The following is a 57,671-nucleotide window of genomic DNA, read 5'->3' as shown; positions in this document are numbered from 1 at the left end:
GTTTCGATATCAACAATGAGCTCATCTGCTGCAACTGCTTCACCTGGCTGTTTGTGCCAAGTTGCAACCGTACCGTCAGCGACAGACTCAGGAAATGTTGGTGCTTTGATTTCGATGGACATGACTATTCCTTATAAACTCGTTTGTCGCTACAGCCTTTGTGTAGCGACAAAATCTTTAACCGTTAATTGCTTCGTTTACGAGCTTCTCTTGCTGCTCAACGTGCACTGAAATGTATCCAACTGCCGGTGCGGCAGAAGCTGGGCGAGCGATGCCCTCTAAGTTGAGTACTGGGTTATGAGCATGAATCACTTTACGCATGTGATGCTGCATCGAATACCAAGCACCTTGGTTCATAGGCTCTTCTTGACACCAAGCCACTGACTCTAGGTTGCTATACTCTTTAATCGCTTCAGCCAACTGATCTTCAGGGAAAGGATATAGCTGCTCAATACGAACAATCGCTACATCATCCTTCTCTAGCTCCGCTCGGCGGTTGTAAAGATCGTAGTAAACCTTACCGCCACACAAGACCAGACGCTTAACCTTTTTAGGATCAAGGTTGTCAGTCTCAGCGATAACAGGCTGGAACATACCATCTGCAAGCTCTTCTAAAGATGAAACCGCTTGCTTATGACGCAATAAGCTCTTCGGTGACATAATCACCAGAGGTTTGCGCAGTGGACGTACCACCTGACGACGCAGAAGGTGGAAGATCTGCGCTGGCGTTGTTGGTGTACACACTTGAATATTGTGCTCAGCGCACAACTGCAAATAACGCTCTAGGCGAGCTGATGAGTGCTCAGGGCCTTGACCCTCGAAGCCGTGAGGCAAGAGCATAGTCAAGCCACACAGGCGCTGCCACTTGTGCTCACCCGAAGTAATAAACTGATCGATAACAACCTGCGCACCGTTTGCGAAATCACCAAACTGCGCTTCCCAAATAACTAATGCATTTGGCGTCGTTGTCGAGTAACCGTACTCAAATGCCAATACCGCTTCTTCTGAAAGGAAGGAGTCGTAAATTGTCATTTCTGGCTGCTCTGCTGACAAATTACTCAGCGGAATATACGTTTCAGCAGTTTTTTGATCATGCAGCACAGCATGACGGTGTGAGAACGTACCACGGCCTACATCTTGACCAGTGATTCGCACAGGGTGACCTTGAGCTAGAATCGATGCGTACGCAAGTGACTCTGCCATACCCCAGTTCAATTCCATCGCGCCGGCAGCCATACGCTTACGGTCATCAATGATTTTTTGAACTTGGCGCTGAACAGAGAAGCCTTCAGGCGTTTCGCAGATTTTGCTACCCAGCTCTTGAAGCAGCTTAAAGTCAACCTTAGTTTCTGGGCAATCAAATGACCACTGGTGTCCTAGATAAGGTTTCCAGTCGACAAAAAGCTCCTGATTAGGCTGGTTGACGAGTGATTTAACAACGTGCTCCCCGTTCTCAAGCAAACGACGGTATTCTTTCTCCATCTCTTTGCTTTCTTCAGCAGTAACAACGCCCTGCTCGATCAACTGTTGAGCGTAAAGATCACGCGTTGTTTTCTGCTTCTTGATCTGCGCATACATCAACGGCTGTGTACCTGACGGTTCATCAGCTTCGTTATGGCCTCGACGACGGTAGCAAAACAGATCGATGACAACATCTTTCTTGAACTCGTTGCGATAGTCGACCGCTAATTGGGTTACAAAGCGAACCGCTTCAGGATCATCACCATTCACGTGGAAGATCGGCGCCTGAATCATCTTCGCAACATCAGTCGCGTATTCAGTAGAACGAGAGTCTTCTTTCTTGGACGTTGTGAATCCGACTTGGTTATTCACCACAATATGAATGGTGCCGCCTGTTTTATATGCACGTGTTTGAGACATTTGGAACGTCTCTAATACAACACCTTGACCACAAAACGCTTGGTCACCGTGAATATTAACAGGAACAACACTGCCGCCTAGATCATCGTTACGGCGATCTTGACGAGCACGAACCGAGCCTTCAACAACCGGCGCAACGATCTCTAGGTGCGACGGGTTAAATGCCATTGCGATGTGTACTTCACCACCCGGTGTCATAACGTTTGACGAAAAACCTTGGTGGTACTTTACATCACCCGACGTATCTACCAGCTTTTTGCCTTCGAACTCGTCAAACAGGTCCGTTGGGTTTTTGCCGAAGATATTTACCAGTGTGTTTAGACGGCCACGGTGAGCCATACCGATAACAACTTCTTTGGTGCCTTGCTTACCGGCGCGCTGAATCAATGTATTCAACGAAACGATAAGAGATTCGCCCCCTTCAAGACCGAAACGTTTAGCACCTGCATAACGGGAACCCAGATACTTCTCAAGACCCTCAGCGGCGGTTAGGCGCTCTAGGATCATCTTCTTTTTCTCGATCTCGACCTGCGGATGCGCGCGTGAAGGCTCCAAACGAGACTGAATCCAGCGTTTCTCTTGAGTATCAACAATGTGCATATACTCAGCACCAACCGTCGAGCAGTATGTCTGCTTAAGGTCAGCAAGAATCTCTTTTAGAGGGGCTTCCTCTGGGCCAAAAAACAACGAACCCAGCTGGAACTTCGTATCAAAGTCCGCTTCAGAAAGCTCATGAAAGCGAGGATCGAGATCAGGCACGTCTTCGGTTTGACGCATACCGAGAGGGTCAATATTCGCGACCTGATGGCCCCGAACACGAAACGCGTTAATCATCCGCAAGACTCGAACCTGTTTCTTCTCATGTTCAGAGGAAACACTGCTAACGGCAGCTGGTTGAGCACGTTTGCTATTTTTCGCGATGTATAAGAAGTGCTCACGCACCGGAGAATGAGGAACGTCCTGTGATAGAGCTTCACCTACTTTCGGTAACCGGTCAAACTCTTCTCGCCACTCTTGTGGAATGGCACTTGGGTCCATCAGATAAGTTTCGTATAGCTGCTCAACATAGGAAAGGTTGCCACCATAAAGGTGGGCGTTTTTCCAAAGCAGCTCCATTACGCCTTCTTGCATTAGTTGATCACCCTGGCTGAGGGGTTTGTCTAGCGCTGTCGGGATGCACCAGTTACCCGACATTTGGTTGGCGCTGATTCCCCTTCTTTTGTTTCCGTTATGCACTTCGCACTTCTTGTTCTAAAAATACGAAATGCGGACGGTATTGTACGCTTTTTAAAACTAGCTTTACAGCACGTACAGCACGGATTCTACATAAAGTTACAGCTTTGAAGCATAAGCCTTTTGGCTAGATAAAAAAAAAGACACCCGAAGGTGTCTTTTCTTATGACAAGCAACTGAAAATCAGGTCGCTTGAGAGATAAGCATATTACGAATCTTACCGATCGCCTTCGTTGGGTTCAGACCTTTAGGGCAAACATTTACGCAGTTCATAATACCGTGGCAACGGAACACACTGAATGGATCATCCAGATCAGCCAAGCGCTCACGTGTTGCCGTGTCTCGGCTATCAGCCAAGAAACGGTACGCTTGCAACAAGCCTGATGGACCAATGAACTTATCAGGGTTCCACCAGAAAGACGGGCAAGACGTAGAACAACATGCACAAAGAATACACTCATACAGACCGTCAAGCTCAGCACGCTCTTCTGGAGACTGCAGACGCTCGATAGCAGGTGGCGGTGTATCGTTGATCAAGAATGGTTTGATCTTCTCGTACGCCTTATAGAACTGAGTCATGTCCACGACTAGGTCGCGAATAACCGGCAAACCAGGCAACGGACGAAGTACTAGCTTATCGTCTTTAACAACTGCGGATAACGGCGTGATACAAGCCAAACCGTTAGTTCCGTTCATATTCATACCGTCAGAGCCACATACACCCTCACGGCAAGAACGACGATAGCCCAGAGATGGATCTTTATCTTTTAATAGCTGCAACAGATCCAGAACCATGATGTCCTTACCACCAGGAATATCAATATGGATATCCTGCATGTAAGGAGCATCATCAGTTTCAGGGTTGTAGCGATAAACACTCACTAACATTTTCGAAGCTCCTTAAAATTAGTAGGTACGAACTTTTGGTGGGAATGGATCCATGGTTTTTGGTGCAAAGTTAACTGCACGCTTACCAATGCGCTTCTCACCCGGGAAGAACATAGAGTGGCACAACCAGTTCTCATCATCACGCTCTGTATAGTCATTACGTGCATGAGCACCACGAGACTCCTTACGAACCTCTGCCGCGATCGCAGTCGCCTCAGCAACTTCCATCAAGTTCTCTAGCTCTAGAGCTTCGATACGAGCTGTGTTAAACGCCAAGCTCTTATCTTCAAGGTGCAGATTCTCAACCTTAGCACGCAACTCTTTCAGCAGCTCAAGACCCTTCTGCATGCTCTCACCGTCACGGAATACACCGAAGTACAGCTGCATAGTGCTCTGTAGTTCTTTACGCACTTCAGCAACACTTTCACCGCCTGTCGAGTTATTCAGGCGATTCAAACGCGCCATTGCTGCTTCGATATTTGCTTCAGTTGCATCTTTAACTTCATAGCCTTCGCGCATTTGCTGCTCAATCTGCATACCAGCAGCTCGACCAAATACAACCAAGTCAAGTAGCGAGTTACCACCCAAACGGTTAGCGCCGTGGACAGATACACATGCAACTTCACCACACGCGTAAAGACCATGAACGATGTGATCATTACCGTCTTTATCTTGCGCGATCGCTTGACCACCGATATTTGTGGCAATACCACCCATCATGTAGTGACACGTTGGTACAACTGGAATCGGTTTAACAACTGGGTCAGTCGCCGCAAACGTTTTGGACAGCTCACAGATACCAGGCAAACGAGAATGAAGAACCTCTTCACCCAAGTGATCCATCTTCAGGTAAACGTGATCGCCATCTTCGCCACAACCACGACCTTCTAGGATTTCCATGATCATAGAACGCGCTACAACGTCACGACCAGCAAGGTCTTTGGCGTTAGGTGCATAGCGCTCCATGAAGCGCTCGCCGTCTTTGTTGATCAGGTAACCACCTTCACCACGACAACCCTCAGTCACAAGCACACCTGCACCTGCGATACCGGTTGGGTGGAACTGCCACATCTCCATATCCTGAGCAGGAACGCCTGCACGCAGAGACATACCCATACCGTCACCGGTATTAATCAGAGCATTAGTAGTAGACGAGTAGATACGGCCAGCACCACCTGTTGCAAGAACGGTTGCTTTAGCCTTGATGTATACAGTCTCACCAGTTTCGATGCAGATAGCGATACAGCCAACAACCGCGCCATCGTCGTTCTTAACTAGATCTACTGCGTACCACTCATTAAGGAAAGTAGTACCTGCTTTCATGTTGCCCTGATAAAGCGCGTGAAGCAGAGCGTGACCCGTACGGTCTGCTGCAGCACAAGTACGAGCTGCCTGACCACCTTCACCGAAATTCTTCGACTGACCACCGAAAGGACGCTGATAGATACGCCCTGTTTCAGTACGGGAGAACGGCAGACCCATGTGGTCTAACTCAAATACCGCCTGTGGGCCCACAGAACACATGTATTCGATAGCGTCTTGGTCACCGATGTAGTCGGAACCTTTAACGGTATCGTACATGTGCCAACGCCAATCATCATTTGGATCTGCACTTGCGATCGCACAAGTGATACCACCTTGCGCAGAAACCGTGTGAGAACGTGTTGGGAATACTTTAGTTACACACGCTGTATTCAAACCACTTTGAGCCAGCTGCAGTGCAGCACGCATACCAGCGCCACCGCCACCAACTACGATCGCATCAAAAGTTAATGTGCGTAGATTACTCATCTCTTAAACACCCCACAGAATCTGAACACCCCAGACGACATAGATAAACGTCAGGAGACCACAACCCGATTGCACGACAAAGCGCACTCCAGTTGGCTTGATGTAGTCTGTTGTCACTGACCACAAGCCAATCCAAGCATGCGCAGCCAGCGAAAGCAGAGCTAAGAGAGAAAAGATACGCATTGCAGTGCCATCGAAAAGTGTTTTCCACTGTTCGTAGTTCAAATCACCGCCAAAAAGCAGATAACCCATCATGAATAGGGTATAAGCCAATAAAACAACAGCTGTAACGCGCTGAATCATCCAGTCGTACAGACCGCTGCGGCCAAAGCTCGTAATACTAGTTACCATACCCACACCCCCGCTAAAAGTACTGCGACCGCACCAGCGATAAGAGTCGCTTTCGCTGCTTTAGTGCCGCTTTCCAGTTCTTCCAGATGCCCTGCATCCATGATCAAGTGCTTAACACCCGCCAACATGTGATACAGCAATGCAGATACTAATCCCCATGCGATTAGCCTCGCGAAGAAGCCCTCTTCTAGCATGGTTTTCGCTTCGTTAAAGCCAGCCTCGGATTCAAGCGATAATCCCAATGCATACGTCATGAAGATAGCGCCAAAGAATAACGCTACTCCCGTTACACGATGCAAAATAGATGTGATCGCAGGTAAGGGCTGCTTGATAGTTCGCAGATCTAAATTTACAGGTCTTTTTTTGTTCACGGCTCTTGTTCACACTCTTTTTTGCCTACTCTAATGAGGCAAGGTTGCTCGGAAGTGTTGTAGAGAGTTGATCCTCAGACTGAATACACACCATCTCTAAGGTCATGTGCATTCGGGCGCCGAGTATAGTCATATCAATGACATAATACAACGTAACGCTAGGCCATCTACTCCTAACGTCTACCCGCTCTTATCTACGCAAAAAAACGCAAATTAGAGCTACAACTAAAATCCTATTTCGTCTTAACCGACGTATAGGGTAGAACTTACGCCCTAATGCTGCAATGCAGAAAACCGGTTATTTGTCCAGATTGACAATGCCCTTTGAATCTCTATATTGGGCAGGTCCCAAGGGACCGAGACTCTAGAAATTGAAGCTAATCAATACGTAGCTTCATACATAACAAACAAAATGATAGGAGCCTCTAATGGCTGATAAGAAAGCTCGTTTGACTGTCGATGGTCTTGATGACGTGATTGAACTCCCTGTTTACTCAGGAACAGAAGGGCCTGACGTAATCGACGTTCGCCCGCTGACTGGCCAAGGCTTGTTCACTTACGACCCCGGTTTCGTTTCAACAGCTGCTTGTGAATCGAAAATCACTTACATCGATGGCGGAAAAGGCGTTCTATTACACGGCGGTTACCCTATCGAACAGCTTGCAGAAAACTCTGACTACTTAGAAGTGTGTTACTTGCTGCTAAACGGTGAGCTACCAACTCCAGAGCAGAAGGAAGAGTTTGTCAGCACCGTGAAGCGTCACACGATGATTCACGAGCAAATGAACCACTTCTTCAATGGTTTCCGCCGTGATGCTCACCCAATGGCTATCATGGTTGCAGTTGTGGGTGCGTTGTCTGCCTTCTATCACGATTCACTGGATATCGACAACGCTCATCACCGCGAAGTGTGTGCATATCGTTTGATCGCGAAGATGCCAACGCTGGCTGCTATGTGCTACAAGTACTCCATCGGCATGCCGTTCCAGTACCCACGCAACGACCTGAACTATGCAGAGAACTTCCTGCACATGATGTTCGGCAACCCGTGTGAAGAGTACAAACCAAATCCTGTACTTGCGAAAGCAATGGACAAGATCTTCCTATTACACGCTGATCACGAGCAGAATGCATCGACTTCAACTGTTCGCCTAGCCGGCTCTTCTGGTGCTAACCCGTTTGCATGTATCGCATCAGGTATAGCCGCTCTTTGGGGACCAGCTCACGGTGGCGCTAATGAAGCGGTACTGACAATGCTGGAGGAAATTGGTGATGAAGCAAACATCCCAGACTTCATTGAGCGTGCAAAAGATCCAGAGGATAGCTTCCGCCTGATGGGCTTCGGTCACCGCGTATACCGCAACTTCGATCCACGTGCGAAAGTTATGAAGCAAACCTGTGACGAAGTACTAGCTGAACTAGGTATCGAAAACGATCCTATGCTGAAGATCGCTAAGCGCCTTGAGCAGATCGCTCTGGAAGATGAGTACTTTGTTAAGCGTAAGCTATATCCGAACGTTGACTTCTACTCAGGCATTATCCTGAAAGCGATTGGTATCCCAACCAATATGTTTACAGTGATCTTCGCACTGTCTCGTACCATTGGCTGGATCTCTCACTGGAGCGAGTTCCACAGCAGCCCTAATAAGATTGGCCGTCCTCGCCAGCTTTATACAGGCCCTTCTCAGCGCGATTACAAAAAGTAATCAACGCTTCAAGAAAAACCCGCCTAGTGCGGGTTTTTTTTACGCTTTAGAAAAGCACATCAGTTTGGAGCCCGTAGCCAATTAATCTCTATTGCGGTCGCGGCCCCAATCGTCACATGAGTTAAGTCTGGCGGCAGCACCGCAATCGATGGAGATACCTGCAAACGCCCAGCCATAATCTCAGCTTTACGCTGCGGGAACCGAGGCACTTTCGTAGGTTCCGCGTAACCGTCCGGCCAGATCGCAAAGTTGGTTGCAGGGTCATATTTGTCGCTAGCGCCCACTGTGTGCAGCAACTCATGCGCCGCGATAATATTGTTCTGTCCTTGTTGGCGCTCATCGGCAAAGCCGTTTACCAACCCAATCAAACCCTTTTGCAAACCCAGTGAGTGTCTTAACGCATGCGGGTAGCTTGGGGAGAATAGATTCAAGTAGATTCGGATATCAGGGTTAGGCCCATCCCAGTTTTCATACCGCCACGACCAATAACGCATCTGCAAACTCCAGACAACACTATCAACGATACTGGGGTTCTCTGGTACCTCTGGCGGCATACTGGGCTGCTCAGGTGCCAGCAATACTTTAATGGGCTTTTCGACGGGCAAAGCATATTTCACCGCTTCACGCTGAAAGAAGTGCTCGATATCAGCAAAGTCATCTGTTCTAAGTTGCGCGATATATCTCCCGCTTTCAGCAGAACCATCCGCATTAATCGGGTAGATCACTACCCATAACTCATCTTGCCAATCCATGCTGCGCGAACGCGATAGATAACTGTCTACACTGACCACCAGCAACACGAGAAGTAGCAGCAGAACGCGGATTTTCTTGAACATAGCAACTCCTTTTACCAGATCTGCGCTGCAACACCCACAACGACAATGTAACGTAACGCCTTACCCACAGTAATCAACAAACAGGCGGCAGCCGAGTTAATGCGCAACCACCCAGCCAATAAACACAAAGGATCACCTACAACGGGCAGCCAAGAGAGCAGCAATGAAAAAGCACCATATCGTGATAACCAAGCCTGAGCTTTAGGATGCTTAGCGCCCAGCGTGCGCTCAGGAAAACGATACGCGATCCAGCGCCCCATGTAATAAGTAACAATACCACCTAGCGCATTACCTAATGTTGCTACACAAACGAGCAACCACAGTTCATAGACACCTTCTTTGACTTGCCACACGAGCAGCGCTTCAGAACCACCAGGAAACAGCGTCGATGCAATAAAGCTACTTAGGAAGAGCCCAACCAATGGTGTATCCATCAGGTGCGCAGCCCCTCTTTTACACAGTTGAGCACACCCAAGTCATACACACCTGCCAACGCATCATAGACAGGCTTTAAAGCCTGGCCAAAGCGTGTTTGGCTATCCAGTATCACTTGCTCAATATGCTTAATCTCAGTGTCTGGTAGCTCAACCACCTCTGCTACTGTCAACTCTTGAGAACGGATACCGGCAGCAAGATGCCCATAGATCACTTTCTCCGAGAGTTTTTGCATCTTCGCGACTTGAGTAATTGACATTCCCGCTTTAAATAGCGCAATTGATTCCAACTCTTGGCCTGATTGATTGTCCGGCACTGCGTCCTCACGAATCGCTGCGAGGAAATCATCCGCATAAAGCTCCAGTTTACGTTCACCTACGCCCGACAACTTCTGCATCTGAGCATGGGTATGTGGCCGATACACCACCATCTCCATCAGCGTAGCATCATGAAAGATCACATACGGCGGCACATTTTGGTCTTGAGCTAAGCGTTTGCGCACCGCTTTGAGCGCCTCCCAAAGGGCATGATCTTCGCCATTGAGCTGGCTAGATGCAGACCGCCCTTTGGAGAAAGACTGCTCAGTTTCACGTTTATCTTCACGCAGATGTAACACCTCTTCACCCCTAAGCAGCGCGCGGCACCGCTCGGTAAGATGCAAAACACCAAAACCTTCGCCATCAACACCTAGATAACCACGCGCGACCAACTGGCGAAACACCGAGCGCCAAGCGTTACGGCCTAACTCCTTACCAATCCCCCAAGTCGATTGCCGATCATGCCCTTCAGCCTTAACCTTGTCCGTAGTGTTGCCCAACAGCACATCCACCACGTGATTAACCCCAAAGCGCTGCCCCGTTCGGAAGACCGCTGATAACGCCTTACGCGCAGCCTCAGTGCCATCCCACTCAGGCACAGGCTCCAAACACGTATCACAGTTACCGCAAGGCTCATGCTCTTCATCGCCAAAGTAGCTCAACAAGACCTGTCGCCGACAGCTGGTAATTTCGCAAAGGCCCAGCATAGCCTCGAGCTTTTGCCTTTCAACTTGCTTACGGCCCTCCTCCGCAGTGGAGGACTCTAGCATTTGACGTAAAAAGATAACGTCTTGTAGGCCATACACCATCCAAGCATCAGCCGGCTGCCCATCACGCCCAGCACGGCCCGTTTCTTGATAATAAGCCTCGATACTGCGCGGCAGATCCAAATGTGCGACAAAACGCACGTTAGGCTTATCAATGCCCATCCCGAAGGCGATTGTTGCCACCATAATGACGCCCTCTTCATTGAGAAAGCGCTGCTGATGGTGCGCGCGCAAGTCAGCCGATAAACCAGCGTGATAAGGTAGCGCGGCAAAACCCCGCTCATTGAGCCAAGCCGCAGTCTCCTCGACCCGCTTACGCGATAGGCAATACACGATACCGGCATCATTGGGGTGCTCGCTTTTAAGGAAGCGCAGCAGTTGTTCTCGGGCACGATTTTTCTGCGCAATGCGATAACGGATGTTTGGTCGGTCAAACCCCTGTACGAACGTGCTGGCATTGTGCAGATGTAGGCGCTCAACGATCTCCTCCTGAGTACGCTTATCCGCGGTGGCAGTGAGCGCAATCTTAGGAACACTGGGGAAGCGCTCCCCAAGCGCAGCCAACTGCAAATACTCCGGCCTGAAATCATGCCCCCATTGAGATACACAGTGCGCCTCATCGATAGCAAATAGCGCGATATCACAGGACTCCAACAGACTCAGAGTACGCGGCTGCAGTAAACGCTCAGGCGCAATATACAGAAGGTCCAGCTGGCGCTGGCGCAAACTCATCTCAACATCTTGCTGGCTAACGTAGTCGAGGCTTGAATTAAGGCACGCAACACGCACCCCAAGCTGCCTTAGCGCAGCCACTTGATCTTCCATTAACGCTATGAGCGGAGAGATAACCACCGCGGTACCCTGCCGCAGTAATGCAGGTAACTGATAACACAGCGACTTCCCGCCACCTGTTGGCATGATCACCAGTACATCATCACCAGCAACAACACGCTTAATCACCGCATCTTGAGGGGGACGGAACTGATCGTAGCCAAAGACTTCTTTTAGAACATGTAGCGCTTTATCTGTCATGGATGGGGATTATCCGCAAAGCGGAATAACCTGTCACCCGAAATTATCGCTGGCGTTGGACGCCACAAGGGGTAAAATGCTTGCCAACATGATCTAATCGAGCGAGACACACTTTTATGCAAAACAACCAACCACTTAACGATGCCGAACTGGATGCTTTAGAAGCGTTTATTTTCAGTGATGCAGTTTCTGAAGACTCACTGGATTTGATTGGCATCCACGGTTTTTTGTGTGCACTGTCTATTAGCCCGAACCCAGCGCCTGAAGCCAAATGGTTAGACGTTGTTTTCGACGGCCAACCCGCTTGGAAGTCAGATGACCAACGCGCAGAAGTAACCGGCTGGCTGACACGCTGGAAGAACGCTATTTTGGTTGATATCAACGATCAAGAAGAGCTAGAGATGCCGTGTGACCTGGTGCTTGATCGTAACGGGGACGAAGACCCATTGCTTGAGATCTGGGCACAAGCATTTATGGAAGGCGTGTTCCTAAATGAAGAGGACTGGTTCGCTGCGGAAAATGAAGAGTCAGTCGCTGAGTTGCTACTGCCTATTATGGTAGCGTCAGACCTATTCGATGAGCAGGAATTCAAAGAGATCCGCCGCAACCGTAAAGTCGCAAACCAAATGGCAAATGAGATCCCAGATCTGCTCGTTGACCTTTACTTGGTCTTCCACTCTCCTGAAAAGTAAGGCCTCCTAAAAGCGCAAGGCTGGGAGTCACCCAAGCCTTGCGTCCTGACGATCTTAGTCAGCTGTCACCATAATCGCTTCAACTTCGATATCCACATCTTTCGGCAACGCTTTTACTGCGTATGCTGCACGCGCAGGATAAGGCTCAGAGAAGTAACGTGACATCACCTCATTCACCGTTGCAAAGTTAGCAAGATCCGTTAGCAATACAGTCACCTTTACGAAGTCGCCTAAGTCACCGCCAGATGCTTCTGCGATCGCTTTCAAGTTGTCAAAAACACGCACCGCTTGCTCTTCAAAAGAGCTGTTCATCACTTCCATTGTTTCTGGGTTCAGCGGGATCTGGCCAGAGATATACACCGTGTTGCCGGCTTTAACTGCTTGCGAATAAGTTCCAATTGCAGCAGGCGCTTTGTCCGTCGAGATGTAGCTACGATTCATTATTATTCCTCATTTTTATAAGGCTTGTTGAAATAGATTGCGTCTGGCACTGAACGCTAATGCACCGCTTGGGCGCTGTCTAGTGTTACAGTAAATTTTACTGCTAGTTTTCTAAAAAAAACGCCCTTCGTTGGGCAGGTTCTATCCAGCCTAGTGTGGCAAACTTATAAAAATGCGACCTACTGAAAACTTCGCCAGATCGTCACGATAGCGACTAAAGTGCCTATTTAGCGCAAAACTACGAGATGTAACGCCAAACGTTACACTAATGACGCGATCATCGCCGAATTCGTATCACAATTTTTTTATCTAAAACGTCACAACTAGCCAACTTGGTTCTATTTATCGCACTTCCGTACTAAAATAGAAAAAATCACCAAAATTAAAAAAAATATCAAAAATAACGAACATAAAAGATATTACATAAAAATGAGAAAGCTCGATCGAATAGACCGTAATATTTTGACCACTTTGCAAAAGGATGGACGCATCTCTTACACCGACTTAGCAGATCGTGTTGGGCTATCCACCACGCCCTGTATTGAGCGGGTAAAACGCCTAGAAAAAGATGGATACATCCAAGGCTATTATGCGCGCCTCAATCCAGAGGTACTGGGGTACAACATGCTGGTATTTGTGGAGATATCACTCTCCTACCAGTCACCAGATGCATTCGAAACCTTCAACGAAGCGGTTAAGCAGCTGCCTTACATCATGGAATGCCATCTTGTTTCCGGCGACTCAGACTACCTGCTCAAGGCACGGATTAAGGATATGTCCGAATATCGTGCGTTGCTGGGCGACATGCTACTCACCCTGCCCGGCGTGAAAAACTCGAAAAGCTACATTGTGATGGAAGAGGTCAAAGAAACCTCCAGCATCCCCGTACCTGCGCTTAACAGCTAAGACAAAAACCATGCAACGACTCGACATGCTGTTGGTCGCAAAGGGGATTTGCGAGACACGCACCACTGCGCAAAAGGCCATTAAAGAGGGGCGCGTATCCGTAGTGGCCAACGGCCAGCAGGAAGTGGTAAAAAAGCCAGGTATCAAATTCGTAGACGACGTGGAGATCGTCTACGAAGCGGGTGCCGAAGATGGTTTTGCTTCCCGCGGAGCCTTAAAACTTGAAGGCGCATTAAACCAGTTCGATATCTCTGTCGCGGGTGCCATTGCAATCGATGTGGGCCAGTCCACCGGAGGCTTCACCGATAGTCTTCTGCAACAGGGCGCAGCTCATGTTGTGGGCGTTGAAGTGGGCCATGACCAGCTTCACCCCAAGCTCAGAGAAGATGAACGTGTCAGCTGCTACGAGGGCATGAATGCGCGTGATCTACCCAGCTCTTTGCTAGATCATACCCAAGGACACGGCTTCGACATCGCCGTGATGGATGTCTCCTTTATCTCTCAGACTAAAATCATCCCATCACTGAGCCCTCTTATCCGTCAGGGTGGCCAGCTGATTAGTCTGGTAAAGCCGCAGTTTGAGGTGGGCAAAGCAAATCTGGGCAAAGGGGGTATCGTTAAAAATACTGCGCTGTTTGCACAGGTAGAAAGCTTAATCAAGCAATGCTGTAGCGATCACAACTGGCAGGTAAACGGCTTCATCCCTAGCCCGATCAAAGGTGGAGATGGTAACCAAGAGTTCTTGCTTTGGGCGATTAAGCGATGAGACTCACGAAAAAACTGTCGGCCCAATCAAACGACTTGACCGCCATCGAAATGTTAGCGCAAGCAACACCGCTATCGAAAGCTAAGCTGAAAGATGCAATGACCAAAGGCGCCGTGCTGCTGCGCCGCCGAAAAACCATAAAGCGGTTACGCAAAGCTCAATTCTCCCTTGTGAAAGGTGATGAACTGCACTTGCATTACGATGAAGCGCTCTTGAACCTTCAGCCGCCTATGCTCGAGCCTATTGCAGATTTGCAGGGATACAGCGTCTGGAATAAGCCCGCCGGCGTTATGTCACAGGGGAATGACTTCGGTGACCACATGTCGCTGCTGCGAATCGCCGAGCGCTACTTCGATAGCAAACGTCCCGTTTTTCTGATCCACAGGCTAGACCGCGAAACCAGTGGCTTAGTGCTCATCGCACACAATAAAGCCGTCGCCTCCGCCCTGTCGCGGTTAATACAAGAGCGCAAAGTCATAAAACACTATCAAGCGCTTGTCTTCGGCCAAGCACCTGAAAAGACAACGATCGATCGCGCATTAGATGGCAAGGCATCGGTAACGCATATCTCTGCGCTTCGATATGATCAGGCGTCGAACACCAGCTTGATCAATGTCGAGTTAGAGACCGGCCGCAAGCACCAAATTCGCCGCCACCTTAATCACATTGGCCACCCAATAATGGGCGATCCGCGTTATGGCCAAGGCAATAAGAACAGCGCTGGTCTCATGCTCGCGGCCAACCGCCTGTCCTTTCAGTGCCCTATCAGCGGCACGTTAGTTACTTATGAAATAGACGCGCCGTTCAGCCAAGCATAAAAAAAGAGCCATCCTTGGCTCTTTTCCTGATTTTCACCGCTCAATCAGTGCTTACAAATTGTGACGGCGATTAAACGACGAACTTGCGGACAAGCCCTTGCAGTTCGAGCGACATCTCCGCCAGCCTATCAGCTGAACTACGGATCTGATCACCCGCCGAAACAACATCATCAGCGTTATGATCGATGACCGTAAGGCTATGACTTGCGTCTTCGATTACAGCAGCCTGCTCCTCAGAAGCTGCGGCGATCTGGTTCGACATATCGGTGATATGGCTTACCGAGCCCACAATCTCATCAAGTGATATTTCAACATGGTTTGTGTGCTCAACGGTATCCCTCATTTTCGCAAGATTTTGCTCCACCAACTTAAATGCCACCCCAACTTCTCGTTGCAGCTCCTGAATGATTTCAGCAATTTCCGTTGTTGAATTTTGGGTACGCTGAGCCAAGGTTCTCACCTCATCCGCAACAACAGCAAAACCACGGCCTTGCTCACCGGCTCGTGCGGCCTCAATTGCGGCATTTAAGGAGAGCAAACCGATCTGATCCGAAACCCCATTGATCACATCAATCACATTTGAAATGTTGACGCTGCTATCGTTTAAGCGCCCTACAACATCACTTAAATGCTGAATATCCGTCGAGAGATTGTTAACTGACGCCACGGATGCTTTGACTGTATCCCGTCCACTGCTTGCCAACGAGCTGGCGTGACCCGAACGCTCAGCGGCTGCCACAGTACTACCCGCAACCTCTTTAACCGACACAGACAACTCTTCGACCGCTGCAGCCACTTGTGTTGTGCGAGCACGCTGGTCTTCAAGCTTAGAGGAGCTATGATTGACCGCTTCGCGTGTTTCATCAGCAATCCCTACTAACGTTGCGCAACTGCTATTGAGCTGACGAATGGCATCGCTAAAGTGATCTAGGGTTTCGTTCAGTGCATTGGCTACTTGCCCAAGCTCATCATTACCATAAACAGTCACCCTGCCCGTTAGATCTTTCTGCTCGCTAACACGTGCCATCACCTGTGATAGCGAATCCATCTGGCGATGCAAACCGCGAATGATTAACCAACTCATCGTAATCACCACTAAGAGCGTCACTACAAACACGATGGCAAACAGTGCCAAACGCTCTATCTGCTGATCACGATAAGCATTCGCAGCGCTGATTAAATCTGCTGCCAACTTGTCTTCCGTCTTTTTGAGTAGATTGATACGCTGCGTCGCAGCCTTAAACCACTCAGTACTTTCGCGCCCAAATCCACCTTTACTCGCATTCGCCATCGCGACATCACGGTAGGTTTGCACGTTTTTAGCCTCCACTGAGTTCTGCACGCTTTTAAGTATCGCCTTGTGTTCAGGCGTTGCTAAATCGAAGAATTGCGCCGCAAAAAGATTCTGCTCGGTCACCAATGTCACGAACCGCGCAAACATCCCCTCGCCAAACGCATCTCTAGCAAAGGTGTTACTCAGCACCGCGCGCTCAATACCGGCCCGCTCTTTACCCTGCTGGAAATTAGCATAAGCCAGCGTTGCATTAACAAGGCTGACATCGCTACTGAGCCCTGCGGCGATCACACCTCCTGATAACAGATTTTTGTTCGCTTTCGTGTAAAAGCTTATCGCCTCCTTCGCCTCTACGGATAGCGCCGAAACACGCTGCCTCATTGTCGCTAGCGAGCCCATATCATTGCGCGCTTTCGCGATCATGCCGTTGAGCTCATTTCCATCGAAGCTGTTAGCAGACACAAAAGATCGCCAGGCGGCTAAGGCAGCATCCGTGCTCGTTCTTTGCTTTGCGAGCACATCTTGGAACTTCGTACCTCCGGAGCCTAAAAATCCAGCGGTCGCACCGCGCTCTTTCTGCAGCTCATGAACTAGCGCACTGTTGACTGTAATCAGTTCGATATCGACCGCTAAACGGGTGCTATTGTCGACTGCTCGGTAGCTTTTCATCACCTGTTGGATCAATAGCAAACTACTGACCAGCACTGGCAGGAAGACCAGCAGCATCAACTTCTGTTTGAATTGCATATTCCCTAGCATACACGCTTCCTCAATAACGAATCATTGTTCAAAGTTTAGCCAAGATCGAGGCATATACTAGTTTATGTGCTTAATACATTTGGCAGTGAGCGCCTAAGTAAAAAGGTCGCATCAACTGTCATTAAGATCTGTATAGACCTACACTGCGTACAATTGTCTAACATTCTGATTACACGAGTTTTTTATGTCAGCGGACGTCACTATCGTTTGGTTTCGCCAGGATCTGCGCCTAGGCGATAACCCCAGTCTTCGATATGCCATCGAGCGTGGCACGATTATTCCTGTCTTTATTTTGGATGACGTCAACGCGGGTGCTGATGCACATGGGGCAGCCAGCAGAGCATGGCTAAAACAGTCACTTGCCTCTCTAAACGAAAGCTTAAAGGGGCATTTGTTGTGCTTTAAAGGTGCAGCAGATGAGATAGTCAATCAGCTAGTTGCGGCCACAGGTGCCTCAGCCGTTGTTTGGAATCGCTGCTATGAACATTGGCGCATCCAACGCGACAGCCAGATAAAAAATACGCTGCAGAGTAAAGGGGTTGAGGTCAAAAGCTTTAACGGCTCGCTGCTGTGGGAGCCTTGGGAAGTCAGCAAAGTCGATGGTACGCCGTATCGTGTATTTACGCCTTTCTACCGAAAAGGCTGTTTAAAGCAAGCACCACGCGAGCCCTTTGGTCCACCTGAGCAGATACCCTTTGCAAACGTTAACATTGATTTTGACTGCACCCTCGATGAGTTACTGCCCAATCCTGAGCCGCGCTGGGACCAAGCTATGCTCGAAGGTCAACATATCGGCGAAACAGCCGCCCGCGAGCGGCTCGGAGCGTTCCTCAACAACGGCTTAGCACGCTATGCGAACCAGCGCGATCTACCATCAGCTGATGCGGTATCCAAGCTCTCACCTCACTTGCATTTCGGTGAAATTTCACCGAACCGCGTTTGGTACGAAGCTAACCGGATCGGGCACCTCGCCCAGAGTGAAGAGTCTCTTGATAAGTTCTTGGCTGAGCTTGGGTGGCGCGAATTTTCGTACTCGTTGCTCTACTACAACCCGACTTTACCAAGAGCTAATTTAAGCGCGAAGTTCGATAAGTTCCCGTGGCAAGATAAGCACAGCGATGCCTTCAAACGGTGGCAAACTGGCCAAACCGGTATACCGATAATCGACGCCGGTATGCGCGAGCTATGGCAGACGGGCACGATGCATAACCGCGTGCGTATGGTGGTCGCCTCGTTTTTGGTGAAGAACTTACTGATCGATTGGCGCCACGGAGCTGAATGGTTTTGGGACTGCCTCACCGATGCGGATTTGGCGAGCAACTCAGCCAGTTGGCAGTGGGTTGCTGGCTGCGGTGCTGATGCAGCGCCCTACTTCCGAATTTTTAATCCCGTGACGCAAGGCCAAAAGTTCGACAAGGAGGGGCACTACGTTCGCAAATTTGTTCCAGAACTCGCAAACGTACCGGAGAAATATCTCCATTCGCCTTGGGAAGCACCCAGCGCCGTGTTAGACCAGGCTGGCGTCGTGCTGGGCAAAGACTATCCCAAACCGATAGTCGACCTTAAGGCATCGCGCCAGCGTGCTCTCGACGCTTTAGACCAAACAAAATAGCCACACCCCGCAGGGCGTGCTGTCATCAATACAGGAATAACGCTATGACCAACGTTAGCTTAGCCACTATTACGATTACTAATTTACGCTTAAGAACCTATATCGGCTTCAACCCTGAAGAGACGACTAAGCTGCAGGATGTCGTGATCAATATTCGTATTCAGTATCCAGCGGAAAAGGCTGCCGCAACCGACAATGTGGAGAGCGCCCTGAACTACAAAACCATCACCAAAGAGATTATCCAGCACGTCGAAGAGGGGCGCTTTTTGCTGCTCGAAAAGCTGGTTGGCGATGTATTGGCCATCTGCACGACCCACCCGTGGGTTCGCTACGCATCCGTCACAGTCGATAAACCCCATGCCCTGCGCTTTGCCGACTCAGTATCGTTGACGCTGGAGGAGTACCGTGATGGGCAATAAAACAGTTCTCATCACTGGGGTCGGTAAGCGCATCGGTTTGGCATTGGCGCAGCATCTACTTGCTGAAGGTTATGACGTGATCGGTACTTACCGTACCCGTTATGACAGCATTGAAGCTCTCAAAGCCGCTGGCGCCGATCTTTATTGCGTCGACTTTTACGATGACACACAGCTAAGTGCCTTTATCGCAACCATACAAGCGACGTACCCATCGTTACGCGCTATCGTGCACAACGCATCTGACTGGCTACCAGAGGGGCAAGCAACGCCAGCCGAAACGCTTGCGAAAATGATGCAGATACACGTGGGAGTTCCCTATCAGATCAACCTTGCACTGCAAGCGCTCTTAACCGCTCACGATGGCACGGCCGATATCGTGCATTTGTCCGACTATGTGGCCGAGAAAGGCAGCAAGAAGCATATCGCCTACGCCGCGAGTAAAGCTGCCCTTAACAACCTAACGCTCTCTTTTGCTGCACAGCTGGCGCCAAAGGTCAAGGTCAATGCCGTCGCGCCTGCCATGATCATGTTCAACCCTGATGATGACGAGCAGTATCGCGCTAAAACTCTGAAAAAGTCGTTGATGGAGATAGAGCCCGGTGCACAAGAAGTCGTCGAGGCGATCACTTATCTTCTCAACAGTCAGTATGTAACCGGGCGCGTGTTGCCGGTCGATGGCGGACGCCACCTGAAATAGCTTAATCCAACACGACATGTCAGCGTGTTATGACGTTTTTAGTACACCTGCCCGACAAGACTCCAAATCACCACACACGGCTCCGTTTGTGAGCCGTTCATCACCCAGTGTGGTGATTCTCCGGTTAGCGAGAAGCTATCACCCGCGTGTAGTGTATGCACCTCATCACCAAAGCCTAGCAACAATGTACCGGTTTGAACTACGCCAGCCTCGGGACCTTTGCGCGCCCGCGGTTCTTTGCTACCAGCCCCAGGTTCGAAGGTCGTTACAACCATTTTTAGCTCATCACTGACCCTTGGCGATAGCAGCTCTTCTCGGATACCAGTGCCGGCGAAGTTCAAACATTTACGATTTTGCTGGCGCACAATGCAGTCCCGCTCGTTACTCGGCACGGGGCGCTCACCCTGAAAAAACCAGCTCATCGGTACATCGAGTCGTTCGCTAATCGCCTGTAGAACAGGAATCGGCAAATTGGACTGCCCACGCTCAACTTGGCTCGTATAACCCACCGAGCGTCCAATATGTGCAGCCATCTGCTGTAGCGTAATACCTCTGGCTTTACGCAGATCACGAATTTGGATACCAATCTGCAAATTATCGGTACGCGCTTTTACGTTAGATTTCATAGCAAGTTATAGCTTCCTTATCCCATCAAACTGATCACTCAGGGCACCTTTTCGCATCGCCCGTGCCAAAGAGAAGAGGATGTCTGCCAAGGATATGCGATAAAAAACACACCTTGCAGCGAGACCCAGCTAATATAATTAAGCAGGAAGTACTCCGACAAGCTTTCACTTGAACCAGTCGGACTAAAGATGGAACTATGTTTAGTTTTCAATATGTTATTGCTGGTTCTAAAGCCACGATAAAGTTGGCCCTAAACAACAAATCGTGACAGGTGAACTATTACATCATCGTCACATTCGATCTTCAGCAGCGAAAAAACAGGGTCTTGCGGCGCTTTTTGCTGAGGTCGAACGGGCGGTTCAAGGATGTGATGGCGAGCACAGCGGTGCCACCCAAACATGTCCCATATCCCGACTTGCTGCATAAAGAACAGCAGGCGGGAAAAACACAATTCAGGAGATACTTATGAAACACAAGAATAAGATCGTTAAAGTACTTTCCCTGACGGCCGGCATGCTCTTCTCTGCGAGCACACTGGCGGCTAGTTGGAATATCGCCGTTGGTGACGGTGGCGGTAGTGCACAGGAAGCTCTAGGACTGAAGTTCATTGAGTCCTTAGAAGAGAAAACCGGTGGTAAACATACTGCTAAGTTGTTCTTGAATGGCCAGTTAGGCTCCGAACAAGACACTGTTAACGAAGCTGCGATTGGTACCCTCGACTTTTCTATTCTTGCTAGTAACAACCTCGCACCTTTCTCTCCAACACTCGGTATTCTCTCCCTTCCCTACATTTTCGAAAACCTAGATCAAGCCCAACAAACCGTTGAAGGTCCCATTGGTGCTGAGCTGGTCGAAAATACTGTCCGTGACGCCGGTGTTCGTATCCTAGGTTGGACCTACTCAGGTTTCCGTGTACTCAGTAACTCCAAGCAACCAGTTCAAAAACTAGCGGATCTGGATGGCCTTGTGGTGCGTGTACCGAAAAATGAGATCATGATCGATACCTACAAGTCTTGGGGTATCAACCCAACACCAATGGCGTGGTCAGAAACATTCACGGCGCTGCAGCAAAAGGTTGTTGACGGACAAGACACGCCTTATACAACCATCCATGCAATGAAGTTTGGTGAAGTACAAAAGTACATCTCTGACCTACATTACCTGTTCTTGCTTGAGCCCCTCATCGTTTCTGAATCACTGTTTCAAGACCAAAACGAAGCCACTCAGCAAGCGATGCTAGCCGCAGGTAAAGAAGCGACAGCTTACAGCTTGCAATGGCTAAAAGAGCAAGAAGCGGCGATCAAAGAAGAGTTGGTCAGCAAGTACAACATGCAAATCGACACACTGGCTGATGAAGCTGAGTGGGCGAAGCGCGCGCAAGATGCTGTATGGCCAAAATTCTATGAGTCAGTTGGTGGCAAAGCGAAAGTAAACGAGCTGCTGCGCTCTCTGGGACGTGACGAAGTCAAATAACTGAGACCTTGTCGATCCACACGCGCGGTAACTGCCTAACGGCAGTTACCGCTGTATCCGGAGGCCTGACCATGGGCAGAAAATTCCTTCACTTTATCGATAATATCGAAAGCTACGTCTGCCGTACGCTACTGGCGATGTTCGTCACATTGCTATTCGCGCAGATCATCTCCCGCCAGTTTTTTAATCACTCCTTCTCATGGAGCGAAGAGCTGTCGGTTTACATGTTTGTTTGGTTCGTATTTTTTGGCGCCAGCTACGCTGCAAAGCTAGCCGCCCATAACCGAGTGACGTTTCAGTACAAGCTGATGCCGGGCAAGATGCCAATCGTGCTCGAGGCCATCTCTGACCTGATCTGGGTGGCATTCAACTGCTACTTTGTCTATCTCGCATATGACTTTGTATTCAACCGCATGAATCTTTTCTGGAAGTCGCAAACACTCGGCATCCCGATGAAATACATCTATATGATTTTGCCAATCGCCTTCACATTAATGACGATTCGCATCATTCAGGTTAACTATTACAAGTTTGTCAAAGGCATCGATATTCGTGACCCTGAATCTCAGGAGCTCGATAGTTTGATAGACGATGCGCACCAGCAAGACGATAACAACAATAAGAGCTCGGCTTGATACAGGAGCCTGACCTATGACAGAAACATCGATCGTATTAATTCTATTCGGGTCTTTTCTCGTATTGCTGGTAATGGGTGCACCCGTGACGGTTTCGTTGGGTGTTGCAGCGTTAGCTTCATTCCTCTACCTCGATCAGAACCCGATTAAGTTTGTTCAAATTGCTTTTACCTCCGTGGGCTCCTTCCCGTTGATGGCATTACCGGCATTTATTCTTGCCGGTGCCCTGATGGAAGCCTCGGGGATATCCAAGCGGCTTGTACACCTTGCCGAAAGTTTTGCCGGGCCAGTCACCGGAGGCATGTCGGCAGCCGCTGTATTGGCGTGTATGTTCTTTGGCGCGATCTCAGGATCAGGCCCAGCAACCACAGCGGCCGTTGGCATGTTGATGATCCCAGCGATGGTGAACCGTGGCTACGATAAAGGCTACGCCTCGGCTGTCACGGCCTCATCTGGTGGATTGGGTATTGTTATCCCGCCCTCGATCCCGATGGTTATCTTTGGTATTTCGGCCATCGGTATGCAAGTACCACCAGAAGCCATTGCACGCCACGGTGAGTTCCAGAGCGTCTCAATCACCAAGCTGTTTATCGCCGGTTTCTTACCGGGCATGGTACTCGCGGGTGCTCTGATGACACTCAACTACATTCGTTGTAAGCGTGCAGGCTACAAAGGTACGGCAGAAGGCTGGGATATGGGCCAAATCGGCCGTGCGTTTAAAGACGGATTCTGGTCCGTTCTGGCGCCACTCGTGATCTTGGGCGGTATCTACTCTGGTTTCTTCACACCAACAGAGTCAGCGATCGTGGCGATCTTCTACACGTTGTTCATCGGGCTATTCGTGCACCGTGAACTGGGTTGGAAAGATATTTCGCGCTCCCTCGAGACCACCACATGGCTATCAGGGCGGGTACTCCTGATTCTCTTCACCGCCACGGTGTTTGGCCGCTTACTGGTGGAGAACCAGATTCCTGCCATCGTTGCAGAATCGATGCTCAGCCTGACCGATAACGTCTACTTTATCTGGTTGTTGATCATCGCATTCTTGCTGTTTGTCGGCATGTTTATGGAGACGCTCGCAGCGATCATGATCCTGACGCCGGTACTGCTGCCTGTGACCTACAACCTCGGTATCGATCCTGTCCACTTCGGTATCGTGATGGTATGTAGCTTGTCGATTGGCTTTGCAACGCCACCACTGGGGGAGAACCTCTTCGTGGCTTCGGGCATCTCGGATACCTCACTTGAGGAGGTGACCGCCAAAGCGCTGCCATTTGCGTTGGTGTCCGCACTCGGTGTTGTCATCATCGCGTTTGTACCCGAAATCGCACTCTTCCTGCCGCGCTTATTCGGCTATTAACGGACCATAACAGGGGCCTGCGGGCCCCTTGTTTGGAAGACCTGAGGAGCTCCTATGCTACCGACTATCAAAACCATTCTATACAGCACCGATCTTTCCATCGGCTCTACTGCGGCCTTTGAGCACGCGGCTTACCTTGCGAAAACAACCGGCGCAAACATCCACGTACTCCATGTGGTAGAAAAGCTCTCACGTGAGGCAAAGATCACCCTGCAAACCTATGTGCTGGATGCACCCAGCCGAAAAGATATCTTCGAAGAGCGTGTGCACCGTGCACAGGCAAAACTTGAAGAGCGCCAAAACAACTTTTGGAATGCACTGCCTCCCGAGGAGCAAGCGCTGCGTCAACAGGTGCTAAGCGTCAGCGTCGTTGAGGGCTACCCAGCCGAAACCATTCTGCAGGAAGCTCAAAAACGCTCGGTGGATCTCATCGTCATGGGCACCCATGAAAAAGGCATGATTCAAACCTTTCTGGGCAGTGTGGCTAAAAACGTCCTTAGTCGTGCAAAAATACCCGTTATGACGGTGCCCCTACCGGAGCGGCGCAGCGATTAGATACACACAAGCCAGCATGATGCTGGCTTTTTTGTCACGTTTTCTTCATGTTAATTCGCTACGCTATTTGGTTGTCTAATGTAAAAATAACGAAGCCATCATGTCCGAAAACACCCAACAGCCCACGCCAGAAAACACACCGTTCCTGACAATATTTCTGATCTTTTTACGCTTAGGTCTCACCTCTTTCGGTGGTCCCATTGCGCATATTGGTTATTTTCGGCGCGAGTTCGTGGATCAACGCCACTGGCTTAGCGAGAGCACATTCACCCAGCTGCTCGCGATTTGCCAGTTCTTGCCCGGACCTGCTAGCTCGCAGCTCGGATTCGCCATTGGCATGCAGCGCGGTGGTTGGCTCGGCGGGCTAGCCGCGTTTAGCGCTTTTACGCTGCCATCAGCTGTTTTGTTGCTCCTCTTCGCGTTAGGTGTAAATGAGTTTGTGGGGCTTACGCCCCTGATTCAGGGGTTAAAGTTGGTCGCGGTGGCCGTCGTTGCTGATGCACTGCTCTCGATGGCGCGTAACCTATGCTCAGACCGCCAGCGTCAAGTGATCGCCTTAATGGCGATTAGCCTTATCGCATTAATAGATACCTCATGGAGCCAACTCATTGCAGTTGCAGGCGGCGCGATGCTCGGTTTTGCGCTATGCAAACAAGCCAGTCTTAGCCAAACGGAGATTCTGACGCCTAACTACCACCCACGCTCAGGCGTTATCGCCGGTGCTCTCTTTGCTGGGTTGCTTATGGTTTCGCTTATCAACCCGTTCCCCACAGGCACACATGGCAACCTATTCCTGAGTTTTTATGAAGCTGGCGCACTCGTCTTTGGCGGCGGCCACGTTGTGCTACCGTTGCTTGAATCTGCGGTTGTCGATACGGGGCTCGTCAGCAGCGAAGCTTACCTAGCAGGATATGGAGCAGCACAAGCCGTACCTGGGCCAATGTTTACATTTGCCAGCTACCTAGGTGCTGTGATCAATACCAGCAGCCCTATTCTTGGGGCAACCGTCGCGCTTATCGGCATTTTTCTACCGGGGTTCCTACTCCTTATTGCCGTGCTGCCGCTCTGGAAAAAGGCCGCAGAACACCGTGGCATGGCAGCCATGGTGTCGGGCGTTAATGCAGCCGTGGTAGGTTTACTGGCCTGTGCCTTCTACGACCCCGTTATCACCAGCGGTATCACCTCAATGATCGACTTTGCGATTGTTACCGTCGCATTCGTGGCGCTGCACCTTTGGCGCATGCCTGCTATGTGGGTGATTTTATTCTGCATCATGTGTGGAGTGTTGCTCGGACTTTGAGCTCAGCTGGCGCTAGTTGCTAGTGGTGACTGGTGCTTCCGCAGCCCTCTGGTAGCGATTAGATTGGCCATTTTGCCAGAGGGTCATCGCACATGAGCGCATATAATAAGATTCGACTCCCACAGTGGGCCGAGCCAAATACCACAATCGGTTCTGGCCATGACATTCGCACCAGCGAAAACGGTCTGTTAAACAGCTTTTATGGCAGCCTAGAACACGCCTCACGCTTTGCTTGGCTTAACGCCGGCCGCACACTGATTGATAAAACCTATATTAACCTCTTGTGGCAAGCCGTTGGCTTACATCTAGGGGGGCGCACCAGCGATGAACTTGCCCGAGAACTCGACAGCTTCATCCGCACGCATATTGCTCCGCGCTGGGATGATCTAGAGGAGTGGAATCCAGAGCAACAGCAGCAGCGGGTGGGTGAGCTCGTCGATATACTGGCTGGCGTCTTGGGCGGCCAAGATCCGCAGCGCGAGGCAAGTTGGCTGCTTTTTTACATGCTGCCACAGCTCCCTGTGTTTCCATTGTGGGCAAGCGATATCGGCACATACGCCGAGCACCATACCGCGTGTCGCGCTCACTTCTCACACCACCTGCCTACCTTCTATACGCCTGCACCAAAAGCAGCCGTTGGCACACCAGACGAGCGCTGTGTTATCGATCAAGCGGTGAAGATGGGCGATTGGTGGCAGCGCCGCTGCTTTATCGCACAAGCCATGCCAGTCACATTAGACTCACAGATACGTTAAGAGGACACCGCCAGCAATTACTAAGCTGGCGGTATGATCGGATTAAGCGCTCAAGCGATGCTCAAATGGGTCGTGTGGTGCTTTGATATCTCGCAGCGCGACAACCAGCTGCGTGCGATTCTCGATGCCAAGCTTGCGTAAAATATTAGAGATATGGGTCTTGATGGTGTGCTCGGTCAGACTCATTTCACACGCGATCTCTTTATTCCGCAGCCCCGAGCGTACCAACCCAAGTACACGGCTCTCACGATTGGACAAGCGGCATAGCGCATAACCTAAACGCGTGGCTTGGTTGGTCAGTGGCACCTCTGCGACATCATCGTAACGCCAGCAAGCTCCGCTCATCACCGCAACAATTGCATCCACCAGCTCCTCCATCGGAGCCGTCTTCGCAATAGCGCCCGACGCGCCACTAAATAGCACACGGCGCATCTGTACAAGATCTTTGGTATCCGTGAGTACCAGCGTTTTTACCCGCCCAACGCCCTCCAGTACTTTCAGCTCTTGGAGATCCTCACTGAGTTGTCGGCTATCGATAATCACCAGGTAGCTACTGTGCCTGCGTAAATCAGGTAGCACATCAATGAGGGCTTCAGCATGAGCAGAGCGCGCCATTACACCGGCACTCTTCAACGCAAGTTCAACGCCCAAGCGGTAAGCCGGGGAGCGATCCACAATAAAGACTTTCATCGATCACTCCTTGCTTAGCTCAGCGGCTAAACGGCTGCGCTCTTCGGGTGTGTACTGCACCACACCAACGGGGATATGGTCGTTAATTGCATCGCGAATTGATTGCGCATCTTCCGGCATAAACCCGCCACACAACTCAATCAGTTGAATGCCTTTGGTGATCATCTCCTGAGCAACTGCTTGCGCTTCCGTGACACTGCTGACACCCGCTATCGACATATCAAAGCCTTCACTTTGGATACGCGCATGGTGTTTAAACATCTCTAGGGATGGGCTTTTAACGATGTAACCGTAACGCTCTAAGGCCATGTGCAAGACTCCTTCAGGTCATTGTTTTTATTCTCGTACCTATTAAAGGAGCTGCGGGGAAAAGCGATTAGAACCAAAGACTATGTGACTTTAGTACCAGTACATACACGGTAATAAACAATCGAAGGAAATGGCCAAATCACTCCAACATGCAAAAATTTGCGTATAACGACTTAAAGACCGTCATTTTTGTGCAAATCTGGCTACACTATAAATGTACTGGAAATGAGAAGATTGCAGCACGTAGCAAGACCGCGTCAAACCTACTAATGATGTTAAGAGTAAGGCCATAATAAGTGATCCAGATTTCAGACGAACTCAATGAAGCGATTCTCTCTGTCGAAGAGCTTGACCATATTCTGCAACTCCAACATGCGCTATTTCCGCGCGTCTTAGATGATGCAGACCACATTGGGATTATCAATGACCTTTGCTTAGCAGCTGAGAAATTACTGCCTAACTCAGTGGCCTCAGTGATGCTGTTATCTGAGCAAAGTAGGCTGCTCAATGTCCTATCTGGACCCAGTATCCCCGACTCTGCAAAAGCATCATTAGCAAACTTGAAACCCGGACCTTTCGGTGGTTCCTGCGGTAATGCCGTTCATAGCAACCAACCAACCTTCGTAACCGACACATACACCGATAAGCGTTGGTCAGACCTTAGAAAAGTGGCGGTCGACTTCAATATTTGCGCCTGCTGGTCAATGCCGATACGCAATAAATCGGGTGACGCTATTGGATCTTTCGCACTCTCCTCTTTTGAGCATCGCGCACCATCGGAGTTTCATCGCCGCCTGCTCGTTGTTTGTGCATCGATCGCCTCCATTGTTTTGGAGCGGCAAACCAAAGAGCTCCTGCTCAAAAAGCGCAATCATCAGCTGCGTATTATGGGCAACGCCTTAAAACAAGCCCAAGAGCTGTTTCTGATTATTGATGCCGAGCGCAAAGTTATCGAGGCAAGTCAAGCGGTAGAGCCGTTATGCGGCTACTCTCCTCAGGAGATCATCGGAAAGCCCCTAAACGATGTACTGGCGCCGTGTTATTCCACCTACTTTATCGAGCGCATCTGGTCACAACTGGAAGCAACGGAGCGCTGGCAAGGCGAGGTCAAGATTCTCAACAGTGACTCCCAAGAGTTAGTTCAGTGGCTCAGTATTAGCCAAACAGAACAGTACGAAGATGATCAGCCAAGCTATGTTGCGGTTTTCACTGACCTCTCGGAGATAAAAAGAAGCCGTGAAGAGCTAGTCCAAGCACTGGAGTATGATCAGTTAACAGGGCTAGGTAATAAGGGCAAGCTGATGCTCGCGCTGGAGATAGCAGAGCCAGATGCAAGCTTACTCCTGTTGAACCTAAACGGCTTCAGTATCGTTAATACGGCGTACGGTATCGATTTTGGCGACCGCTTGCTGATCGCAATTGCTGCGCATCTACATCAGTTTGCGAGCGCGGACCGGCTTTATCGCATCAACGCCGACGAATTCGCGGTATTGCTTCCTAAACATGCTGACTTAGAGGGCCAGATCATATCGATTCGTGACTATTTTGCGAGTACTACGATCGATGTTGATACTCTGAATTTCAATGTTACCTTTACCTACGGCGGCGCTGCCAACACCAATGACCTACTGAGTAAGTCGTTGCAAGCACTGCGTAAAGCAAAACGCCGTGGTAAACACAACTACCATATCTATGACAGCGATCAGGACGCACCAGACCAGTCGCAGCGAATGAACCATATAGAATGGGGCCAAAAGCTACACGCAGCCATTGCTGAAGACCGCATCGTGCCCTATTTTCAAGGCATCCGAGATAATAAACTTGGCACGATCAACCACTACGAAGCACTCGTGCGTCTCGTTGATGATGAGCAAATACACAGCCCATTCCACTTTCTACCGGCAGCGCATATCGCAGGGCTACTCCCCACCATCACCCGTATTATGATCGATAAGAGCTTTGCGCATATTGCAGATATGTCGGTAACACTATCGCTGAATATTACGGAAGCCGATTTAAACGAGCACTACCTAGCCGACTATCTTGCCGAAAAGTCTGAAGCTTACGGCGTTTCCCCCGAACGTATTACCCTTGAGATCCTTGAAAGCGTGAGTGCGGATGGCAAGAAAAACCATATCAAGCAGCTGGGAGCGCTAAAGGCCTGCGGCTACCACCTCGCTATCGACGATTTCGGCACAGAATACTCCAATTTTGAGCGTATTTTGGAGCTGCAGGTGGAGCAGCTTAAGATCGATGCCAAGTATATTCGTAACATTACCAAAGACAGAACCGCACTTGAGATCGTGCGTGCTATGGTGTTTTTTGCCAAGAATACTGGCATTGTCACAGTTGCGGAATATGTTAGCGACGCCGACATTCAGGCCGTGGTCGAAAGCTTAGGTATTGAGCTCTCACAAGGGTATCTGTTCAGCGAACCCGCTCCCGCCATTACGCGCTAAATACCGCAAAACAACAGACCTATCGATACAGTAACACTCAGAGCGTGCTCTGTTGTTTGCGATATTCATCCGGCGTGGTGTTTAAAAGCCGGCGGAACATCGCGATAAATGCAGATGCGGTACTGTAGCCAAGGTCCAGCGCCACACTCTCGACGCTCATCCCCTCTTGCAGCAATACAATCGAGCGCATCACTTTCAGCCTTTGCCGCCACTCGCTCAGTGGCATGCCTAAATCTCTGCGGGCTTTGCGCGCCAGCGTTCTCTCCGTGGTACCGAAATACTCAGCAATCGCACTTAAAGGTTGGCTATTGGCGGGATCATCTTTTAGATAGTTCAGCACCTTAATCAACGTGCCATCACTGGAGTTTGGCAGGTAGCTGCCCGTTGCAGGGCTTGCCACGAGCTGATCTAACACAACATCGAGGAGTTTGCTCTCTTGCACAGTATAGGGACTTTGGGGCGGATGGTGGCGTAAGTGGTTCAAGATCGCCTGCAGCATCGGATTGATCAGCAATGCGCATGTCCTATCGGGCATACCGCGCTCATGGGCAAGAGCTGCGTCGATATATAGCGAGCAGTGCAGCGATGCATGGGTGTTTCCACCATGATGCTCACAACCCGGTGGGTGCCATAATCCAAAGTTCGGCGGCACTCGAAACTCCAAGCCCTCGGCTTTCATCTCCAAAACACCACTAAAGGAAAACACGAACTCCCCCCACTGGTGTTGATGGGGTAGATAAACGGTATTCGCGGGCATCTGGCGAACCTGATGAAAAATAGGCTCTGGCAAACGATCAAGTTGTAGCGGAGTATGTAAAAAACGATCTGCCGGCATGACCTGTCTGATCCTAACTATGGACTGTCTGATCCTCACTATATACAACAGTATCGACACTATAGGCTTTACAAAAATCCCCCTCAAGTAAAGAGTCTTACTATGGATACACGCAAAGAGATGGACAGCCTCGCAATCGGCTTGGTGACGCTTACCAGTTTTACTTGGGGCTTGCAGCAAGTTCTCTTAAAAGCGGTATCTGCGGATATGTCTCCGGTTTTACAGATCGCAATCAGGTCAGGGATCGCAGCAGCGCTGCTCGCTGCAGTGATGATGTATCGTCAGGAAAAACTTTTCAGCGGTGACACTTGGAAGCCAGGCCTAATGGCTGGCATGTTGTTCGCTCTGGAATTTTTTCTGGTTGGCGAAGGGCTACGCCACACCACGGCATCTCACATGATTGTGTTTCTTTACACCGCCCCAATCTTTGTGGCGCTGATACTGCACGTCAAAATCAAATCAGAGCGACTAACACCTATCCAGTGGCTCGGCATTCTCGTCGCCTTTACGGGTATCAGCATCGCCTTCCTTTGGCGGGATGTCCAAAGCTCCACACCCAGTGCACCCAATATGCTCTGGGGCGACCTGCTCGCGCTAACCGCTGCCCTTTTTTGGGCACTCACTACGGTACTTATTCGTAGCTCAAGCCTTGCCAAAGCACCCGCAACACAAACGCTGCTCTATCAGCTCGTTGTGTGTTTTATTATCGTCTCCTTCGCTGCCATCACGTTGGGGCAAACCCACTACACACTCACAACCGCGGTGGTCAGCAACTTGGCGTTCCAAGGGGTTGTGGTGACATTTGGCAGCCTGCTGCTCTGGTTCTGGCTGCTACGCCAATACTCAGCATCACAACTGGGCGTGTTCACCTTTATGACACCCCTTTTTGGCGTGTTATTAAGTGTTTGGCTGCTTGATGAGCCGTTTGAGGAGGGATTTCTCTATGGTGCTATCTTAGTGTTGCTAGGTATTTTTATGGTCAGCGGACACGCGAGAATCGGTGGCTATCTGGCGCTACTTCGCAATAGCGCCGCGCGTATTGATCGCTGAGGCTACCAGTGCTTTCGTGGCGTACCTCAGCGCTCTCACAGTGCCCGCTCGCTGACTAGCGTCGACGTGCCGCTGCAGCACCAAGCACACCCGCACCGAACAGCAACGCAGTGCTACTTAACGGCACGCTCGCAGATACGTCACGGACCAGCGCAACACCCAAGGTATTAACGCCAACGTCTGCTGTAAACGCATTATCGTCGGAAGATTTAAAGACAGTGCCCGCGTTATAACCCGTGAACAGGTCGGTAAAATCATCGTTTACGCCAGTAAAAGCATAGAAACCGTCACCATCTGTATCGTTTCCATAGAGTGCCATTGAACCACTGAAAGGGTCTAGCGGGCTAAATGGGAACCCACCGTTAAAGATCGTTTGTCCCATCAGCTCGATAAATGCGTTTGCAGCATCGTCTTCCGCTGTCGGGTTGGAGGCCAGTGTTACCTCCTGCTCGGTGTTTTCGTTTGCATCTAACGCGATGCCAAAACCAAAGTCCTGATAAAGCCCCGCAACCTCATCATGCAATGCTAGGCGCCAACCGTCGGCTGCAAAGATACCTAGCGCCTCATTGATCGACAGATCAAGCGTCGCATCCCAGCGCAACCACTCAAGGGTATCGCCTACAACGACGTTGCTAGAATCATCGTACTGATACCCTGCATAATTGATAATCGCGGCTGATGCAGGCATCGCAGCCAGGCATCCTACCAACCCCAAAGACGCCAACAAACTCGGCAGTTTCATCTGTTACTCCTTACGTTCTTCATCTGCGAATGACAGTGCTCAAATTATGAACAACTCTACAAGCGCAGCATAGCGGTAGCAGATGACGAAAATATGTCCAGTTCGGGTCAGTACTTTTTTGCCTACGCCGTTTCCTCCGTGGCGCGCTGCAAATATTCATGCGATTGCATCTCGGTCAGGCGGCTGCGGGTGCGGCGAAATTCAAACGTTAGCGCGCCACCGCAATACAGCTCAGCCAGCGGCACATCCGCTTGGAGATAAAGCGCTACATTTTGATCGTAGAACTCATCTACTAGACTGATGAAACGCCGAGCTGGGTCATCCATCCTCGCGTGCTGCACAACCCGCTCACCGGTTTCGGTAACCGAAAAACTCCCATCCTCAGTCCCACGCGCTTTGATACCGCTGCGCAGCTCTCCCCCTAGTATTGGAATGCCACTCACCAAGACCACTGACCAACGTTTGGCTATCTCGATATAGTCCAGCGCAGATCGCGGGCCTTCACACAGCGCGGTAAAATCAGCCCAAACAGCCTTTTTACTCACACCATAAACATCGATATCGCGCCCCAATATACAGATGCTACTAGGCCGAGCCATTTCATCTGCAACACGGGAATACAGCACAGCAAAATCCTGTTCGTGAGGTAAGTAGTAGGTCTTTTGCGGAGTCAAATGGCGCAGTCGGTGATCATGGACTCCACTGAGATGTAGCATCCGAAGGTGAGCTTCAAGCAATGCAATCGCAGGCAAGAAACGGGAGCGCTGTAAACCATCCCAGTAGAGCCGCTCGATCGGAATATTAGAGGTGGCTACGAGTGTTACGCCGCAAGCAAACAGCGCGTCAAAAAGGCGCCCCAGTAGCATCGCATCGGCGATATCAGAGACAAAAAACTCATCAAAGCAGATGACTCTATGCCCTTTTGCAAAGCGCTTAGCGATAACGGTGAGTGGCTCCGGCTGACCGGCTACCTCTTCAAGGGAGCGATGCACCCACGCCATAAAGTGGTGAAAGTGCATGCGCACTTTTTTATCCGGCGGCAGACTGTCGTAAAACAGATCCATGAGGAAGGTTTTTCCGCGACCAACATCCCCCCAAAGGTACAGCCCTTTGATCGGCTTTCGGCGCAGCGTAAAGCGCTTAATATCAGCGGACAGCTCTACAGAGAGAAGATCCAGCGCTACCACAGCCTCTTGCTGGGCTGCATCAACAGCGATCTCCCCTGCATCAACAAGTGCTTGGTACTGAGCAAGCATGAGCAATCCCCGAAAAAGGGAGCATGGTAACCGATCTATTGTTTAAACGGCAGTTAACTCAGTGCCTGCATCGGTGGGTAATGCAATAACCCAGCCCGCATCAAGCCAAGTAAACAGTTGTTCAACCAAGTGCGCAGCGATTACATCTGGAGCAAAGCTCGCGGCTAGCTGCTCTGCAACGCCAGCGAGGTTGTTGCCACTTAGGAAGCCATTCAACATCAGTTGCTCGAAATCACTTGCGGAGCGGAACTCAGTCAAGCGCTCGGCGTTTCGCCATAGCACCCACATGGCAGCTTGAGTGGTCAGATCAGGTGGGTGCTGCTCAGCTTTGATCGCCTGCCAAATCTCTACAACATTGTAGGGCGCTTGAAAGCGCTGCAGACTTGGATGAAAACGCAGCGTCATGTTAGGCCATTGCTCCTGTGGTATGGCCATCAGGTCGCTACGCGCTAAGCGCGGTCGGTCTGCTGCATCAAAGGAGTCCATCAGGGCACGCTCGAAACGAGCCAGATGCGCAAGCTGCGGGTAGTTTTTAAACGGTTCGGTCTCGGTTAAAAACTGCGGTATTTGATTACCGAAATCGCGTAGCGATGTGTACTGAGATGGGCACGTTTCGATATATCCCTCGATCATCGGGTCAAACAGCTCATCCCCCATGTAGCGCCCCAGAATATCGAAGTCGGTATCAAGCACATCACGCAGCGCACACAGGTAGTTGTTTCGGTATATTCCAAGCCGTGTTTGGGTATCCGCACCCTGCCCCTCTTTGAGTAGGCCATCGGTAGACGAAGGCTGCCCCATAATAAAGGCCATCATCTGCTCTTGCAGGTGCTTAAGGTCGCTCATGCAGGTATCCCTTCACGCAGTTCAGGTAGCACTGCACTGGCAAGTTGGCGCGCTTGATCTAACTCGGCTAACAGTTCAGGTAAAGGGGGAATATGATCATCACGCTCGATCATAGTACTTACCGGACCAAGTTTCGCGATGGTTGTTTGGTACAGTTCCCATACGGCGTCACACACTGGATGATCATGGGTATCTATCACATAGGTGCCATAGTCAGTGTGCCCTGCCAAATGGATCTGCCAGATGCTCTCCGGGTCAAAGGCGCCAATATAAGCATGTGGGTCGTAGTTGTGGTTGCGCGCACTCACATAGACGTTGTTCACATCCAAGAGCACTTTACAGCCAGAGCGGCGTACCATCTCGGCCATAAACTCCCATTCAGGAATACTGGAGTCGGTAAATTCAACGTAACTGGATGGATTTTCCATCAGAATAGGATGGCCCAAGAACTCTTGAACCTGATCTAGCCGCGAAACAATATGATTAAGAGCTTCTTCGGTGTAAGGAACGGGCAACAGATCGTGGCTATTCACTTTGTTCACGCCCGTCCAACAAAGGTGATCCGATACCCAAGCCGGCTCAAGCTCTTGAATTAAGCGCTTAAGGCGGGTGAGATAGTCACGGTTTAACGGGTCGGTGGAGCCGATTGAGAGCGAGACACCATGCATGACCATGGGATAGTGCTGGCGTATTTCATGTAGGTAGTATTTTGGTTTGCCACCTTCAATCATGAAGTTTTCTGAAATCACTTCAAACCAATCAACTGGTGGCCGCTCAGCTAATACATCGTGGAAGTGATCAGTACGCAGCCCTAATCCAAACCCTAAAAATTCTCGTTTCATCGTGTGCTCCGTGACAATGCGGGAGCATGGCACTCCCGCGTATTCAGCCGCGCTTAGACGTCGTTGTTACCGCCAATGTGGTCGCAAGACTGCGGTGTTGTCAGAACAAAGCCTGTGCCTTTGCAAGACGCATGGCCCGCGCAAGCGTTGTCTGCTGTTTTACAGTCGTTATGACCTTTACAGATGTTAACACCATAGCACTGGGTTAGGTCAGCTTTGCCGATCGCACCGCGCCAGTCATCTTTTACCGAACCACCTACGTCAGCACACGCTTTTGCAGGCATACCTACAAAGCCGGAGCCTTTGCAAGAGCCGTGGCCCGCACATGCGTTATCTTTACCACCACAGTCGTTGTGGCCTTTACACTGGTTCACACCGTAACAATGCACCATCTCTACTTGATCTGCAGCTGCAGACGCTTGAGAAGCGGTTTGTTGAGTCGCGCCACATGCTGCCAAGCCTGCCGCTGCTAATGCAATTGCTGCCCCATTTAGTGCCGGTTTTAGATAGTTATTCATGGCTAAGTCCTCGCTTGTCTGGTGCCATACTTATTGTTTTTGACACACAGCCGTTATGCTATATACAACGTTAGTTAGATGCTCGGCTAGCTCACACAACTCGTAGTTTGTGTTAACTGCTAAGCGCTTTTGTTTAGCGTGAACGAAAACGTGGTGCCTTCGTTCAAGCTACTTCTCACTGCAATAGTGGTTTGATGCAGATCGAGAATCTTCTTCGTAATAGCGAGCCCCAAACCGCCATGCGCGGTATTCTCACGCACACTATTCTGCGCCTTGAAATGGGGATCAAAAATATGGGGAATATCTTGGCTTGGTATGCCGATACCCGTATCCGTTACCTCAATCGAAACCATGCTGGAACGCTCAAAAAGATGGACGGTAATAGCACCTTTATCGGGCGTATGACGCAGCGCATTCTCAACTAAATTGGTAAAGACACGGTCGAGCTTTTCGATATCACCCCAAACACAGATCGCGCTGTTTTTTGGCATCACATCGAGTGACACACCCCGCTTGCCCGCTTGAATCTGGAATTTTTGCAGAACATCTTGCACTAGCTCCGCGATAGGAAACTGCTCTTTTTGGACCTGAACATTGCCGCTATCCAGGTGCGCGAGTTCAAAAAGCTGCTCGATCAGCGTAGAGATGCGGTAAGCGCTTTTCTTCGCCGTCGTTATATATTGGCGGCTCTCTTCATCCGTCATTTTGCCCTGCTGCAGCTCCCATGTTTCGAGATACCCCATTAAAGACGCCAGCGGCGTTCTTAGGTCGTGGGAAACGTGGGATAGCAGCTCTTTACGCAGGTCATCAATCGTAACAACCTGCTGATATTGCTCGTTGAGTTTGTCCACCAACTGGCGAAACGCCACACCCAATTTATCAAGCTCATGTTCGCTTTCTGGGCACCAGCACTCTAACTTCTGCATCGCTTCCAGATTGGCACGCGGATCTTTGCTCAGACCTTTTTGTTGAATCGCATCCACTTGACGCGTCAGTCTGCGCAGCGGCTTGGTAATAACACCTGTAACGAACAGCGTTGCAAACAATGCAAAGGCCAGCCCGGCAAGCAAAATAATCAAGCCCCACTGAAACACTTTATTGTTCCAAACCCGTGCAGCAACGGCATCATAGACCTGGCTGCCGAGGATGACATATAGATACCCTTTGAGCTGTTCGTCCTGCTTGATCGGCGCCACACTGAACACTTTAGTGGCAGACTCTGAGCGCGGATCGTCACCATATACAGGGCGCTGCACTCGCGATTGGGCCAAATAGTTACGTAATGGAACCAAGTCCACCTGCGCTCGTTTTAATGCATTTGGGTCTTCGGCGGAAAATGCGAGCACCTTGCCGTTGGTATCAAGGACGTAAAACTCAAAGTTTTGCCCCAAAAACATCAACTGATGAAAGGTCTGCTTGGCTGCAGCAAGATCAATCGTATCACCCTCTTGCGCGAGATAATCCTTCACCACATGCTGCGCTAGCCCTTTGTGCATCTCTTGCATGGCTTGTTGCTGGAATACCTGAATGGAGCAAAACAGTGTCACAAGCGCCAGCAGGCCTACCGTCAAAAAGCTGATAAACAGGGTTAGCGACAAACGCCCCTGAAAACTGCCAAACGCCTTATTGCTCATTAAACTTATACCCCACACCCCAAACCGTCATCACATACTGAGGGCTTGAAGGGTCGACCTCTAACTTGCCACGCAAACGGTTAATATGGGAATTCACCGTATGCTCGTAACCGCTGTGCTGATAACCCCACACCGCATTCAGCAGCTGCTCGCGGCTGAACACCTGCCCAGGGTAGCTCGCTAGATACAACAGTAGATCAAACTCTTTCGCCGTTAAGCTGAGCGCCTCTCCCGCAATGGAGACAAGGCGTTTTAGCTTATTGATCCGCAACTGACCAAATACCAGCAGATCACCATCATCCATCGTTTGCTGTTGCTTGTTCAATGTCATACGGCGCAACAGCGCTTTTACACGAGCTTGCAACTCCAGCACACTAAAAGGCTTGGTGAGGTAGTCATCCGCGCCGACCTCTAGCCCGACAACACGGTCTGCCTCACTTTTCTTGGCTGTTAACATCAAGATAGGGGTATAGACCTCTTTCGCACGCAAGGTCTGACAAACCTGTAAACCATCCATCCCCGGCAACATAAGATCTAGCACAATCAAGTCGAAATTCTCATTAAGCGCACGTGCGAGCCCGTCTTGACCATTCATTTCGCGGGTAACGGTATAATTGATCGCCTCTAAATTCATAGCGATGAGTGCATTGATATCTTCTTGATCTTCAACAATGAGTATTCTTTCGTGCATCGTCTTTACCTTCTTACTGCAGCTTCCTGTTTAAGTTAGCAGCTATTGATACTCAGTCCAGATACAAGTGCCGGATAGATAGAAACAGCGCCAATCCTGCTAGAGCAGCGCGTACAGGAGTTAGATTAAGGAGGAGTGTTCAATTAGAGGTCACGTAATTGTAAAAAAAGTATCACGCGCTTTTTCCTAGACAACGACAAGGTAGAAAGCGCCGCTTTTTAAATGACAACAGCGCAAAACAAACACACCTTCAGATTACCTCGCCGGTAGGCGTAATTTTTGTCTGCGCAGAGTTACAACAGATCACCTTTAGAGCAGTAAATGGCTCTAGAGCAACGGAGCGATATATTAATTTTTAAAGAATATTTAAGGGACAATACTTTTATAAAAGACCTTAAAACTTAGTTAAACGTCACCTAATTGATACGCTAAAAAATAGAAATTTTTAACCTTTCATTCAGCATTAAATAATATAGAAAATAAAATATTAAAAAATAAACATTTATTTAAAACAGTTGTTTGATTATTTTTTCTGAATCTGTAGATTACCGTTGAGTGGTCCTCTCTATTATTGATATTTCTATCCTTTGTTTTATAGAAAAAAGAGCCCGATTTCTGTCAACCAGCGCCGCATAAACAGAAGCGTCGCCGGTTGACGGCTAAAAATCAGATCACTAATCGATGGCCCGTTATTTTGGTGCAATAACTATCTATCAATAAAATAAAACCATATAGGAGATTTTAAAGTGAAAAAGCCACTAGCGCTTTCCGCATTACTTCTTATGAGCAGCGTCGCTGATGCTGGCCTTATCCTCGAAATAACTGAAGGTAATGCTGTAGGAACAACTAAATGGACATTTTCTGGCTCGGCTACAGCTGGCGGCGCTGGTTATTTTGATTACTCAGGCAATCTAGGTTCTCCCGATGTATGGTCAAATATTGGTTCATACACTGAGGTTGGCGATTTCGAAAACACCTCGCTTACCGGTAACGCATTCTTGAGTGTGGGTGCCGACACTCGTGATATCAACATGGTTTACATCGATGACGACGGCGGTGTCGATAATGATGATATTGGCGTGGGCATCTCTGGCGATACACTGCTGTCGTTTGCTGGGGGTGACACTGTCAGCTGGGGTGGCGAGTTGTTCGTTACAGGGATTAGCCTTGCAGACCTTTCTGAGTCAGGTTTACCCTTCAGCTATACAGGCAGCACCTATGGCGGGCAGGACGGTACGCTTGAGTTAACAGTGAATATTGGTAGTGGCGCAACCAGCGTTCCTGCACCAGCAACAGCATTTTTGTTCTGCGCTTCACTGCTAGGTGTTGCGGCGTCTTCTCAGCGTAAGAAAAGTTAATTGGGTATCCGTGCTCATGTAAGCATAAAGGGGCTACTTTAGCCCCTTTTTCGTGGGCTTTGCTCGCTTAAATTAACTTCGCAGGCCTTCGTGCATGGCCACCTCTTGATAACGACTAGGAAACTGTTGGGCTAGCCAGTCAAGCAACAGCTTCACCCGTGCAAGCTGATAACGGCCAGGTGGACACACCAGTGAGATTGGCGTTACCTGGTGCCACTGCGGTAGTACCTCGACCAAGCGCCCATCTTCAAGCGCAGCCGCCACGTAGATATCAGCTAAGCGCGTGACGCCCAGCCCAGATAGTGCAGCATCACACATCACACGACCACTGGGCACTTGAAAACCACGCTGGGCTTTCACTGTAATGGTCTGACGTTGTTGCACAAACTGCCACTCACTCACACTACCGAAGATCAGTGTGTGGTTAGTCAGGTCATCAGGTTGCTCGATCGGTGAGGAGTCAGCCAAATAGTTTGGGCTAGCCACGTAGCGCGTATGCATACGATGAACACCGCGGGCGATTAAAGTCGAATCTTCTAACTGCCCCATTCTCAGCACGAGGTCATAGTCACTCGTAAGAAGATCGATGCGCTGACTAGAGAAATCCAACGATACGTCAATCTCTGGATAGCGCTCTTGAAATTCAATCAGTAGCGGCGCAATAACCGCCTCTCCGATCAAGCCACCTACGCTATTCATCTGGATATGACCTGCATGAACCCGCTGTACCTGTTGCACCCACTCGTTCACGTCCTTGAAAATCGCCAGCGCTTCGCGGCAACGCTGATAATAAACCTCTCCCACGTCTGTGGGCCGCAGTTGACGTGTCGTTCTATGGAGCAGTTGAACACCTAAAGACTTTTCTAATTGCGATACGTGCTGACTGAGATTGGCTTTGGATACGCCAGTGAGATCAGCAGCACGCGTGAAACTCCCATGCTCGACCACTGAAACGAACGCATATATGCCAGAAAACTGCTTACTGTTCATAAATACTTAATTGTATTTTCTAATTATATGGATTTATCAAAATAATAGCATAGTTAAAATGGCGACATCACGAAATCAGAGGAGACAAAAGATGAATAAGCCACTAATCGCTATTACCGGTGCAAGCTCAGGCATTGGCGCAGCCTTTGCTCGCCTGTTCAGTCAAGCTGGACATCCTCTACTACTCATGGCGCGCCGCGTAGACCAACTTGAGGCGCTCCAACTGCCTAACGCACTTTGCAAAGCGGTAGACGTAACAGATCTAGAAGCTCTGCAAAGCGCAGTGGCTGAGGCCGAAACGCAATATGGGCCTATTGACTGCCTTATCAACAACGCCGGTTGTATGCTACTGGGCCAACTTGATAAGCAAGACCCTGCCGAGTGGCGCCGTATGTATGACGTCAATGTTTTAGGCTTGCTCAACGGTGTCAACGCCGTTCTACCCGCTATGCGAGAACGCCAAGGCGGCACCATCATGAACGTGAGCTCTATTGCGGGACGTAAGACATTCCCGAATCACGCGGCATATTGCGGCACTAAGTTTGCCGTACATGCGATGGGAGAAAACTTACGCGAAGAAGTTGCAGCAGACAGTGTTCGAGTGATTACGATCGCACCCGGAGCCGTCGAAACTGAGTTACTCAGCCACACAACGGATGCTGAGATCATCGCCGGTTACGAAGCTTGGAAAGAGAGTATGGGTAGCGTGCTTGTACCAGAAGATATCGCACGCGCTGCGCTGTTTGCCTACCAGCAGCCTCAGCACGTGTGTATTCGTGAGCTGGTGATCGCTGCCACTAAGCAAGAGCCATAAAGCACCGCACACAACTACGTTGTGTTAAATCGTGCTAGTGGGTACGTACGCCGTGCTCCGCTAGCCGGTTTAAAATAAAATCGCAGCCGGATTTTCCTAGATCTCGTGTGGGGATCGATAGAAAACGCTTGTTAGAGAGCGGCAGCAGCCATACTTGATCATGGCGCCATAAATCGGGGATACGATCCCATTTTAACGAATCTTGCTCGCTGCCAGATTTGACCTTGATACCACGCTCATCCATCTCGAGGGTTACCGGAACCTGTGCCGTCCAGTTCAGGTAGTTGATGACGCGGCGCACATTTAAGATATAACTGACGAGCAATGCCAGCGCGCCTAACATCACCGCGCCCATCGCATAAACCAGCATGACGGCTGAATCGCTTTGTATAAAACGATAGACGATCAACGTAACCAAGCCTGCTGCCAGCACCACAATCACTGGGTTCAACTGTTTGAACCAAAAGACAGTCGCAGATTTCTTAGCAAGCTCTTCTGAATAGGTAAGCTCAATGGGTTCCATACCGCTTAACGACATCCCGTATACGCTTATAAAAGACGCCCATCCATCCTAGACTCGTCTCTTAGAGCTAAAGGCTTCCTGCCTTTAATATCCATAGTGCGCTAATGATCCGCGCTCTAAAAGCATAGCCGAAGATCAAAAATCTGCAGTTTGAAATAGAAGAAAAGCAACTGAATGCCTATTTCTAGTAGGCAAAGTGCCCGACTAAAACGATGTTAAGCCGTTAGTTGATAACGCCAGCGCGACGCAAAATATCATCAAGTTGTAACGCGGTAGGCATACGTGGATTCAATGAATGGCTCGCCCCCCATAACCAGTCACGCGACGCTTCAGGGCGCGAATTCAGCATACCGAACCAGTCGAGCGAGCCCAAGTACTGATTGACGCGCGTAAACTCCCGAGGAAAATGCACCGCTGCACCCACCGTAACAATATGCAGATTCGCGAGTGTAGCCAGTTGCTTATCGCACAGCTGTACAAGCGCCTGTAACGCATTCTCGATCACATAATTGCCCTTGCTGTGACCAACCAGCAGCCCTATATCACTGCGCAGATGATAAAGCAGGTAAACCAGCGCTGCGCCATCCGGGCTGCCATAGACCAAGCGCAGCGATTCCTCGCTGTTAAGCTCACTGTCGGTCAGTTGGCAGAGCCGTTTGTCGGGCGTCGGAGCAACGGCATCAAAGTAATCTCTGAAGCTGGCGTAGCTATTTCTCATCCCATGCACATACCACCCCCCGATCGCTTCAGACAGCATATCTGCGGCGCCGAAACCGGTAATAACCGCCATCACTGGCCCTTGCAGTTGATTCGCAACCGCACGCGCAAGCGCAGCACTACCAAGTGCTGAGCTACCAACGCCAGATAAAACAACCGCTGTGGGCCGCTGATCTTTGGGTAACAGTTTAAGCGCATGGACGCACGCTTGTGCGGAGCCACTAAAAATAGTGTGCTCACTTCCGTGGGGATAGACCACCAGAACATGGCCTTCAGGATTGCTTTCACTGCCCAGCTTTTCGATCTCAGCAGCCGTTAACAACTGCGTATCATAGAAGAAGCGATCAGCAGATTGATTCAATGCAGGGTTGGCTGGGGCCAATAATTTTTCGAAGTAATTCAATTCCGCCATACAAAACCCAACCCTTCCTTGACTGCACTAAGCGCTATTAATTTACATTGAGCCTATATATTAGCAGCCCATTGTGACGAACTAGTAGCTAAATAAGTAACGCAATGTATTACCTGCCTCGCGCTGTGGTAGCGCTAAAATCCGATCATAAAATCGGATAAACGTACGGCACGCTGCCGAATAGTCTTCGTGACCGCGCAAACGCTGGTTATGTAAGAAATGTGCACTCAACCCCAGTGATACGACTACATCCGTCACAATCGTTTGTGCATTCGCCACATCGAGCGCTCCCGCTTCGGTGGTGTAGCTATCCTCTATCACACGCTCAAATGCCACCATCATCGGCGTCATCTGTTGGATTGATAGGTGGCGGGTGATATCAAGCTCACCATACACGGTAGGAAAGATATTCTTCATGCAGAGTATCGGGTTAATCATGTGCAAGGTTGCTAACAGGTTGGCAGTCTCTTGCACAAATTGAGTAATGGCCACATCGCTGGTTCTTGGGAGTAGTGAGCCGGCCATCTCGGCAATAATCTTGCCAGCCACCTGCTTGATCTCGATAGGCGATGCACCTGCAATAAACATCTGGTTGAGCATATGCAACATCTGAAGATAAAGCTCAGGCTCATGGCGGTTGATGGCTCGCATAGCTGGCATCGACTGTAGCATCTCATCCACTTCAAATAACGTGGATGGCTGATATTGTGTCTCTTGCACACTCGATGGGCTGACAACCGCGTGTACAACCCCAGCATCGATCATCTCTTTAGTGGAGGGATACCAAAGATCATCAGAGTTAACGGCAAAAATACGTTGGATAAACTCCCCAGAGACACCCTGCTCTCGGTAGTAAACCAGATCACGCACTTGCTCTCTACGCAGCAGTGCAGCGTCATGTAGGCTAGGCGTTTCAGTGTAGTATTGATGGAAGGCTAAGTTCGCACCCGCAGCTAGATAACGCCGCTCGCCAGAGATAAATGCTGTGCCACAGGCCGAGTAGCAACCGGTTAGCGAATACGTATCTAAACCCGCGGTGGAGATCAAGGATGCCAGTTGGCGCCCCTCGTAAATGCGCCCCCCCTCGGCTATCTAGAATAATACCCTCGATATCCTCATGACGTTCAAGCACTTGTTCAACTGCATCCGTTACGCCAAACCCCAAACCACCTTGGAGGTGCAAAAGCTTGCCGTTATCGGTCAGTTGAACCGTGTAATCAGCAAAGGGGTCGGGCACAAAAGCGATGCGATACAGCTCTTTGTATGTTGTGGTCGCCTGCGATGCTAACGCCACCATAAAGCCTGCCGCAAGCGCGACACAAAACCGCGCCGCAACCGCCCAACCGCGGCGGTGCCCATGTAACAACGTGCCGTCTGCCGTACGCCAAAGACCCACGAGTTGCCAAACAAGAACAAGCGCTGTCACGACATAAAGCACCAGCAGCGCCCGTGCAGATAGAACAGGACTGTTGGTCATAGCCCCTGTTAAAATAGCGACTTCGATTAACTTTAAAAGCGCCAAACCGCCAATAAAGTTCACCCAAAACGCTACGGGAAGACTCAGCTTTCCTTGCCAATGTTTCTTGAGATATTGCATAAAGCCACCTCGCTAACACTGAGCATTTTTTATACAGCTGTAGGAAGTATGACTCAGAACTGCAACTTTGGTTTGATTATTTTATAAATAGATAGCTTCGCACGACATAAGGCTCACCATCGAAAAAGAAGCCTCCGTGCAAGATGTTCAAGCTCTCTTATAAAGGTCAGATGAGTTGAAAGGAAAAGCAGCGGATAGACAGTTTGAGAGATGAAAGCAACAGGTACAAGACATGTAAGCGTCTCGATATGGGACAGAAAGCGCCAACTTCTTTCAATAAAACAAGAAGCTAGCGCCTGATGGTTCTAAACTTGTTCGCTTGGGTGCCCCCACATTAAAGGCTCAGCGTATGGGCCTGTTATGCTAGACGAGGACTCTCCAACACCCTTGAGTGCGTGAGGAGTCAGCTCTCTGGCAAACCAACACTCGAGCGGCGCCTTAGTCAAAACAGGAGGCAATACCTTATGTGCCGAGTTATAGCGATTCGCATAGTGATGCGGCTCGCCCATGACAAATATCACATCTGCGTCAAGCTGCTCTTCTGCCTGCTCCATTAGCCGTGTCGCATATCCTTTGCCTTGGTAATCCGGCAGAACTGCGAGTGGAGCTAAAACATAGCATTTCAAGTGAGGGGCTTTATCGATAGTAATCGGGGTATAACACGCATGTGCAACGCCTTCGTAAAGTATAGAGAAGCTTCCATCCTCAATCATCGCTTCAGCTAAACCTGCATAAAGTGCAGCATGCCGCTCGTCATACAGGCCGCCCGCTGCGGCAAATGCTTCATACTGAATTTCGTATGGTGTTTTCATCAAAGGTTTTCCTTTTGATACAGTTGAAAAGTCGTTTGATCTACTAAGAAGTACCGCTCATCACCTCTGCATCATCTGTGACTGAACAGAAGTAGCGCCAAGTTTGGTAATTCGATACGGCTGGCTGTTTTTGGAGCGGATCAATTTTTTGTGCTTCAAACTCTGGAAAGTATCTACAGAACAACCTGAAAAAACATGACCTTCTCGTGTGTAACAGGTCACTTCTCTGACTTTACCGCTCTCTCTACGTTGATAACGAATCAAACCACCAAGTGCGAGAATATGAAGAACGCGCTGTTCTTGCTTTGATATATTCAATTGAATACCTCAATTTTCTAAATATTACGCATGTCGAAAGTTAGGCAGCAATCTGCCCATACTTCCTGCAAACAATGACCGACTAGTCGGTCAGCAAAATAGGTAAAATGATTCTAAACGCTCAAAAAAGCTGGGCCCTCGTAGCTATAAGTTCTATGTATATTTTTTAGTTAACTGGCTTTTGACTTCATCCAACGGAAAGTCGTCGTAGAAATATAGATAATTCAGTGCTATTCCATTGATCTCCGCAACAAATAGGTGCGTTAACACTGTGCTACTTTCCTCGGAAATGTCCTCGAAGATAGCTTTCGTCGAGTCAAATAACATGGCATTTCTCTGAGCAATAAGATCACTAAGAATGACTCTCGTTTGCGGTTGTAGCATGATGTTGAGATTCAAGCGATACAGCTTCCTGTGTTTCGCCATTGACGAAAAAATAGACTCAATTAATGCACAAAGCCTCTGCTTTGGTTCTGCAATTACTTCGTGTGGTTTGCCAATATCGCCAATAATCTCGGTCGAGCGAACGAAGATTTCTCGGAGTAGAACGTCCTTATTCTTGAAGTGATGAAACACCAAGCCCTTAGAAACACCAGCACGCTCGCAGACTGCCGAGATAGGTGTTTTCTCAAAACCATTCTCTGCGAACAGATCTATAGCAATGTCTAAAATATGTTCTTTTTTGCTCACAAACACCACCAAACAAACCGACTAACCGACTAACCGACTAACCGACTAACCGACTAACCGGTCAGTAAATTCTAATTTTTATCAAGCGTTGAAGTCAAGAAAAAATAGCGCCTAAAGCAGACTCTGATCGTGACGAGTCTAATAAGCGACATCGCTCCTCGAGAGAGTGATGTTATTGAGCACTATAAACGAAAAGTAAAAGCCAGCTTCGGGGCAGCCACACCGAGAGCGGCTTTAAACTAGACGAAACATCCTCAGGGAGAGGCTTCAAGCCCTCCCAGTACTAGATCTGTATCTTTGTGTTGATACCAAAAACCAGCCCACTACTTCAGCTAACCGGTTGAGATCCGTTTAGTCGCGCGGGATGCTACCAAACATCGATTTCGGCTCAAGGAACTCTTCCATACCGTAAATGCCCCACTCGCGGCCGGCTCCCGATTCTTTAAAACCACCAAACGGTGCTTTTGGATCCGCAGGCGCCCCATTGAGATGCACCATACCTGTGCGCATTTGGCTAGCAACGGCTTTCGCTCGTTCAAGATCGGCGGAGTAGACACCTCCTGATAAACCAAAGCAGCTATCATTGGCGATCGTAATCGCCTCCTCTTCGGTTTCGTAAGGGATAATGGTACAAACTGGCCCGAAGATCTCCTCCTGCGCTATCCGCATATGCGTATTAACATGGCTGAATACTGTTGGTTTGACGAAGTAGCCTTTCTCTACATTGTCAGGCAACCCTAAACCACCGGCAACGAGCTGTGCGCCTTCATCTAGTGCGCCTTGGATAATGCCTTGGATTTTGTCCCATTGTGGCTTTGATACCACTGGGCCAATCACCGTGTCGTCGGCCAGCGGGTCGCCTGCCACAATCGATTCTGCCGTGCGTTTCGCAATGGCAACAGACTCTTCTAGCTTACTGGCTGGCACAAGCAATCGGCTCTGAGCGTTACAAGATTGCCCGGAGTTACTCATCACACCTTTGATGCTGCGGCTAATGACTTTCTCAAAGTCGACATCATCCAATACGATATTCGCCGACTTGCCACCCAGCTCCAACGATACTTTTTTAAGGTTAACGGCTGCCGCCTGCGACACCAGCTTGCCCGCCTCAGTGGAGCCGGTGAATGAAATCATATCGATACGAGGATGCGCACTTAGCGAAGACCCCACACCAGCGCCATTACCATCCACTAAATTGAACACGCCAGCGGGTACGCCAGCATCATGGAGAATCTCAGTGAAGATATGTGCCGAGCGTGGCGCCACCTCACTCGGTTTTAGAATCATTGTGCAGCCCACCGCCAATGCAGGCGCGACCTTGCACGTAATCTGGTTGAGCGGCCAGTTCCACGGTGTAATCAGAGCGCACACACCGATCGGCTCTTTGGTGACCGTTGTGGTACCCATCACCTGCGTGAACTCTTCCTCTTTCAGGAGCTTCAACGCCACTTTGATATGGCCAAGACCCGCCGGCACCTGCATTTTTCGAGCAAAGCTGATCGGTGCTCCCATCTCTTCCGAGATCGCTTGCGCAAGCTCTTCCATACGTGCGGAATAGCCTTCGATAATGCGCTCAAGCAGCGCAATACGCTCCGCTTTGCTGGTTTTACTAAAGCTTGGAAACGCTGCTGTCGCCGCGGATACCGCAGCCTCTACATCATCGTTGTCACCTAAGCGAATGGTTGCGATGGGTGCTTCATTCGATGGATTCAGTACCTCGAGCACCTCAGAACCAGATGGCTCGACCCATTGGCCGTTAATATAGAACTTTTGTAAATCATGCATGTGCTCTGTCCTTTTTGAAGCCGAATAAACGAGGAGGCTAGATTTACCATTTGGTAGACCACCATGCAACAAAAACAAGGGTTTTTACTTATATAGCAGCGCACTATCCATTGGGTGTAGACCCTATAAAGTGGCGCAGATTTTCCCGATAGGCATCCGTATCAGAGATATTGACGTGATTCGTATTTGGGATAACCACCAGCGATGCAAGACCTGGGCTGAACGCTTGCAGCAGCCGCTTGGTACTTCCAAAGGGGACCACTCGATCATCCGATGCAGCCACCAATAGCGTCGGTGCGGTGATTTTGGGCGCACGTTTTGCCGAGTCAAAACGGTCGAGCAGCAGCCAATGAACCGGAAACATTGGATACCGAGCGGCAGCAAGCTGTTCAATACTGTCATAAGGGGTGATAAGAACAAGGCGATCGATCTGGTCATGTTTTGATGCCAAATAAGCAGAAACGCCGGTACCGAGGCTGCGGCCTGCGATCGATATACGGCTATGGCGCTTCACAACCTGCTCAAAAAGCACATCGGCTGCAGCAAACAGAGCCGCTTCGGTCGGTTCGCCTTCACTACCGCCAAAGCCCGGATAGTTCATCAGGTACACCGTATGCTGCGGCAGCATACCTTCCATCCATTGGGCGCTACGCAGTGCCGACTCGCCATTTCCGCCAAAGTAGATCAGCGCCTGCTCCTGCCCTTCGTTGAGCACAATGATCCTGACCTGCTCACCACCGCTAGCAACAACCTCGACAGGATAATCATGCGCTAGCACGGGTGTGGGATGGTAGAGAATATCGCGTTGGATAATAAAAAGTCCCAGCGCGGCGAGCAGATAAGCACCTGCTGCGCCGCCAAGGATATAGGCAGTGATTCTTGCCAATGTCGCTAACCTTCTGCTTTTTATTTGATGCGCTTAATTATAAAAGCTCATCGATCAATTCAGAAAGTTTACGAATGCCGGGCTCGATTCGATCAGTAGCGATGGAGGAGTAGCCAAGGCGGAAATAGTTTTTAGGCGGATTATCCGTCAGAAAGTGGATCGCTCCTGCCTCAATCAAGATACTCTCCTCCTGCGCCCGAGCACGCAGCGCTTCAGCATCAAGGCCTTCTGGCCCTTTTACCCAGTAACAAGACCCACCAAAGGTTGGCTGGGTATGGGAACGCGGCAGATGAACCGAGAGCGCTTCATGCATAGCACGCCATCTTGTTTGGTAGTTGCGGGTGATATTCATGATTAACGAGTCGTGATAACCACGCTCTAAAAACAACGCCACCGAACGCTGGTTATTGGCCGCAGGGTGACGCACCATCAAGCGCCGCAAGGCGCGCGCTTCGCGAATAAACTCCGGCGGACCCACGATATAGCCCATCCGCAAACCCGGCGCGAGCGTTTTTGATAAACTGCCCACATAGATCACGCGCCCCGAGCGGTCTAAACTCTTCAACGCTGGCACGGGATTCGAGTCAAAGCTGGTTTCACTCTCGTAGTCATCCTCAATGATCAATAGATCTTGCTCATCAGCCTTTTTCAATAACTCGTAGCGCCGCTCGATTGGCATGGTGACGGTCGTCGGGCACTGATGGCTTGGCGTCGTGTAGACAAGATCACACTCATCTAAACGCTCATCCACCACCATGCCCTGCTCATCAACAGGGATGCCTTTGATGTTAACGGGGTTCAAGCCGACGATATTGCGAACATCAACATAACCCGGATCTTCAAGCCCGATGGTACTGTTTCGGTCCATGAGCAGTTGCGCCAATATATAGAGCGCCTGCTGTGCACCAACAGTGACCAAAATTTGGTCTGGTGATGCCCACACGCCCCGTCTTGGCAACAGGCGGGTACTGATCTGCTCCACCAACAGCGGATCGTCGTTATCGAAACGGTCAGCCGCCCAATCGCTAATCGCCGCACCACTGACCGCATCACGGCAACACTCTCGCCAGTTCACGGTGGGGAATAGTGACGGGTCAAACTGTCCGTAGATAAAGGGATACTGGTAGTTCTGCCAATCGCGCGGTTTAACAATATTCGGTTGCTGAGTTGGGTTGAGCTTAAAACGCTGTTGCCAATCTGGCAGGTTAACGCTCTCATGCTCGGCAAGTGGGGCGCTGGCCACACGTACCTGGCCGTTTAAAATATCAGGGTTCACATAGTAGCCGCTGCGCTCACGCGCGATGAGATAGCCGTCGTCCAATAGGTGTTCATACGCCAGCACAACGGTGTTTCGCGCAACATGGAGCTGCTGAGATAGCTTACGGCTTGAGGGTAACGGCGTATCCAGCGGGATGTTGCCATTGAGAATAGCCGTTGCGATCTGTTCACGAAGCTGCTGCTGAAGACTGCCGCCCTTGCCTGGCGTCAGATGGAAAAGTTGAAACATATCTCTGCCTTATCATTATTGTTCTGTGTCAGACCTTGTCACCAAGATCTTAAATAGATGATTCCCTTCTTGTGAGCCATATCGCTCAACATCATCCATTTGTCTTCCTTGTCGCACTGCTCTTCTGTTTGGCGCTCAGGATACAATGTAGCAGCAAATGCAAAAAGCCCGCCAACATCACCAAGTTGGCAAATGTGGACGGGCTTTTTTTCTATGGCAGATGAAAGCCTAGTGGGTGTTAAGCCAGCTCAGCCAGCGCAGCATCAATCGCATCAACAATGCGGTCGATATCAGCTTGAGTTGCGATCAAAGCTGGGCTTAAGCAAATGGTGTTATTAAACTCTTCGAAAGAGCGGTTTGTGCGCCCAATAATCACGCCATTCTGCATACAATGTGCCGCAATCGCCATAGGTAGAGACTCGTCAACAGGCTCTTTAGTTTCACGATCTTTAACAAGCTCGAAGCCGGCGAAAAGGCCTTTGCCGCGCACATCACCGATAATATCGTACTTCTCTTGCAACTGATTGAGGCGGCCGCGCAGGTACTCACCTTGAATCTTAACGTTATCGAGTAGATTCTCGCGTTCGATGATCTCCATGTTGACCAAGGCCGCTGCAGGCCCTGCGGTACAGCCACCAAAGGTGGAAATATCGCGGAAATAACCCATACGCGCGTCATCGTCCTCTTTGAAAGCGCTGAACACCTCTTCGGTTGTAACCGTGCAAGAGATCGCAGCGTAACCCGACGCAACACCCTTCGCCATCGTGACAATATCAGGCTTAACGCCGTAGTGCTGGTAGCCAAACCACTCACCAGTACGTCCCAGACCGCACACCACTTCATCAATGTGTAGCAAGATGTCGTACTTTTTGCAGATCTCTTGCACGCGATCCCAGTAACCACGAGGTGGTTCAATCACGCCGCCACCCGCCGTGATGGGCTCTAAGCACAACGCACCAACAGTTTCTGGCCCTTCCGCTAGGATCACTTTTTCAATTTGGTCGGCAGCCCAAACACCATAGTTTTCGAGATCTGCATCGCTCTGCGGGCGGTATTCGCAGCAATGTGGCACTTCAACAAAGCCTGGAGTGAATGGGCCGTATTGGTTCTTACGCTCAAACTGCCCTGTCGCACTGAGTGCTGTGATCGTTGTACCGTGATAGTCGCGCTCGCGGAACAAAACTTTATATTTCTTACCGCCATACTTTTTCTGCGCAATTTGGCGCACAATTTTAAATGCTTTCTCGTTCGCTTCTGAGCCCGAGTTGGAGTAGTAAACGCGGCTCATGCCCGGCATTTTGCTCACCAGTTTCTCAGCAAACAGCGCTGCGGGTACGTTGCCTGCTGTTTGAGCAAAGTAGTTCATAGTGACCAACTGCTCACGTACTGCATCTGCAATTTCAGTGCGGCCGTAGCCTACGTTAACCGTCCAAACTGCGCCTGATACCGCATCTAGGTACTCATTGCCTTTTGCGTCCCAAACACGCATACCTTCGCCTTTCACGATCACCATCGGATCTGCGTTTTCAAATGGCTTGTGCTGGGTGATGTGATGCCAAACGTGGTCTCGATCGTTTCCAACTACTTCTTTTGCGTCAAATTCGTGGGCGTTATAAGTCATATCGCACTCCCCTGAGATTTAGATTTATTTTTTTACAGAGGCTGGAGTCTTCCCGGCATCCGTTACAACAGACCAGAGGTTTTGCACCATAAAGGGGCGCTCGATACTGGTCTTGTGATACCGAATAAGCTAACGAGACGCACCACTTAGCCGTTAGAACCAGTTTTATTTGCAATATGATGCCAGCGCTGGACTCACTTCCCGCCAGCATCTGGATCTTCGTCATATCCGCGTTTTTATCGACCATGACGCTAGCCCTATTCCGGCAATAATAAAAATGAGGAGGTCAGTGATATGATCCGTCTTACCGTAAATGGCGAACCTGTAAGGGTTCAGCAAGCCAACAATGTGGCTGAGCTTCTCAGCACACTGAACCTTCACGAAAAGCGCGTCGCCGTGGAGATCAATAGCGAAATCATCCCCCGCAGCGAACACCCGACAACGCGCGTCCGTGAAGGTGATCGCGTTGAAATTGTGCGTGCCATCGGAGGGGGCTAACCATGTCTAGTGATCGACTAAACGTTGGTACTTATAACTTCCAATCACGCTTGATGGTGGGTACGGGCAAATACCGCGACCTTGACGAAACGCGCTTAGCAATTGAAGCCAGCGGTGCGGAAATTGTCACGGTTGCGCTACGCCGCACCAATATTGGGCAGAACCCAAACGAGCCGAGCTTGTTGGATGTGATCTCCCCAGAGCGATACTGTATTCTGCCCAACACGGCGTTCTGCTATACCGCAGACGAGGCGGTGCGTACGTGTCGACTCGCGCGTGAGTTGCTAGACGGGCATGACTTAGTCAAACTTGAGGTGCTGGGTGACGATAAAACCCTCTATCCCAACGTAACAGAGACTCTTGCCGCAGCAGAAACGCTGATAAAAGACGGCTTTCAAGTGATGGTTTATACCAGTGATGACCCTTTGATCGCGAAGCGTTTAGAGGAGATGGGCTGCGTTGCCGTTATGCCGCTCGGCGCGCCTATCGGCTCTGGACTCGGCATCCGCAACCCTCATAATATCGCCTTAATCCTTGAAAACGCTAAGGTTCCAATCATCGTTGATGCAGGGGTCGGCACCCCTTCTGATGCCACTGTCGCGATGGAGCTTGGCTGTGATGGCGTTCTTATGAACAGTGCGATTGCCCATGCAGACCAACCTGTTTTGATGGCAGAAGCGATGAAACTCGCTGTGGAAGCGGGACGTGCTGGCTACCTCGCTGGTCGTATGCCGGCAGCCACCTATGGACGGGCATCATCACCGCGTAGCGGGCTGATCGACTGATCCCAACCTATGCGGCGCTCTGAAAAGGCGCCGCGCATCCACACTAAGACGATTGATAACGTCTTGCCACCTCAACCACTTCAACTTGATAGTGTTCATACCAGCGTTGCGCCCCTATCTTTTGTGCCTCGGCATGGAGCGGATCGTCGCGCCAACGCTTGATATCCTCAAGGCTAGACCAGTAGGAGATGGCAATCTCATTGTCGCCCTCTGTCAGCGCGGTGAAATCGAGGCAATGATAGGACTCAAAAGCGAGCGCTCTGAGCTTGGCGGCCATCTCACCATACTCGTCATCAAGATGGCGCAACTTGGCACGAAAAATAACAGCGTACATTTGAAGGGGCTCCTAGCCAGCAAACGGATGACTTCCATTATAAGCCAGCTAGCAGCATGATAGGTACCGAGGAAAAACGATACCTCTGCCGCCGACAAGTGGGCAGAGGTACCTAAAAAGGGCGGCACTATGCGCCCGGGGCGAGACTACGCTGGCTTGTCCACCGCGACATCAGATGCTTCATTTGGCAAGTGAGTCACTTGGATAGCCTTGTTTTCTTTTTCACACATGGCTAGTGCTTTGGGCGCTAGGTCTTGACCGAAATCTTGGTGAGCCCAACGCAACATCGAAGCGGCCATAATGATCAAGACAGGAATCATCGGTAGCGCGACAAGAATGGTAGACGTTTGCACAGCCTTCAGTCCGCCAACCGACAGCAGGCCTACCCCGACAAACGCTAGCAAGATCGTCCACATGATGCGGTTCCAACGCTCAGGTTCTTGATAACCTGTTATCTCCTTCGTACAGATCGCAGCAAGCATGTAAGCAGAAGAGTCAACGGTCGTTGCTAAGAACACAAAGCACAACAGTGTGAACACTGGGATAATAATACTCGCCGCTGGCAAGCTCTGGAGCACAGCAACGACTGTCGCTGGAATACCGCCTTCATTGAGCACGGCTTGTAGATCAACGCGCCCGGAGACATCGGTATCGATCGCATAGCCGCCCCAGATTGCGAAGAACGCCCAGCAGCCGATACTGCCCCAAACAACCCCATTGATAATCAGCTCTTTGATGGTACGGCCACGGGAGATACGTGCTACAAACAGACCCATCATCGGTGCGTAAGCGATCCACCATGCCCAGTAGAAGATCGTCCAACCTTCTGGGAAACCACCTTTATCTACCGGATCTGTCCAGAAGTTGATTCGGAAGAAGTTATCCATAAACAGACCAAAGCTGTTTGACCACAGGTTCAGTAGGAACACGGTAGAGCCTGCGAAAAGAACGAAAACCAACAAGATAAACGCCAGCATCGCATTGATGTTCGAGAGCGTCTGAATACCTTTGTTCAAACCGTTGTATACGCTCCACGCGATCATCAGTGTCCACGCCGCTAAGATCGCCATCTGGAGTAGGAACGAATCCTCTAACCCAAACATTGCTTGGAACAGCTCGGAAACCAGTGGCACAGAAAGGCCCAACGAAGTACCCACACCGCCAACAATAGAGAAGATCACGATGATATCGATCACTTTACCCACAGGGCCATCAACGAGGTCACCCAAGATGCCTCGGCATGCTTCACTCAAACGCAGTACGTGCACCTTGCGAACATACAACGCGTAACCGATAGGTAGCGCTGGCATCAAATATAGCGCCCAAGGTACAACACCCCAGTGGAACATTGGATACATCGCAGCCCATTCAGCAGCTGCCGGTGTATTCGGCTCTATACCCAATGGCGGGCCAGATAGGAAGTACAGTGGCTCAACGAATGCCCAGTTACAGATAGAGATACCGATACCTGCGCAAAACAGCATCGTAATCCAAGAGAATTTCTTGAATTCAGGCTGATCTTCAGGACCACCCAGCTTGATCTTTCCTAATGGTCCGAATGCGAGCCACACCATGAAGAAAAAACTGCCAATCCCAGTTAGCAAATAGAGCCAACCGAAGTTGCCAGTGAACCAGCTAAGCAGTCCGCTCACGACTGCCTTTCCGGCGACAGGGTTTAGCGCCAGTGGGATGCTCGCCGCCAATATTGCGAGTACCGCAGGCCACAGGATGGCGGGGTCTACCGCCATTTTCTTGTCTTCTTTAACCACACTCATTTGGATTACCTGTTTTTATATTTAAAAGTGGTTTGCTCTCAACACTGCTCGGCAGTTGGGCGTGAAAGCGGGTTGTGCAACACAGGCACAGCTACACCAGATGCCTCCTGCATCGCGTGGGCCGTTTTAATTGTTAAAGATCCCTCAAAGCTCAGCTGTTTAGCGAAAAGCCAACCTTTTGGTTAACAAATCACAAAAAACCAAGCACATATAAACCTGCGGTTTACAAAGATATTCTTCTCTATTGATCTCTGTCAACAAAAAATATCAACATATTTCAGCTACATACCCTAAAAATCCCGGAATTATGGGGCTGGTGCGCACGGCTACTCGCATATATAGCCATGTAAACAATGCTAAACATCAGTTTACTTTTTACTTGACCTCAGTCAAAGAGGTGCCTATCATCACGCAACAGTAAACCAAGAGTTTACATAATAAAAATATCTGTGGAGCCAATCATGACTGTTGAGCAAATTATCCGTATTGAAGACCACCAAGACATCGACAACGCATGGACTATTCCGGCGCGCTACTATACATCCGAAGAAGCCTACGAATTCGAAAAAGAGAAGATCTTTGCAAACTCTTGGGTATGCGTCGCTCACAGTAGCGAAGTGGCGGATAAGAACGCCTACATCACGCGTGAAATCATTGGTGAAAGCCTAATCATCGTGCGTGGCCGCGATAAGGTATTACGCGGGTTCTACAATGTTTGCCCACACCGTGGACACCAGCTAATGAGCGGCACCAGCGGCAAGGCAAAAAACGTTATTACTTGCCCTTACCACGCTTGGGCGTTCAAACTGGATGGCGAGCTTGCTCACGCAACAAACTGCGAAAACGTAAACAACTTCGAGCATGAGGCGCTAGGCTTAACACCGTTCCATGTCACAGAGCATGCTGGCTTCATCTACATCAACCTCACCGAAGGCGAGCCTCAACCGATTGAAGAGCAACTGCCAGGTCTTGCCGAGCATATGAACAGCCGTATGCCAAACATCAAAGACCTGAAGCTAGCGGCACGTTTCGTTAGCCATACACCGGCCAACTGGAAAGCGATCGTGGATAACTATATCGAGTGCTACCACTGCCCTACGAACCACGTTAGTTTCGCAAGCTCAGTCAACGTTGATGTCTACGAGCACGTTTTGAATGAAAATTGGACGGTTCAAATTGGCGAAGCCAAACCGTCAGATAGCTCATTCCAATTTGACGACTCTCTCGAGAATCCAAACTTCACAGGCTACTGGATCTGGCCTTGCACTATGTTCAACATGCCTCCTGGCGGCGACTTCATGACGGTGATCTACGAGTTCCCAGTCAGCGCGGGTGAAACCTTGCAGCACTACGAGATCTACTTCCTCAACGAAGAGCTGACGCAATACCAAAAAGATCTCGTGGAATGGTACCGTGACGTCTTCCGCCCAGAAGATTTACGTCTTGTCGAGAGCGTTCAGCGTGGTCTGCAATCGCGCGGTTACCGTGGCCAAGGCCGCATCATGACAGACCGTCAACGCAGCGGTATTAGCGAACACGGTGTTGCGCATTTCCACCACACACTTGCAAAGTGCCACGCGGGCTAATTACGCTGCGCGGATCATCAACTTAGGTTTGGGCAACACTGCCCAAACCCTATTTAGAGGTCATAATAAAATGG

At 49.9% G+C, this 57,671-nt stretch carries 57 protein-coding genes (2 of these 57 running past the window's edge); 22 read left to right on the top strand and 35 right to left on the bottom strand.

Going from position 1 to position 57,671, the window contains the following annotated elements:
* From odhB to sdhC, 6 genes are all read right to left on the bottom strand, one after another.
* On the bottom strand, positions 1 to 122 hold the 5' portion of the coding sequence (gene odhB / locus EOE65_RS02695; RefSeq protein ID WP_127692748.1) for a 2-oxoglutarate dehydrogenase complex dihydrolipoyllysine-residue succinyltransferase. 1,087 nt of this gene lie to the left of the window's left edge; the window shows 122 of its 1,209 coding nt (coding positions 1–122); its start codon is at positions 120 to 122; the stop codon falls past the left edge of the window.
* Positions 123 to 177: 55 nt separating this feature from the next.
* Positions 178 to 3,012, bottom strand: a complete 2,835-nt coding sequence (locus tag EOE65_RS02690) for a 2-oxoglutarate dehydrogenase E1 component (RefSeq protein ID WP_127692747.1) — start codon at positions 3,010 to 3,012, stop codon at positions 178 to 180.
* Positions 3,013 to 3,297: 285 nt separating this feature from the next.
* On the bottom strand, positions 3,298 to 4,002 hold the full coding sequence (locus EOE65_RS02685; RefSeq protein ID WP_127692746.1) for a succinate dehydrogenase iron-sulfur subunit: 705 nt from the start codon (positions 4,000 to 4,002) through the stop codon (positions 3,298 to 3,300).
* A gap of 18 nt (positions 4,003 to 4,020) precedes the next feature.
* Positions 4,021 to 5,793, bottom strand: a complete 1,773-nt coding sequence (sdhA, locus tag EOE65_RS02680; RefSeq protein ID WP_127692745.1) for a succinate dehydrogenase flavoprotein subunit — start codon at positions 5,791 to 5,793, stop codon at positions 4,021 to 4,023.
* A 3-nt stretch (positions 5,794 to 5,796) separates the two neighbouring features.
* A complete protein-coding gene (gene sdhD, locus EOE65_RS02675) occupies positions 5,797 to 6,144 on the bottom strand; it encodes a succinate dehydrogenase, hydrophobic membrane anchor protein (RefSeq protein ID WP_127692744.1) in 348 nt (115 codons plus the stop codon).
* Positions 6,138 to 6,515, bottom strand: coding sequence for a succinate dehydrogenase, cytochrome b556 subunit (gene sdhC / locus EOE65_RS02670; protein ID WP_127692743.1), 378 nt, complete (start codon positions 6,513 to 6,515; stop codon positions 6,138 to 6,140). Before sdhC ends, sdhD begins: the two co-directional genes overlap by 7 nt.
* Positions 6,516 to 6,943: 428 nt before the next feature.
* Between sdhC and gltA the strand changes: the two genes are divergently transcribed.
* Complete coding sequence (gene gltA / locus EOE65_RS02665) at positions 6,944 to 8,221, top strand: citrate synthase (protein ID WP_127692742.1); 1,278 nt, start codon at positions 6,944 to 6,946, stop codon at positions 8,219 to 8,221.
* 59 nt (positions 8,222 to 8,280) lie between these two features.
* Here the strand turns inward: gltA and EOE65_RS02660 are convergent, their stop codons facing one another.
* The 3 genes from EOE65_RS02660 to recQ are packed head-to-tail and all read right to left on the bottom strand — an operon-like array spanning position 8,281 to position 11,608.
* Positions 8,281 to 9,057: a hypothetical protein gene (locus tag EOE65_RS02660; protein WP_127692741.1), complete on the bottom strand. Its 777-nt coding sequence runs from the start codon at positions 9,055 to 9,057 to the stop codon at positions 8,281 to 8,283.
* 11 nt (positions 9,058 to 9,068) lie between these two features.
* Entirely contained in the window at positions 9,069 to 9,491 is a 423-nt protein-coding gene (locus EOE65_RS02655) for a YqaA family protein (protein ID WP_127692740.1), read from the bottom strand.
* Entirely contained in the window at positions 9,491 to 11,608 is a 2,118-nt protein-coding gene (gene recQ / locus EOE65_RS02650) for a DNA helicase RecQ (protein ID WP_127692739.1), read from the bottom strand. Before recQ ends, EOE65_RS02655 begins: the two co-directional genes overlap by 1 nt.
* A gap of 116 nt (positions 11,609 to 11,724) precedes the next feature.
* On the opposite strand from recQ, the gene EOE65_RS02645 reads away from it, so the two are divergent.
* Positions 11,725 to 12,300, top strand: a complete 576-nt coding sequence (locus EOE65_RS02645) for a YecA/YgfB family protein (protein ID WP_127692738.1) — start codon at positions 11,725 to 11,727, stop codon at positions 12,298 to 12,300.
* Between the two features lie 54 nt (positions 12,301 to 12,354).
* On the opposite strand, the gene EOE65_RS02640 is transcribed toward EOE65_RS02645, so the two are convergent.
* A complete protein-coding gene (locus EOE65_RS02640; RefSeq protein WP_127692737.1) occupies positions 12,355 to 12,741 on the bottom strand; it encodes a RidA family protein in 387 nt (128 codons plus the stop codon).
* 429 nt (positions 12,742 to 13,170) lie between these two features.
* Between EOE65_RS02640 and lrp the strand changes: the two genes are divergently transcribed.
* From lrp to EOE65_RS02625, 3 genes are read left to right on the top strand one after another with little or no spacing between them, the layout of a single operon-like run.
* Positions 13,171 to 13,647 (top strand): leucine-responsive transcriptional regulator Lrp, encoded by a 477-nt coding sequence (lrp, locus tag EOE65_RS02635; RefSeq protein ID WP_127692736.1) that lies wholly within the window; start codon positions 13,171 to 13,173, stop codon positions 13,645 to 13,647.
* Positions 13,648 to 13,657: 10 nt separating this feature from the next.
* Positions 13,658 to 14,413, top strand: a complete 756-nt coding sequence (locus EOE65_RS02630; protein ID WP_127692735.1) for a TlyA family RNA methyltransferase — start codon at positions 13,658 to 13,660, stop codon at positions 14,411 to 14,413.
* A complete protein-coding gene (locus tag EOE65_RS02625; RefSeq protein ID WP_127692734.1) occupies positions 14,410 to 15,231 on the top strand; it encodes an RluA family pseudouridine synthase in 822 nt (273 codons plus the stop codon). The genes EOE65_RS02630 and EOE65_RS02625 overlap by 4 nt, the downstream gene beginning before the upstream one ends.
* Positions 15,232 to 15,301: 70 nt before the next feature.
* Here the strand turns inward: EOE65_RS02625 and EOE65_RS02620 are convergent, their stop codons facing one another.
* Complete coding sequence (locus EOE65_RS02620; RefSeq protein ID WP_127692733.1) at positions 15,302 to 17,284, bottom strand: methyl-accepting chemotaxis protein; 1,983 nt, start codon at positions 17,282 to 17,284, stop codon at positions 15,302 to 15,304.
* A gap of 184 nt (positions 17,285 to 17,468) precedes the next feature.
* On the opposite strand from EOE65_RS02620, the gene EOE65_RS02615 reads away from it, so the two are divergent.
* The 3 genes from EOE65_RS02615 to folM are packed head-to-tail and all read left to right on the top strand — an operon-like array spanning position 17,469 to position 20,012.
* The gene (locus tag EOE65_RS02615) at positions 17,469 to 18,896 is read left to right on the top strand and encodes a cryptochrome/photolyase family protein (RefSeq protein WP_127692732.1); all 1,428 of its coding nucleotides are present in this window, start codon (positions 17,469 to 17,471) and stop codon (positions 18,894 to 18,896) included.
* A gap of 44 nt (positions 18,897 to 18,940) precedes the next feature.
* Positions 18,941 to 19,315 (top strand): dihydroneopterin triphosphate 2'-epimerase, encoded by a 375-nt coding sequence (folX, locus tag EOE65_RS02610; protein WP_127692731.1) that lies wholly within the window; start codon positions 18,941 to 18,943, stop codon positions 19,313 to 19,315.
* Positions 19,305 to 20,012 carry a dihydromonapterin reductase gene (gene folM, locus EOE65_RS02605; protein WP_127692730.1) on the top strand — a complete coding sequence of 236 codons (708 nt, stop codon included), beginning with the start codon at positions 19,305 to 19,307 and terminating at the stop codon, positions 20,010 to 20,012. Before folX ends, folM begins: the two co-directional genes overlap by 11 nt.
* A gap of 38 nt (positions 20,013 to 20,050) precedes the next feature.
* Here the strand turns inward: folM and EOE65_RS02600 are convergent, their stop codons facing one another.
* Positions 20,051 to 20,638, bottom strand: a complete 588-nt coding sequence (locus EOE65_RS02600; protein WP_127692729.1) for a helix-turn-helix domain-containing protein — start codon at positions 20,636 to 20,638, stop codon at positions 20,051 to 20,053.
* Between the two features lie 466 nt (positions 20,639 to 21,104).
* On the opposite strand from EOE65_RS02600, the gene EOE65_RS02595 reads away from it, so the two are divergent.
* The 6 genes from EOE65_RS02595 (at position 21,105) to EOE65_RS02570 (ending at position 26,717) form a co-directional block, all read left to right on the top strand.
* Positions 21,105 to 22,112: a TRAP transporter substrate-binding protein gene (locus EOE65_RS02595; RefSeq protein ID WP_127692728.1), complete on the top strand. Its 1,008-nt coding sequence runs from the start codon at positions 21,105 to 21,107 to the stop codon at positions 22,110 to 22,112.
* A gap of 71 nt (positions 22,113 to 22,183) precedes the next feature.
* On the top strand, positions 22,184 to 22,747 hold the full coding sequence (locus EOE65_RS02590; protein WP_127692727.1) for a TRAP transporter small permease: 564 nt from the start codon (positions 22,184 to 22,186) through the stop codon (positions 22,745 to 22,747).
* Positions 22,748 to 22,763: 16 nt separating this feature from the next.
* Positions 22,764 to 24,107 (top strand): TRAP transporter large permease, encoded by a 1,344-nt coding sequence (locus EOE65_RS02585; protein ID WP_127692726.1) that lies wholly within the window; start codon positions 22,764 to 22,766, stop codon positions 24,105 to 24,107.
* 54 nt (positions 24,108 to 24,161) lie between these two features.
* Entirely contained in the window at positions 24,162 to 24,662 is a 501-nt protein-coding gene (locus EOE65_RS02580) for a universal stress protein (RefSeq protein ID WP_127692725.1), read from the top strand.
* A 100-nt stretch (positions 24,663 to 24,762) separates the two neighbouring features.
* Entirely contained in the window at positions 24,763 to 25,962 is a 1,200-nt protein-coding gene (gene chrA, locus EOE65_RS02575; protein WP_127692724.1) for a chromate efflux transporter, read from the top strand.
* A gap of 92 nt (positions 25,963 to 26,054) precedes the next feature.
* A complete protein-coding gene (locus EOE65_RS02570; RefSeq protein ID WP_127692723.1) occupies positions 26,055 to 26,717 on the top strand; it encodes a hypothetical protein in 663 nt (220 codons plus the stop codon).
* A 42-nt stretch (positions 26,718 to 26,759) separates the two neighbouring features.
* Here the strand turns inward: EOE65_RS02570 and EOE65_RS02565 are convergent, their stop codons facing one another.
* Both EOE65_RS02565 and EOE65_RS02560 read right to left on the bottom strand, forming a co-directional pair.
* Positions 26,760 to 27,407: a helix-turn-helix transcriptional regulator gene (locus EOE65_RS02565; protein WP_127692722.1), complete on the bottom strand. Its 648-nt coding sequence runs from the start codon at positions 27,405 to 27,407 to the stop codon at positions 26,760 to 26,762.
* Positions 27,408 to 27,410: 3 nt separating this feature from the next.
* Positions 27,411 to 27,716 carry a DUF6506 family protein gene (locus EOE65_RS02560; RefSeq protein ID WP_127692721.1) on the bottom strand — a complete coding sequence of 102 codons (306 nt, stop codon included), beginning with the start codon at positions 27,714 to 27,716 and terminating at the stop codon, positions 27,411 to 27,413.
* A 296-nt stretch (positions 27,717 to 28,012) separates the two neighbouring features.
* Here EOE65_RS02560 and EOE65_RS02555 point away from each other — a divergent pair, with 296 nt between their 5' ends.
* Entirely contained in the window at positions 28,013 to 30,175 is a 2,163-nt protein-coding gene (locus EOE65_RS02555) for a sensor domain-containing diguanylate cyclase (protein WP_127692720.1), read from the top strand.
* 37 nt (positions 30,176 to 30,212) lie between these two features.
* On the opposite strand, the gene EOE65_RS02550 is transcribed toward EOE65_RS02555, so the two are convergent.
* Positions 30,213 to 31,010, bottom strand: a complete 798-nt coding sequence (locus EOE65_RS02550) for an AraC family transcriptional regulator (protein ID WP_127692719.1) — start codon at positions 31,008 to 31,010, stop codon at positions 30,213 to 30,215.
* A 102-nt stretch (positions 31,011 to 31,112) separates the two neighbouring features.
* Here EOE65_RS02550 and EOE65_RS02545 point away from each other — a divergent pair, with 102 nt between their 5' ends.
* Positions 31,113 to 32,060 carry a DMT family transporter gene (locus EOE65_RS02545; protein ID WP_127692718.1) on the top strand — a complete coding sequence of 316 codons (948 nt, stop codon included), beginning with the start codon at positions 31,113 to 31,115 and terminating at the stop codon, positions 32,058 to 32,060.
* A gap of 55 nt (positions 32,061 to 32,115) precedes the next feature.
* Here EOE65_RS02545 and EOE65_RS02540 read toward each other — a convergent pair whose 3' ends face one another.
* The 7 genes from EOE65_RS02540 to EOE65_RS02510 all read right to left on the bottom strand — a co-directional run bounded on the left by EOE65_RS02540 (position 32,116) and on the right by EOE65_RS02510 (position 38,589).
* A complete protein-coding gene (locus EOE65_RS02540) occupies positions 32,116 to 32,802 on the bottom strand; it encodes a hypothetical protein (protein ID WP_127692717.1) in 687 nt (228 codons plus the stop codon).
* Positions 32,803 to 32,924: 122 nt separating this feature from the next.
* A complete protein-coding gene (gene zapE / locus EOE65_RS02535; RefSeq protein ID WP_127692716.1) occupies positions 32,925 to 34,058 on the bottom strand; it encodes a cell division protein ZapE in 1,134 nt (377 codons plus the stop codon).
* A 42-nt stretch (positions 34,059 to 34,100) separates the two neighbouring features.
* A complete protein-coding gene (locus EOE65_RS02530; protein ID WP_127692715.1) occupies positions 34,101 to 34,904 on the bottom strand; it encodes an HvfC/BufC N-terminal domain-containing protein in 804 nt (267 codons plus the stop codon).
* Positions 34,901 to 35,746, bottom strand: a complete 846-nt coding sequence (bufB, locus tag EOE65_RS02525; RefSeq protein ID WP_127692714.1) for an MNIO family bufferin maturase — start codon at positions 35,744 to 35,746, stop codon at positions 34,901 to 34,903. The genes EOE65_RS02530 and bufB overlap by 4 nt, the downstream gene beginning before the upstream one ends.
* Before the next feature lie 53 nt (positions 35,747 to 35,799).
* Positions 35,800 to 36,264: a BufA2 family periplasmic bufferin-type metallophore gene (bufA2, locus tag EOE65_RS18180; protein ID WP_127692713.1), complete on the bottom strand. Its 465-nt coding sequence runs from the start codon at positions 36,262 to 36,264 to the stop codon at positions 35,800 to 35,802.
* A 119-nt stretch (positions 36,265 to 36,383) separates the two neighbouring features.
* A complete protein-coding gene (locus tag EOE65_RS02515) occupies positions 36,384 to 37,898 on the bottom strand; it encodes a sensor histidine kinase (protein ID WP_127692712.1) in 1,515 nt (504 codons plus the stop codon).
* Entirely contained in the window at positions 37,888 to 38,589 is a 702-nt protein-coding gene (locus EOE65_RS02510) for a response regulator transcription factor (protein WP_127692711.1), read from the bottom strand. Before EOE65_RS02510 ends, EOE65_RS02515 begins: the two co-directional genes overlap by 11 nt.
* Before the next feature lie 746 nt (positions 38,590 to 39,335).
* Here EOE65_RS02510 and EOE65_RS02505 point away from each other — a divergent pair.
* Positions 39,336 to 39,947, top strand: coding sequence for a hypothetical protein (locus EOE65_RS02505; RefSeq protein ID WP_127692710.1), 612 nt, complete (start codon positions 39,336 to 39,338; stop codon positions 39,945 to 39,947).
* Between the two features lie 72 nt (positions 39,948 to 40,019).
* Here the strand turns inward: EOE65_RS02505 and EOE65_RS02500 are convergent, their stop codons facing one another.
* A complete protein-coding gene (locus tag EOE65_RS02500) occupies positions 40,020 to 40,937 on the bottom strand; it encodes a LysR family transcriptional regulator (RefSeq protein WP_127692709.1) in 918 nt (305 codons plus the stop codon).
* A 91-nt stretch (positions 40,938 to 41,028) separates the two neighbouring features.
* Here EOE65_RS02500 and EOE65_RS02495 point away from each other — a divergent pair, with 91 nt between their 5' ends.
* Positions 41,029 to 41,751, top strand: a complete 723-nt coding sequence (locus tag EOE65_RS02495; RefSeq protein WP_127692708.1) for an SDR family oxidoreductase — start codon at positions 41,029 to 41,031, stop codon at positions 41,749 to 41,751.
* Between the two features lie 34 nt (positions 41,752 to 41,785).
* On the opposite strand, the gene EOE65_RS02490 is transcribed toward EOE65_RS02495, so the two are convergent.
* From EOE65_RS02490 to EOE65_RS02440, 10 genes are all read right to left on the bottom strand, one after another.
* Entirely contained in the window at positions 41,786 to 42,289 is a 504-nt protein-coding gene (locus tag EOE65_RS02490; RefSeq protein ID WP_164846995.1) for a YcxB family protein, read from the bottom strand.
* 208 nt (positions 42,290 to 42,497) lie between these two features.
* Entirely contained in the window at positions 42,498 to 43,403 is a 906-nt protein-coding gene (locus EOE65_RS02485; RefSeq protein WP_127692706.1) for a hypothetical protein, read from the bottom strand.
* An 81-nt stretch (positions 43,404 to 43,484) separates the two neighbouring features.
* A complete protein-coding gene (locus EOE65_RS02480) occupies positions 43,485 to 44,450 on the bottom strand; it encodes a hypothetical protein (protein WP_164846994.1) in 966 nt (321 codons plus the stop codon).
* Positions 44,451 to 45,305: 855 nt separating this feature from the next.
* Positions 45,306 to 45,812, bottom strand: coding sequence for a GNAT family N-acetyltransferase (locus EOE65_RS02470; RefSeq protein WP_127692703.1), 507 nt, complete (start codon positions 45,810 to 45,812; stop codon positions 45,306 to 45,308).
* Between the two features lie 60 nt (positions 45,813 to 45,872).
* Positions 45,873 to 46,130 carry a YjhX family toxin gene (locus EOE65_RS02465; protein WP_127692702.1) on the bottom strand — a complete coding sequence of 86 codons (258 nt, stop codon included), beginning with the start codon at positions 46,128 to 46,130 and terminating at the stop codon, positions 45,873 to 45,875.
* 153 nt (positions 46,131 to 46,283) lie between these two features.
* Complete coding sequence (locus EOE65_RS02460) at positions 46,284 to 46,820, bottom strand: TetR/AcrR family transcriptional regulator (protein ID WP_127692701.1); 537 nt, start codon at positions 46,818 to 46,820, stop codon at positions 46,284 to 46,286.
* Positions 46,821 to 47,171: 351 nt separating this feature from the next.
* Positions 47,172 to 48,605, bottom strand: coding sequence for an aldehyde dehydrogenase family protein (locus EOE65_RS02455; RefSeq protein WP_127692700.1), 1,434 nt, complete (start codon positions 48,603 to 48,605; stop codon positions 47,172 to 47,174).
* A 103-nt stretch (positions 48,606 to 48,708) separates the two neighbouring features.
* Positions 48,709 to 49,491, bottom strand: coding sequence for an alpha/beta hydrolase (locus EOE65_RS02450; RefSeq protein ID WP_127692699.1), 783 nt, complete (start codon positions 49,489 to 49,491; stop codon positions 48,709 to 48,711).
* Positions 49,492 to 49,528: 37 nt separating this feature from the next.
* Positions 49,529 to 50,998, bottom strand: a complete 1,470-nt coding sequence (pdxR, locus tag EOE65_RS02445; RefSeq protein ID WP_127692698.1) for a MocR-like pyridoxine biosynthesis transcription factor PdxR — start codon at positions 50,996 to 50,998, stop codon at positions 49,529 to 49,531.
* Between the two features lie 238 nt (positions 50,999 to 51,236).
* Positions 51,237 to 52,619 (bottom strand): aminotransferase family protein, encoded by a 1,383-nt coding sequence (locus EOE65_RS02440; RefSeq protein ID WP_127692697.1) that lies wholly within the window; start codon positions 52,617 to 52,619, stop codon positions 51,237 to 51,239.
* A gap of 294 nt (positions 52,620 to 52,913) precedes the next feature.
* On the opposite strand from EOE65_RS02440, the gene thiS reads away from it, so the two are divergent.
* Positions 52,914 to 53,117: a sulfur carrier protein ThiS gene (gene thiS, locus EOE65_RS02435; RefSeq protein WP_206052589.1), complete on the top strand. Its 204-nt coding sequence runs from the start codon at positions 52,914 to 52,916 to the stop codon at positions 53,115 to 53,117.
* Positions 53,118 to 53,119: 2 nt separating this feature from the next.
* Positions 53,120 to 53,902 (top strand): thiazole synthase, encoded by a 783-nt coding sequence (locus tag EOE65_RS02430; protein WP_127692696.1) that lies wholly within the window; start codon positions 53,120 to 53,122, stop codon positions 53,900 to 53,902.
* A 43-nt stretch (positions 53,903 to 53,945) separates the two neighbouring features.
* On the opposite strand, the gene EOE65_RS02425 is transcribed toward EOE65_RS02430, so the two are convergent.
* Together EOE65_RS02425 and EOE65_RS02420 are read right to left on the bottom strand one after the other, a co-directional pair.
* Positions 53,946 to 54,236, bottom strand: coding sequence for an antibiotic biosynthesis monooxygenase family protein (locus EOE65_RS02425; RefSeq protein ID WP_127692695.1), 291 nt, complete (start codon positions 54,234 to 54,236; stop codon positions 53,946 to 53,948).
* A 146-nt stretch (positions 54,237 to 54,382) separates the two neighbouring features.
* Entirely contained in the window at positions 54,383 to 56,011 is a 1,629-nt protein-coding gene (locus tag EOE65_RS02420; protein ID WP_127692694.1) for a BCCT family transporter, read from the bottom strand.
* Between the two features lie 461 nt (positions 56,012 to 56,472).
* On the opposite strand from EOE65_RS02420, the gene EOE65_RS02415 reads away from it, so the two are divergent.
* Together EOE65_RS02415 and EOE65_RS02410 are read left to right on the top strand one after the other, a co-directional pair.
* Complete coding sequence (locus tag EOE65_RS02415; protein ID WP_164846993.1) at positions 56,473 to 57,597, top strand: aromatic ring-hydroxylating oxygenase subunit alpha; 1,125 nt, start codon at positions 56,473 to 56,475, stop codon at positions 57,595 to 57,597.
* 70 nt (positions 57,598 to 57,667) lie between these two features.
* Positions 57,668 to 57,671 carry the beginning of an NAD-dependent succinate-semialdehyde dehydrogenase gene (locus EOE65_RS02410; RefSeq protein WP_127692693.1) on the top strand. 1,445 nt of this gene lie beyond the right edge of the window, so 4 of the gene's 1,449 nt are visible here — the first part of the coding sequence; it begins with the start codon at positions 57,668 to 57,670; the stop codon falls past the right edge of the window.

It is taken from the genome of Neptunomonas marina (assembly GCF_004005935.1).
Lineage (GTDB): Bacteria > Pseudomonadota > Gammaproteobacteria > Pseudomonadales > Balneatricaceae > Neptunomonas > Neptunomonas marina.
This window is presented reverse-complemented; position numbering and strand designations above follow the sequence as displayed.

Coding starts and splice junctions, on each gene's coding strand:
- EOE65_RS02690 (WP_127692747.1), bottom strand. CDS start 3,012: ATGCAAGAAGGCGTAATGGAGCTGCTTTGGAAAAACGCCCACCTTTAT.
- EOE65_RS02430 (WP_127692696.1), top strand. CDS start 53,120: ATGTCTAGTGATCGACTAAACGTTGGTACTTATAACTTCCAATCACGC.
- EOE65_RS02590 (WP_127692727.1), top strand. CDS start 22,184: ATGGGCAGAAAATTCCTTCACTTTATCGATAATATCGAAAGCTACGTC.
- EOE65_RS02470 (WP_127692703.1), bottom strand. CDS start 45,812: ATGAAAACACCATACGAAATTCAGTATGAAGCATTTGCCGCAGCGGGC.
- sdhD (WP_127692744.1), bottom strand. CDS start 6,144: ATGGTAACTAGTATTACGAGCTTTGGCCGCAGCGGTCTGTACGACTGG.
- EOE65_RS02490 (WP_164846995.1), bottom strand. CDS start 42,289: ATGTCGTTAAGCGGTATGGAACCCATTGAGCTTACCTATTCAGAAGAG.
- gltA (WP_127692742.1), top strand. CDS start 6,944: ATGGCTGATAAGAAAGCTCGTTTGACTGTCGATGGTCTTGATGACGTG.
- EOE65_RS02425 (WP_127692695.1), bottom strand. CDS start 54,236: ATGTACGCTGTTATTTTTCGTGCCAAGTTGCGCCATCTTGATGACGAG.
- EOE65_RS02585 (WP_127692726.1), top strand. CDS start 22,764: ATGACAGAAACATCGATCGTATTAATTCTATTCGGGTCTTTTCTCGTA.
- EOE65_RS02580 (WP_127692725.1), top strand. CDS start 24,162: ATGCTACCGACTATCAAAACCATTCTATACAGCACCGATCTTTCCATC.
- EOE65_RS02565 (WP_127692722.1), bottom strand. CDS start 27,407: ATGAAAGTCTTTATTGTGGATCGCTCCCCGGCTTACCGCTTGGGCGTT.
- EOE65_RS02615 (WP_127692732.1), top strand. CDS start 17,469: ATGTCAGCGGACGTCACTATCGTTTGGTTTCGCCAGGATCTGCGCCTA.
- EOE65_RS02515 (WP_127692712.1), bottom strand. CDS start 37,898: ATGAGCAATAAGGCGTTTGGCAGTTTTCAGGGGCGTTTGTCGCTAACC.
- EOE65_RS02440 (WP_127692697.1), bottom strand. CDS start 52,619: ATGACTTATAACGCCCACGAATTTGACGCAAAAGAAGTAGTTGGAAAC.
- zapE (WP_127692716.1), bottom strand. CDS start 34,058: ATGCTTGCTCAGTACCAAGCACTTGTTGATGCAGGGGAGATCGCTGTT.
- EOE65_RS02645 (WP_127692738.1), top strand. CDS start 11,725: ATGCAAAACAACCAACCACTTAACGATGCCGAACTGGATGCTTTAGAA.
- EOE65_RS02530 (WP_127692715.1), bottom strand. CDS start 34,904: ATGAGCGACCTTAAGCACCTGCAAGAGCAGATGATGGCCTTTATTATG.
- EOE65_RS02570 (WP_127692723.1), top strand. CDS start 26,055: ATGAGCGCATATAATAAGATTCGACTCCCACAGTGGGCCGAGCCAAAT.
- EOE65_RS02600 (WP_127692729.1), bottom strand. CDS start 20,638: ATGAAATCTAACGTAAAAGCGCGTACCGATAATTTGCAGATTGGTATC.
- EOE65_RS02485 (WP_127692706.1), bottom strand. CDS start 43,403: ATGGCGGAATTGAATTACTTCGAAAAATTATTGGCCCCAGCCAACCCT.
- bufA2 (WP_127692713.1), bottom strand. CDS start 36,264: ATGAATAACTATCTAAAACCGGCACTAAATGGGGCAGCAATTGCATTA.
- folX (WP_127692731.1), top strand. CDS start 18,941: ATGACCAACGTTAGCTTAGCCACTATTACGATTACTAATTTACGCTTA.
- EOE65_RS02560 (WP_127692721.1), bottom strand. CDS start 27,716: ATGGCCTTAGAGCGTTACGGTTACATCGTTAAAAGCCCATCCCTAGAG.
- EOE65_RS02495 (WP_127692708.1), top strand. CDS start 41,029: ATGAATAAGCCACTAATCGCTATTACCGGTGCAAGCTCAGGCATTGGC.
- EOE65_RS02660 (WP_127692741.1), bottom strand. CDS start 9,057: ATGTTCAAGAAAATCCGCGTTCTGCTGCTACTTCTCGTGTTGCTGGTG.
- EOE65_RS02630 (WP_127692735.1), top strand. CDS start 13,658: ATGCAACGACTCGACATGCTGTTGGTCGCAAAGGGGATTTGCGAGACA.
- sdhA (WP_127692745.1), bottom strand. CDS start 5,793: ATGAGTAATCTACGCACATTAACTTTTGATGCGATCGTAGTTGGTGGC.
- EOE65_RS02640 (WP_127692737.1), bottom strand. CDS start 12,741: ATGAATCGTAGCTACATCTCGACGGACAAAGCGCCTGCTGCAATTGGA.
- EOE65_RS02510 (WP_127692711.1), bottom strand. CDS start 38,589: ATGCACGAAAGAATACTCATTGTTGAAGATCAAGAAGATATCAATGCA.
- EOE65_RS02455 (WP_127692700.1), bottom strand. CDS start 48,605: ATGCATGATTTACAAAAGTTCTATATTAACGGCCAATGGGTCGAGCCA.
- lrp (WP_127692736.1), top strand. CDS start 13,171: ATGAGAAAGCTCGATCGAATAGACCGTAATATTTTGACCACTTTGCAA.
- recQ (WP_127692739.1), bottom strand. CDS start 11,608: ATGACAGATAAAGCGCTACATGTTCTAAAAGAAGTCTTTGGCTACGAT.
- EOE65_RS02655 (WP_127692740.1), bottom strand. CDS start 9,491: ATGGATACACCATTGGTTGGGCTCTTCCTAAGTAGCTTTATTGCATCG.
- folM (WP_127692730.1), top strand. CDS start 19,305: ATGGGCAATAAAACAGTTCTCATCACTGGGGTCGGTAAGCGCATCGGT.
- EOE65_RS02415 (WP_164846993.1), top strand. CDS start 56,473: ATGACTGTTGAGCAAATTATCCGTATTGAAGACCACCAAGACATCGAC.
- EOE65_RS02595 (WP_127692728.1), top strand. CDS start 21,105: ATGAAACACAAGAATAAGATCGTTAAAGTACTTTCCCTGACGGCCGGC.
- EOE65_RS02540 (WP_127692717.1), bottom strand. CDS start 32,802: ATGAAACTGCCGAGTTTGTTGGCGTCTTTGGGGTTGGTAGGATGCCTG.
- EOE65_RS02420 (WP_127692694.1), bottom strand. CDS start 56,011: ATGAGTGTGGTTAAAGAAGACAAGAAAATGGCGGTAGACCCCGCCATC.
- thiS (WP_206052589.1), top strand. CDS start 52,914: ATGATCCGTCTTACCGTAAATGGCGAACCTGTAAGGGTTCAGCAAGCC.
- EOE65_RS02625 (WP_127692734.1), top strand. CDS start 14,410: ATGAGACTCACGAAAAAACTGTCGGCCCAATCAAACGACTTGACCGCC.
- EOE65_RS02500 (WP_127692709.1), bottom strand. CDS start 40,937: ATGAACAGTAAGCAGTTTTCTGGCATATATGCGTTCGTTTCAGTGGTC.
- bufB (WP_127692714.1), bottom strand. CDS start 35,746: ATGAAACGAGAATTTTTAGGGTTTGGATTAGGGCTGCGTACTGATCAC.
- EOE65_RS02620 (WP_127692733.1), bottom strand. CDS start 17,284: ATGCTAGGGAATATGCAATTCAAACAGAAGTTGATGCTGCTGGTCTTC.
- EOE65_RS02685 (WP_127692746.1), bottom strand. CDS start 4,002: ATGTTAGTGAGTGTTTATCGCTACAACCCTGAAACTGATGATGCTCCT.
- chrA (WP_127692724.1), top strand. CDS start 24,763: ATGTCCGAAAACACCCAACAGCCCACGCCAGAAAACACACCGTTCCTG.
- pdxR (WP_127692698.1), bottom strand. CDS start 50,998: ATGTTTCAACTTTTCCATCTGACGCCAGGCAAGGGCGGCAGTCTTCAG.
- EOE65_RS02550 (WP_127692719.1), bottom strand. CDS start 31,010: ATGCCGGCAGATCGTTTTTTACATACTCCGCTACAACTTGATCGTTTG.
- EOE65_RS02545 (WP_127692718.1), top strand. CDS start 31,113: ATGGATACACGCAAAGAGATGGACAGCCTCGCAATCGGCTTGGTGACG.